General features: G+C 71.1%; 54 protein-coding genes and 1 riboswitch (2 of these 55 cut by a window edge). Of the genes, 29 read left to right on the top strand and 25 right to left on the bottom strand.

Going from position 1 to position 55,432, the window contains the following annotated elements:
- On the top strand, positions 1-964 hold the 3' portion of the coding sequence (gene cyc1 / locus OHU34_RS14540; RefSeq protein WP_142266111.1) for an epi-isozizaene synthase. It extends 89 nt beyond the left edge of the window; only the last 964 of its 1,053 coding nucleotides appear in the window; the start codon falls outside the window, past its left edge; the stop codon is at positions 962-964.
- Positions 961-2,331 carry a cytochrome P450 gene (locus OHU34_RS14535; RefSeq protein WP_142266112.1) on the top strand — a complete coding sequence of 457 codons (1,371 nt, stop codon included), beginning with the start codon at positions 961-963 and terminating at the stop codon, positions 2,329-2,331. Before cyc1 ends, OHU34_RS14535 begins: the two co-directional genes overlap by 4 nt.
- Before the next feature lie 10 nt (positions 2,332-2,341).
- Here OHU34_RS14535 and OHU34_RS14530 read toward each other — a convergent pair whose 3' ends face one another.
- The gene (locus OHU34_RS14530) at positions 2,342-3,310 is read right to left on the bottom strand and encodes a helix-turn-helix domain-containing protein (RefSeq protein ID WP_028806997.1); all 969 of its coding nucleotides are present in this window, start codon (positions 3,308-3,310) and stop codon (positions 2,342-2,344) included.
- 93 nt (positions 3,311-3,403) lie between these two features.
- Between OHU34_RS14530 and OHU34_RS14525 the strand changes: the two genes are divergently transcribed.
- Positions 3,404-3,646, top strand: a complete 243-nt coding sequence (locus OHU34_RS14525; protein ID WP_082412921.1) for a hypothetical protein — start codon at positions 3,404-3,406, stop codon at positions 3,644-3,646.
- Here the strand turns inward: OHU34_RS14525 and OHU34_RS14520 are convergent.
- Positions 3,559-4,584 (bottom strand): ribonucleotide-diphosphate reductase subunit beta, encoded by a 1,026-nt coding sequence (locus OHU34_RS14520; RefSeq protein WP_142266113.1) that lies wholly within the window; start codon positions 4,582-4,584, stop codon positions 3,559-3,561. The genes OHU34_RS14525 and OHU34_RS14520 overlap by 88 nt on opposite strands.
- Positions 4,584-6,968: a ribonucleoside-diphosphate reductase subunit alpha gene (locus OHU34_RS14515; protein ID WP_142266114.1), complete on the bottom strand. Its 2,385-nt coding sequence runs from the start codon at positions 6,966-6,968 to the stop codon at positions 4,584-4,586. The genes OHU34_RS14520 and OHU34_RS14515 overlap by 1 nt, the downstream gene beginning before the upstream one ends.
- Before the next feature lie 144 nt (positions 6,969-7,112).
- Positions 7,113-7,202, bottom strand: a riboswitch (cobalamin riboswitch).
- 199 nt (positions 7,203-7,401) lie between these two features.
- Here OHU34_RS14515 and OHU34_RS14510 point away from each other — a divergent pair.
- Positions 7,402-7,650 (top strand): hypothetical protein, encoded by a 249-nt coding sequence (locus tag OHU34_RS14510; protein WP_235034557.1) that lies wholly within the window; start codon positions 7,402-7,404, stop codon positions 7,648-7,650.
- Positions 7,651-7,687: 37 nt separating this feature from the next.
- Here OHU34_RS14510 and mctP read toward each other — a convergent pair whose 3' ends face one another.
- The 3 genes from mctP to OHU34_RS14495 form a co-directional block, all read right to left on the bottom strand.
- Positions 7,688-9,313 (bottom strand): monocarboxylate uptake permease MctP, encoded by a 1,626-nt coding sequence (gene mctP / locus OHU34_RS14505; RefSeq protein WP_142266115.1) that lies wholly within the window; start codon positions 9,311-9,313, stop codon positions 7,688-7,690.
- Entirely contained in the window at positions 9,310-9,579 is a 270-nt protein-coding gene (locus tag OHU34_RS14500) for a DUF3311 domain-containing protein (protein WP_142266116.1), read from the bottom strand. The genes mctP and OHU34_RS14500 overlap by 4 nt, the downstream gene beginning before the upstream one ends.
- Positions 9,580-9,723: 144 nt before the next feature.
- Positions 9,724-10,488: a GntR family transcriptional regulator gene (locus OHU34_RS14495; RefSeq protein ID WP_020130765.1), complete on the bottom strand. Its 765-nt coding sequence runs from the start codon at positions 10,486-10,488 to the stop codon at positions 9,724-9,726.
- Between the two features lie 372 nt (positions 10,489-10,860).
- Between OHU34_RS14495 and OHU34_RS14490 the strand changes: the two genes are divergently transcribed.
- The 4 genes from OHU34_RS14490 to OHU34_RS14475 all read left to right on the top strand — a co-directional run bounded on the left by OHU34_RS14490 (position 10,861) and on the right by OHU34_RS14475 (position 15,657).
- Positions 10,861-12,141 carry an extracellular solute-binding protein gene (locus OHU34_RS14490; RefSeq protein ID WP_142266117.1) on the top strand — a complete coding sequence of 427 codons (1,281 nt, stop codon included), beginning with the start codon at positions 10,861-10,863 and terminating at the stop codon, positions 12,139-12,141.
- Positions 12,142-12,260: 119 nt separating this feature from the next.
- The gene (locus OHU34_RS14485) at positions 12,261-13,259 is read left to right on the top strand and encodes a carbohydrate ABC transporter permease (protein ID WP_142266118.1); all 999 of its coding nucleotides are present in this window, start codon (positions 12,261-12,263) and stop codon (positions 13,257-13,259) included.
- Positions 13,256-14,122, top strand: coding sequence for a carbohydrate ABC transporter permease (locus OHU34_RS14480; protein WP_142266119.1), 867 nt, complete (start codon positions 13,256-13,258; stop codon positions 14,120-14,122). The genes OHU34_RS14485 and OHU34_RS14480 overlap by 4 nt, the downstream gene beginning before the upstream one ends.
- 8 nt (positions 14,123-14,130) lie before the next feature.
- Entirely contained in the window at positions 14,131-15,657 is a 1,527-nt protein-coding gene (locus tag OHU34_RS14475) for a glycoside hydrolase family 3 protein (protein WP_142266120.1), read from the top strand.
- A gap of 76 nt (positions 15,658-15,733) precedes the next feature.
- Here OHU34_RS14475 and nagB read toward each other — a convergent pair whose 3' ends face one another.
- A complete protein-coding gene (nagB, locus tag OHU34_RS14470) occupies positions 15,734-16,519 on the bottom strand; it encodes a glucosamine-6-phosphate deaminase (RefSeq protein ID WP_142266121.1) in 786 nt (261 codons plus the stop codon).
- A 570-nt stretch (positions 16,520-17,089) separates the two neighbouring features.
- Here nagB and OHU34_RS14465 point away from each other — a divergent pair.
- On the top strand, positions 17,090-18,556 hold the full coding sequence (locus tag OHU34_RS14465) for a sensor histidine kinase (RefSeq protein ID WP_200839949.1): 1,467 nt from the start codon (positions 17,090-17,092) through the stop codon (positions 18,554-18,556).
- Between the two features lie 225 nt (positions 18,557-18,781).
- Here OHU34_RS14465 and OHU34_RS14460 read toward each other — a convergent pair whose 3' ends face one another.
- Together OHU34_RS14460 and OHU34_RS14455 are read right to left on the bottom strand one after the other, a co-directional pair.
- On the bottom strand, positions 18,782-19,039 hold the full coding sequence (locus OHU34_RS14460) for a WhiB family transcriptional regulator (protein WP_016639615.1): 258 nt from the start codon (positions 19,037-19,039) through the stop codon (positions 18,782-18,784).
- A gap of 319 nt (positions 19,040-19,358) precedes the next feature.
- Complete coding sequence (locus tag OHU34_RS14455) at positions 19,359-20,327, bottom strand: diacylglycerol kinase family protein (protein WP_028806993.1); 969 nt, start codon at positions 20,325-20,327, stop codon at positions 19,359-19,361.
- A gap of 148 nt (positions 20,328-20,475) precedes the next feature.
- On the opposite strand from OHU34_RS14455, the gene OHU34_RS14450 reads away from it, so the two are divergent.
- The gene (locus tag OHU34_RS14450) at positions 20,476-20,916 is read left to right on the top strand and encodes a hypothetical protein (protein ID WP_142266123.1); all 441 of its coding nucleotides are present in this window, start codon (positions 20,476-20,478) and stop codon (positions 20,914-20,916) included.
- A gap of 38 nt (positions 20,917-20,954) precedes the next feature.
- On the opposite strand, the gene OHU34_RS14445 is transcribed toward OHU34_RS14450, so the two are convergent.
- The 3 genes from OHU34_RS14445 to OHU34_RS14435 form a co-directional block, all read right to left on the bottom strand.
- Positions 20,955-22,079: an RNA polymerase sigma factor SigF gene (locus OHU34_RS14445; protein ID WP_372481703.1), complete on the bottom strand. Its 1,125-nt coding sequence runs from the start codon at positions 22,077-22,079 to the stop codon at positions 20,955-20,957.
- Positions 22,080-22,096: 17 nt separating this feature from the next.
- Entirely contained in the window at positions 22,097-22,510 is a 414-nt protein-coding gene (locus tag OHU34_RS14440; protein ID WP_020130755.1) for an anti-sigma regulatory factor, read from the bottom strand.
- A 281-nt stretch (positions 22,511-22,791) separates the two neighbouring features.
- Positions 22,792-23,052: a UBP-type zinc finger domain-containing protein gene (locus OHU34_RS14435; protein ID WP_020130754.1), complete on the bottom strand. Its 261-nt coding sequence runs from the start codon at positions 23,050-23,052 to the stop codon at positions 22,792-22,794.
- Between the two features lie 60 nt (positions 23,053-23,112).
- On the opposite strand from OHU34_RS14435, the gene OHU34_RS14430 reads away from it, so the two are divergent.
- Positions 23,113-24,711 (top strand): Na+/H+ antiporter, encoded by a 1,599-nt coding sequence (locus OHU34_RS14430; RefSeq protein WP_142266125.1) that lies wholly within the window; start codon positions 23,113-23,115, stop codon positions 24,709-24,711.
- A gap of 18 nt (positions 24,712-24,729) precedes the next feature.
- Here the strand turns inward: OHU34_RS14430 and OHU34_RS14425 are convergent, their stop codons facing one another.
- Positions 24,730-25,614, bottom strand: coding sequence for a 1-aminocyclopropane-1-carboxylate deaminase/D-cysteine desulfhydrase (locus tag OHU34_RS14425; RefSeq protein WP_142266126.1), 885 nt, complete (start codon positions 25,612-25,614; stop codon positions 24,730-24,732).
- Positions 25,615-25,787: 173 nt separating this feature from the next.
- Here OHU34_RS14425 and OHU34_RS14420 point away from each other — a divergent pair, with 173 nt between their 5' ends.
- Together OHU34_RS14420 and OHU34_RS14415 are read left to right on the top strand one after the other, a co-directional pair.
- Positions 25,788-27,194 carry a family 2B encapsulin nanocompartment shell protein gene (locus OHU34_RS14420; RefSeq protein WP_054242779.1) on the top strand — a complete coding sequence of 469 codons (1,407 nt, stop codon included), beginning with the start codon at positions 25,788-25,790 and terminating at the stop codon, positions 27,192-27,194.
- Positions 27,191-28,303 carry a family 2 encapsulin nanocompartment cargo protein polyprenyl transferase gene (locus OHU34_RS14415; RefSeq protein ID WP_405766675.1) on the top strand — a complete coding sequence of 371 codons (1,113 nt, stop codon included), beginning with the start codon at positions 27,191-27,193 and terminating at the stop codon, positions 28,301-28,303. The genes OHU34_RS14420 and OHU34_RS14415 overlap by 4 nt, the downstream gene beginning before the upstream one ends.
- 173 nt (positions 28,304-28,476) lie before the next feature.
- On the opposite strand, the gene OHU34_RS14410 is transcribed toward OHU34_RS14415, so the two are convergent.
- Entirely contained in the window at positions 28,477-29,082 is a 606-nt protein-coding gene (locus tag OHU34_RS14410; RefSeq protein WP_142266127.1) for a TetR/AcrR family transcriptional regulator, read from the bottom strand.
- Positions 29,083-29,204: 122 nt separating this feature from the next.
- Here OHU34_RS14410 and OHU34_RS14405 point away from each other — a divergent pair, with 122 nt between their 5' ends.
- Together OHU34_RS14405 and OHU34_RS14400 are read left to right on the top strand one after the other, a co-directional pair.
- A complete protein-coding gene (locus OHU34_RS14405; RefSeq protein ID WP_142266128.1) occupies positions 29,205-29,789 on the top strand; it encodes a dihydrofolate reductase family protein in 585 nt (194 codons plus the stop codon).
- A 337-nt stretch (positions 29,790-30,126) separates the two neighbouring features.
- Entirely contained in the window at positions 30,127-30,705 is a 579-nt protein-coding gene (locus OHU34_RS14400; protein WP_405766673.1) for a histidine phosphatase family protein, read from the top strand.
- 11 nt (positions 30,706-30,716) lie between these two features.
- On the opposite strand, the gene OHU34_RS14395 is transcribed toward OHU34_RS14400, so the two are convergent.
- The 4 genes from OHU34_RS14395 to sodN form a co-directional block, all read right to left on the bottom strand.
- On the bottom strand, positions 30,717-31,502 hold the full coding sequence (locus tag OHU34_RS14395) for a VOC family protein (protein ID WP_405766671.1): 786 nt from the start codon (positions 31,500-31,502) through the stop codon (positions 30,717-30,719).
- The gene (locus tag OHU34_RS14390; protein WP_405766669.1) at positions 31,499-31,912 is read right to left on the bottom strand and encodes a VOC family protein; all 414 of its coding nucleotides are present in this window, start codon (positions 31,910-31,912) and stop codon (positions 31,499-31,501) included. The genes OHU34_RS14395 and OHU34_RS14390 overlap by 4 nt, the downstream gene beginning before the upstream one ends.
- Positions 31,913-31,922: 10 nt before the next feature.
- Positions 31,923-32,324, bottom strand: coding sequence for a helix-turn-helix transcriptional regulator (locus OHU34_RS14385; protein WP_142266132.1), 402 nt, complete (start codon positions 32,322-32,324; stop codon positions 31,923-31,925).
- Positions 32,325-32,493: 169 nt separating this feature from the next.
- Complete coding sequence (gene sodN, locus OHU34_RS14380) at positions 32,494-32,889, bottom strand: superoxide dismutase, Ni (protein ID WP_020130742.1); 396 nt, start codon at positions 32,887-32,889, stop codon at positions 32,494-32,496.
- Between the two features lie 145 nt (positions 32,890-33,034).
- On the opposite strand from sodN, the gene sodX reads away from it, so the two are divergent.
- Complete coding sequence (gene sodX / locus OHU34_RS14375) at positions 33,035-33,469, top strand: nickel-type superoxide dismutase maturation protease (protein ID WP_142268055.1); 435 nt, start codon at positions 33,035-33,037, stop codon at positions 33,467-33,469.
- Here sodX and OHU34_RS14370 read toward each other — a convergent pair.
- Positions 33,373-34,002 carry an ABATE domain-containing protein gene (locus OHU34_RS14370; RefSeq protein ID WP_054242787.1) on the bottom strand — a complete coding sequence of 210 codons (630 nt, stop codon included), beginning with the start codon at positions 34,000-34,002 and terminating at the stop codon, positions 33,373-33,375. The two genes, sodX and OHU34_RS14370, sit on opposite strands and share 97 nt — an antisense overlap.
- Before the next feature lie 101 nt (positions 34,003-34,103).
- Between OHU34_RS14370 and OHU34_RS14365 the strand changes: the two genes are divergently transcribed.
- On the top strand, positions 34,104-34,910 hold the full coding sequence (locus tag OHU34_RS14365; protein WP_142266133.1) for a trans-aconitate 2-methyltransferase: 807 nt from the start codon (positions 34,104-34,106) through the stop codon (positions 34,908-34,910).
- 107 nt (positions 34,911-35,017) lie between these two features.
- On the opposite strand, the gene OHU34_RS14360 is transcribed toward OHU34_RS14365, so the two are convergent.
- Genes OHU34_RS14360 through OHU34_RS14350 form a run of 3 tightly spaced genes read right to left on the bottom strand, consistent with a single transcriptional unit; the run spans position 35,018 to position 37,755 of the window.
- Entirely contained in the window at positions 35,018-35,770 is a 753-nt protein-coding gene (locus OHU34_RS14360) for an amino acid ABC transporter ATP-binding protein (protein WP_142268056.1), read from the bottom strand.
- Positions 35,771-35,820: 50 nt separating this feature from the next.
- On the bottom strand, positions 35,821-36,759 hold the full coding sequence (locus OHU34_RS14355; protein ID WP_142266134.1) for an amino acid ABC transporter permease: 939 nt from the start codon (positions 36,757-36,759) through the stop codon (positions 35,821-35,823).
- A 33-nt stretch (positions 36,760-36,792) separates the two neighbouring features.
- Positions 36,793-37,755, bottom strand: coding sequence for an ABC transporter substrate-binding protein (locus tag OHU34_RS14350; RefSeq protein WP_142266135.1), 963 nt, complete (start codon positions 37,753-37,755; stop codon positions 36,793-36,795).
- Positions 37,756-38,366: 611 nt separating this feature from the next.
- Between OHU34_RS14350 and OHU34_RS14345 the strand changes: the two genes are divergently transcribed.
- The 4 genes from OHU34_RS14345 to OHU34_RS14330 all read left to right on the top strand — a co-directional run bounded on the left by OHU34_RS14345 (position 38,367) and on the right by OHU34_RS14330 (position 41,764).
- Positions 38,367-39,596: an NADP-dependent malic enzyme gene (locus OHU34_RS14345; protein WP_142266136.1), complete on the top strand. Its 1,230-nt coding sequence runs from the start codon at positions 38,367-38,369 to the stop codon at positions 39,594-39,596.
- Between the two features lie 286 nt (positions 39,597-39,882).
- The gene (locus OHU34_RS14340; RefSeq protein ID WP_230194703.1) at positions 39,883-40,848 is read left to right on the top strand and encodes a zinc-binding dehydrogenase; all 966 of its coding nucleotides are present in this window, start codon (positions 39,883-39,885) and stop codon (positions 40,846-40,848) included.
- A gap of 107 nt (positions 40,849-40,955) precedes the next feature.
- Entirely contained in the window at positions 40,956-41,165 is a 210-nt protein-coding gene (locus OHU34_RS14335) for a helix-turn-helix domain-containing protein (protein WP_016437953.1), read from the top strand.
- Positions 41,165-41,764 carry a Clp protease N-terminal domain-containing protein gene (locus OHU34_RS14330; RefSeq protein WP_405766665.1) on the top strand — a complete coding sequence of 200 codons (600 nt, stop codon included), beginning with the start codon at positions 41,165-41,167 and terminating at the stop codon, positions 41,762-41,764. Before OHU34_RS14335 ends, OHU34_RS14330 begins: the two co-directional genes overlap by 1 nt.
- A 134-nt stretch (positions 41,765-41,898) precedes the next feature.
- On the opposite strand, the gene OHU34_RS14325 is transcribed toward OHU34_RS14330, so the two are convergent.
- The 3 genes from OHU34_RS14325 to OHU34_RS14315 all read right to left on the bottom strand — a co-directional run bounded on the left by OHU34_RS14325 (position 41,899) and on the right by OHU34_RS14315 (position 44,484).
- Positions 41,899-42,999 (bottom strand): helix-turn-helix transcriptional regulator, encoded by a 1,101-nt coding sequence (locus OHU34_RS14325; protein WP_405766663.1) that lies wholly within the window; start codon positions 42,997-42,999, stop codon positions 41,899-41,901.
- A 1-nt stretch (position 43,000) separates the two neighbouring features.
- Positions 43,001-44,125, bottom strand: a complete 1,125-nt coding sequence (locus OHU34_RS14320; RefSeq protein WP_405766661.1) for a DUF4097 family beta strand repeat-containing protein — start codon at positions 44,123-44,125, stop codon at positions 43,001-43,003.
- A gap of 179 nt (positions 44,126-44,304) precedes the next feature.
- Positions 44,305-44,484, bottom strand: coding sequence for a DUF6104 family protein (locus tag OHU34_RS14315; protein ID WP_003992906.1), 180 nt, complete (start codon positions 44,482-44,484; stop codon positions 44,305-44,307).
- 233 nt (positions 44,485-44,717) lie between these two features.
- On the opposite strand from OHU34_RS14315, the gene OHU34_RS14310 reads away from it, so the two are divergent.
- The 8 genes from OHU34_RS14310 to fxsT all read left to right on the top strand — a co-directional run.
- Positions 44,718-45,224 carry a CU044_2847 family protein gene (locus OHU34_RS14310; protein ID WP_142266141.1) on the top strand — a complete coding sequence of 169 codons (507 nt, stop codon included), beginning with the start codon at positions 44,718-44,720 and terminating at the stop codon, positions 45,222-45,224.
- Positions 45,221-47,485 carry a trypsin-like peptidase domain-containing protein gene (locus OHU34_RS14305; protein ID WP_230194699.1) on the top strand — a complete coding sequence of 755 codons (2,265 nt, stop codon included), beginning with the start codon at positions 45,221-45,223 and terminating at the stop codon, positions 47,483-47,485. Before OHU34_RS14310 ends, OHU34_RS14305 begins: the two co-directional genes overlap by 4 nt.
- Positions 47,486-47,594: 109 nt before the next feature.
- Positions 47,595-48,617: a MoxR family ATPase gene (locus OHU34_RS14300; protein WP_020130728.1), complete on the top strand. Its 1,023-nt coding sequence runs from the start codon at positions 47,595-47,597 to the stop codon at positions 48,615-48,617.
- 7 nt (positions 48,618-48,624) lie between these two features.
- A complete protein-coding gene (locus OHU34_RS14295) occupies positions 48,625-52,113 on the top strand; it encodes an SAV_2336 N-terminal domain-related protein (protein WP_405766658.1) in 3,489 nt (1,162 codons plus the stop codon).
- Positions 52,114-52,154: 41 nt separating this feature from the next.
- Entirely contained in the window at positions 52,155-52,364 is a 210-nt protein-coding gene (fxsA, locus tag OHU34_RS14290; RefSeq protein WP_230194697.1) for an FxSxx-COOH cyclophane-containing RiPP peptide, read from the top strand.
- A gap of 172 nt (positions 52,365-52,536) precedes the next feature.
- Complete coding sequence (locus OHU34_RS14285; RefSeq protein ID WP_230194696.1) at positions 52,537-53,739, top strand: FxsB family cyclophane-forming radical SAM/SPASM peptide maturase; 1,203 nt, start codon at positions 52,537-52,539, stop codon at positions 53,737-53,739.
- Positions 53,739-55,199, top strand: coding sequence for an aKG-HExxH-type peptide beta-hydroxylase (locus tag OHU34_RS14280; RefSeq protein ID WP_405772254.1), 1,461 nt, complete (start codon positions 53,739-53,741; stop codon positions 55,197-55,199). Before OHU34_RS14285 ends, OHU34_RS14280 begins: the two co-directional genes overlap by 1 nt.
- Before the next feature lie 130 nt (positions 55,200-55,329).
- On the top strand, positions 55,330-55,432 hold the start of the coding sequence (gene fxsT / locus OHU34_RS14275; RefSeq protein ID WP_142266144.1) for an FxSxx-COOH system tetratricopeptide repeat protein. It continues 2,909 nt past the right edge of the window; only the first 103 of its 3,012 coding nucleotides appear in the window; its start codon is at positions 55,330-55,332; the stop codon falls past the right edge of the window.

The following is a 55,432-nucleotide window of genomic DNA, read 5'->3' as shown; positions in this document are numbered from 1 at the left end:
GCAGGAGAAGACACGCTCCTGGCTGCTGGAAATGCGGTTGATGCCGGCGGACAAGGTCGCAGAATATGCCGACGGACTTTGCTACACCGACCTGATGGCGGGCTTCTACCTCGGCGCACCCGACGAGGTCATGCAAGCCATCGCCGACTACAGCGCGTGGTTCTTCGTCTGGGACGATCGGCACGACCGTGACGTCGTACACGGCCGCACGTCCTCCTGGTGGCGGCTCAGGTTCCGCTTGCACGCGGCCCTGGACGCCCCGGCGGAGCATCTGTGCCACCCGGATCCGCTGGTCGCCGGGCTCGCGGACAGTGTGGGCCGGCTGCACTCCTTCCTTCCCGCTACCTGGAACGCCCGGTTCACCCGGCACTTCCACGCCGTGATCGACGCGTACGACCGGGAATTCCACAACCGAATCGAAGGGCGCATTCCAGGAGTCGAGGAATACCTGGCGCTGCGTCGGCTCACCTTCGCGCACTGGATCTGGACCGACCTGCTGGAGCCGAGTGCGGGACATGAACTACCGGACCCGGTGCGGAAACACCCCGCATTTCAGCGCGCGGCGCTGCTGAGTCAGGAATTCGCCGCATGGTACAACGACCTCTGCTCGCTTCCCAAGGAAATAGCGGGCGATGAGGTGCACAATCTCGGAATCAGTCTCATCACCCATGAGGGGCTGACCCTGGAAGAGGCGGTGGAGGAAGTAAGGCGACGCGTCGAGGAATGCATTTCCGAGTTCCTCGTCGTCGAGAAGGACGTCTTACGGCTCGCCGACCGGCTGGCCGACGGGACGGTCCGCGGAAATCAACTCGGCGCCGCCGTACGGTCCTGCCTCGGCAATATGCGGAACTGGTTCAGTTCCGTCTACTGGTTCCACCACGAGTCCGGCCGATACATGGTCGACAGCTGGGACGACCGGTCCACGCCCCCGTACGTCAACAACGAAGCGGCAGGTGAGAAATGACCGTCGAGTCGGTGAAACCCACGACCCCCGCGGCGCCCGAACTGCGTGAGCCACCGTTGGCCGGTGGCAGGGTTCCGCTCCTCGGACACGGCTGGAAGCTGGCCCGCGACCCGCTGGCCTTCCTGGCCCAGCTCCGCGACCACGGCGACATCGTCCGCCTCAGGCTCGGCCCCAAGACGGTGTACGCCGTCACCGCGCCGGAGCTCACCGGCGCCCTGGCGCTCAGCCCGGACTACATCATCTCGGGGCCCCTGTGGGAGTCCCTGGAGAGCCTGCTCGGCAAGGAGGGCGTGGCCACGGCCAACGGCCCGCTGCACCGCCGCCAGCGGCGCACGATCCAGCCCGCCTTCCGGCTCGACGCCATCCCCGGCTACGGGCCGATCATGGAGGAGGAGGCGTACGCGCTCGTCGAGCGCTGGCGGAACGGCGAAGTCCTCGACGTCACCGCGGAGTCCTTCCGGGTGTCCGTGCGCATCTCCGCCCGCTGTCTGATGCGCGGCAGTTATATGGACGCCCGGTCCGAGCGCATCACGTCCGCGCTCGCCACACTGTTCGCCGGTATGTACCAGCGCATGGTGGTGCCCCTCGGGCCGCTTTATCGGGTACCGATTTCGGCCAACCGCGAATTCAACCGGGCGCTGGCCGATCTGCATCGGCTGGTGGACGAGATCATTGCCGACCGCCGTGCATCCGGTCAAAAACCGGACGATTTGCTGACGGCTTTGCTGGAGGCGAAGGACGAGAATGGTGAGCCGATCGGGGAACAGGAGATCCACGACCAGGTCATCGCGATACTCACCCCGGGCAGCGAAACAGCCGGCTCTGTGGTCATGTCACTGCTCCACGTCCTCACCGAGCACCCCGACCAGGTGGACAAGATCCGCGAAGAGGTGAAAAGGGTCGTCGGGGACCGGCCGGTCGCATTCGGCGACGTCCGAAAGCTCCAGCACACCGCCAATGTCGTCGTCGAGACCATGCGGCTGTATCCCGCCGTATGGATATTGACCCGGCGCGCGGTGACCGAGACCGAGCTCGGCGGCTACCGCATTCCCGCGGGCGCCGACATCGTTTACAGCCCGTACGCCGTACAGCGCGATCCGCGGTCGTACGAGCGGCACACGGAGTTCGATCCCGACCGCTGGCTGCCCGGCGGCTCGCCGGAGGTGCCGAAGTACGCCATGACGCCGTTCGGCGTAGGCAACCGGAAGTGCCCGAGCGACCACTTCTCGATGGCCGAGCTGACGCTGATCGCCGCGGTGGTGGCGTCCGCGTTCCGCTTCGAGCCGGTGCCGGGTTCCGACAACCGGACGCACATCGGCATCACGCTCCGGCCGCGCCGGCTGCTGCTGCGGGCGGTGTCCGGGTGAGAACCGCGGCTCAGGCGACGGCCTGCGGGCCCCGGAACGTGCGCCGATAGGCGTTGGGGGACGTCCCCAGCGCCTGCACGAACTGGTGGCGCAGGGCGCCGGCCGTACCGAAGCCGGCGCGCCAGGCGATCGCGTCCACCGTCTCGTCCGTCGCCTCCAGCAGGTGCTGGGCCAGCAGCACCCGCTGACGCAGCAGCCAGCGGTAGGGGGTGGTGCCCGTCTCCTGCTGGAACCGGCGGGCGAAGGTGCGCGGTGACATGTGCGCGCGTTCCGCGAGCTGCTCCACCGTGACCTCCTCGTCGAGGTGCTGCTCCATCCACGCGAGCACCTCGCCGACGGTGTCGCACCGCGACCGGGGCAGCGGCCGCTCGATGTACTGGGCCTGGCCGCCGTCCCGGTGCGGCGGCACCACCATCCGCCGGGCGATCCGGTTGGCGACCTCGGGCCCCTGCTCCTTGCGGACCAGGTGCAGACAGGCGTCGATACCGGCGGCCGTGCCGGCCGAGGTGATCACCGGGTCCTCGTCGACGTACAGCACGTCCGGCTCGACGGACGTCCGGGGGTAGCGGCGGGCCAGCACGTCCGCGTGCCGCCAGTGCGCGGCGCAGCGCCGGCCGTCGAGCAGTCCCGCGGCGCCCAGCACGAACACCCCGGAGCAGACGCTGAGCACCCGGGCACCCCGGTCCACGGCCCGGCGCAGCGCGTCGAGCAGCTCGGGCGGATACGCGCGGTCGATGTTCGCGTCGGCGGCCGGTACGGCGATCAGGTCGGCTTCGTCCAGCCGGTCGAGGCCGTACGGCGTGGACACGGTCAGCCCGCCGACGTGGGTGCCCAGGACCGGGCCCTCCGCCGACACCACGGCGAAGTCGTACACCGGCAGCCCTTCGTCGCTCCGGTCGAGGCCGAACACCTCGCAGACGACGCCGAGTTCAAAGGGATGCACACCGTCGACCAGGACGGCGGCCACGTTTTTCAGCATGCTGCCAGTGTGCACCCGAAGTGGCAGGAATTTGAAGGTGTGCGGCAGTCCTGCCACTCACGGTCAGGAGTGTCCGGCAGCAGACTGATGTCCATGAACACGAACCAGATCGAAGGCCTCATCGGAATGCTCATGGTCCTCGGGATCCTCGTCCTCCTGGTCCTCCCGTCCGTGCTCGGCATCGTGCGCGACCGGCGCGCCGACCGGCAGATCAGGGAGGCCCAGGAGGCCCGAGGGGAGAGGGAGGGTCAGAAGTCCTCGTCCAGGTCGACGGTGCCCTCCACCGCGACCTGGTACGCCGACGGACGGCGCTCGAAGAAGTTGGTCAGCTCCTGAACGCCCTGGAGCTCCATGAAGGAGAAGGGGTTCTCCGAGCCGTACACCGGGGCGAACCCGAGCCGCGACAGACGCTGGTCGGCGACGCACTCGAGGTACTGCCGCATCGAGTCGGTGTTCATGCCCGGCAGCCCCTCGCCGCACAGGTCGCGCCCGAACTGGAGCTCGGCCTCGACGGCCTCCCGCAGCATGGCGGTGACCTCCTCCTGGAGCCGGTCGTCGAAGAGGTCCGGCTCCTCCTTGCGGACGGTGTCGACCACCTCGAAGGCGAAGCTCATGTGCATCGTCTCGTCACGGAACACCCAGTTGGTGCCCGTGGCGAGGCCGTGCAGCAGACCACGGCTGCGGAACCAGTAGACGTACGCGAAGGCGCCGTAGAAGAACAGGCCCTCGATGCACGCGGCGAAGCAGATCAGGTTGAGCAGGAAGCGGCGGCGGTCGGCCTTGGTCTCCAGCCGGTCCAGCTTCTCGACCTCGTTGATCCACTTGAAGCAGAACTCGGCCTTCTCGCGGATGGACGGGATGTTCTCGACCGCGTCGAAGGCCGCCGTCCTGTCCTCCGGGTCGGGGAGGTAGGTGTCCAGAAGCGTCAGATAGAACTGGACGTGAACGGCCTCCTCGAAGAGCTGCCTCGACAGATAGAGGCGCGCCTCGGGCGAGTTGATGTGCTTGTACAGCGTGAGCACGAGGTTGTTCGCCACGATCGAGTCGCCCGTCGCGAAGAACGCGACCAGCCGGCCGATCATGTGCTGCTCGCCCTCGGACAGCTTCGCCAGGTCGGCGACGTCCGAGTGGAGGTCGACCTCCTCGACGGTCCAGGTGTTCTTGATGGCGTCCCGGTAGCGCTCGTAGAAGTCCGGGTAGCGCATCGGGCGAAGGGTCAGCTCGAAGCCCGGGTCGAGCAGGTTCTTCTCGGTCTTCTCGGGTGCGGTGGTCATTACTGGCAGGCCTCGCAGGACTCGGGGTTCTCAAGGGAGCAGGCGACGGCGTCGGGCTCGGTCGCCTGCTGCACGGGGACGGTCTTCTCGGGCTGAGCCTGCGCCTGGGCCGCGCGGGCGATGCGGGTCGCCGGGCGGGAGCGCAGGTAGTACGTCGTCTTCAGGCCCGACTTCCAGGCGTACGCGTACATCGAGGAGAGCTTGCCGATGGTCGGCGTCTCCAGGAACAGGTTCAGGGACTGGGCCTGGTCCAGGTACGGGGTGCGGGCGGCGGCCATGTCGATCAGGCCGCGCTGCGGGATCTCCCACGCCGTGCGGTACAGGGCGCGCACCTCCGCCGGGATCCAGGCGAACTCCTGCACCGAGCCGCTGGAGTCGCGCAGCGCCTCACGGGTGCGGGCGTCCCAGACGCCGAGGTCCTTGAGGTCCTGCACCAGGTAGGAGTTGACCTGGAGGAACTCGCCGGACAGCGTCTCGCGCTTGAACAGGTTGGACACCTGCGGCTCGATGCACTCGTACACGCCCGCGATGGACGCGATGGTGGCGGTGGGGGCGATGGCGAGGAGCAGGGAGTTGCGCATGCCGGTCTGGGCGATCCGCTCGCGCAGGGCCGCCCAGCGCTCGGGCCAGCTGAACTCGACGCCGTAGTGGTCCGGGTGCAGCACGCCCCTGGCCGTACGGGTCTTCTCCCAGGCCGGCAGCGGGCCGTTGCGCTCGGCCAGCTCGGCGGAGGCCTCGTAGGCGGCGAGCATGATGCGCTCGGCGATCCGGGTGGACAGCGCCTTGGCCTCGGGCGAGTCGAAGGGCAGCCGCAGCTTGAAGAAGACGTCCTGGAGGCCCATCGCACCCAGGCCGACCGGGCGCCAGCGGGCGTTGGAGCGGCCCGCCTGCTCGGTCGGGTAGAAGTTGATGTCGACGACCCGGTCGAGGAAGGTGACGGCCGTGCGGACGGTCTCGTCCAGCCGCTCCCAGTCGATCGTGCCGGCCGCCGTGTCGACGAACGCGCCGAGGTTCACCGAACCCAGGTTGCAGACCGCCGTCTCGCCGTCGTCCGTGACCTCCAGGATCTCCGTGCAGAGGTTGGAGGAGTGCACGACGTGGCCCGGCTCGGCCGTCTGGTTGGCGGTGCGGTTGGCCGCGTCCTTGAAGGTCATCCAGCCGTTGCCGGTCTGCGCGAGGGTGCGCATCATGCGGCCGTAGAGATCACGGGCCGGGATGGTCTTCTTCGCGAGGCCCGCCTCCTCGGCCTTGCGGTAGGCCGCGTCGAACTCCTCGCCCCACAGGTCGACGAGTTCGGGCACGTCGGCGGGGGAGAACAGCGACCAGGGGGCGTCGGCGTTGACCCGGCGCATGAACTCGTCCGGGATCCAGTGCGCGAGGTTCAGGTTGTGCGTCCGGCGGGCGTCCTCACCGGTGTTGTCCCGCAGCTCCAGGAACTCCTCGATGTCGGAGTGCCAGGTCTCCAGGTAGACCGCCGCCGCGCCCTTGCGCCGGCCGCCCTGGTTCACCGCGGCGACGGAGGCGTCGAGCGTCTTCAGGAACGGCACGATGCCGTTGGAGTGCCCGTTGGTGCCACGGATCAGCGAACCGCGGCTGCGGATGCGGGAGTACGAAAGGCCGATGCCGCCCGCGTGCTTCGACAGCCGGGCCACCTGGTGGTAGCGGTCGTAGATGGAGTCCAGCTCGTCCAGCGGCGAGTCGAGGAGGTAGCAGGACGACATCTGGGGGTGCCGGGTACCGGAGTTGAAGAGCGTGGGGGAGGACGGCAGGTAGTCCAGACGGCTCATCAGCCGGTAGAGCGCGGCGACCTCGTCCAGGGAACGGGGCGTGTCGTCCTCGGCGAGGCCGCAGGCGACGCGCAGCAGGAAGTGCTGCGGCGTCTCGACGACCTTGCGGGTGATCGGGTGCCGCAGGAGGTAGCGGGAGTGCAGGGTACGGAGCCCGAAGTAGCCGAAGCGGTCGTCGGCCTGCTCGTCGATCAGGGCGTCGAGGCGAACCGCGTGGACGCGCACGAACTCGGCGGTGCGGTCGGCGATCAGGCCCTCGCGGTGGCCGACGGCGACCGATCCGGTGAACGAGGTGACGCCCTGGGAGGCGGCCTCCGCGGCGATGCTGATCGTCAGCAGCCGGGCGGCCAGCCTCGAGTAGGCGGGGTCCTCGGAGATCAGGCCCGCGGCCCCCTCCGTGGCCAGCTCGCGCAGCTCCGCGGTGATCTCGGAGGCAGCCCGCGCAGACCGGCCGCGCAGGGCGGCGGCGGCGACCCGGCCGGGGTCGGCGTCGGGCAGGTCGGCGGTCAGCTCGGTCAGGGTCCGCAGCAACGCGGTACCGGGACCGTCGGTCTCCAGCTCGGTGACGGGAACCGGGCCGGCTGGCGCGATGGTCACGTGGGGCTCTCCCTCGCTCGGCGATGGGCCTTGCGGAGGGCAGGGGGCAGCACACGAGCGCGCGGGGCGTCGCGTCCACCGGCCCACTCCACGAGACCCGGACGTCAGGGCACCCGGACCGGACGGCCGGGCACGCTGTCGGCAGGACCTCGGACTGAACGGGCGTGCGCATACGGGTATGCATGCACGCAAGTACACCGTTGCGGGACAGTTCCGGATTCGCACCGGATTCCCCTGCGGCGACAGCGAGCATGAGCATACATCTTGTGCTTACCTGTCACGCCACCCCCAGATGTTGTGTCGGGGCGGTTTCAGAGCGTCAGCTGACAGGCGATCAGGGTGAGATCGTTCCGGTGTGGCACGGGATGCCGGTCCCGCTCGGGTGTACGGACGAAAACCGGAGGTTCGCAGACGTGGTCCCGGGTTGCGGAGCGTGCCCGCACCGGGCTCGGCCTGTCTGCCCGGCTGCGGGTTCCAGCTCTGTCCGTACCCGCCCCGGGGCGGTGTGCCCCGGGGAGAGATCCGCGAGCCGTTCTGCCGCCGGCAACAGGCCCTGCTGCCCGGCAGCGTCCGGCGCCGGCTGCCCCGGGGGCTGCGCAGGAAGACCCCGCTCCGGGTCGGCATGCGGGTCCGTGAACTGGACCGCTTCTGGGACGCGATGGCCAGACGGACGCGGGACTAGGACCCGTCCGGCCGGCCATCGCCTGCCCCTGGGCCACTCAGTGGCCGGCGCCCGCCGTCGCCGAGGGCAGCTCCACCGCCACGCCCGGGTCGCCCGCGTCCGCCGTGTAGTCCTCCGGCTTCGTCTCGTCGATGCCGTCGGGAGCCTTGGCGGCCCTCAGGACGAAGGTCAGCACCACCGTGACGACGACGTTGATCACGAACGCCGTGAGACCGATGTAGCCGATCTCGCCGATGCCCGGGATCTCCTTCGACGAGCCGCCGAAGTGCTTCTGGGTCGGGGACGCCACACCGTACGCGGCGAAGGTGCCGTAGACCATGCCGACCGCCCAGCCGGCGAGCAGGGCCCAGCGGTGGAACCAGCGGGTGAAGAGGCCGCCGACCAGGGCCGGGAACGTCTGGAGGATCCAGATGCCGCCCAGCAGCTGGAAGTTGATGGCGACCGTCTTGTCCATGGTGAGGACGAAGACCAGGGCACCCACCTTCACCAGGAGCGAGACCAGCTTGGAGACCTTCGTCTCCTGCTCGGGCGTCGCGTCCGGCTTGATGAAGTCCTTGTAGATGTTGCGGGTGAAGAGGTTCGCGGCCGCGATCGACATGATGGCCGCGGGCACGAGCGCGCCGATGCCGATCGCCGCGAACGCCACCCCCGCGAACCAGGACGGGAACATGTCCTCGAACAGCTGCGGGATCGCCAGCTGCCCGTTGGTGACCTTGACCCCGGCCGCGATCGCCATGAAGCCGAGCAGCGCCAGCAGACCCAGCATCAGGGAGTACAGCGGCAGGATCGTGGTGTTGCGGCGGATCACCTCACGGCTGCGCGACGACAGCGTCGCCGTGATCGAGTGCGGGTACATGAACAGCGCCAGCGCCGAGCCCAACGCCAGCGTGGCGTACGTCCACTGGCCGGGCTCCGCCGGTGCCAGCGCGCCCCGCGGCTTGCCCGTCGCCGGGTTGGTCTGGCTGAACGCCTCGCCGGCCTTGGCGAAGATGTCGTCGAACCCGCCCAGCTTGATCGGGATGTAGATGATCGCCACCGCGATGACGATGTAGATCAGCGTGTCCTTCACGAACGCGATCAGGGCGGGGGCCCGCAGACCCGAGGAGTAGGTGTAGGCCGCCAGTACGCCGAACGCGATCAGCAGCGGCAGGTCCTTCACGAACCAGTTGGTGTCCTCGCCGCCGCCGACGCCCATCACGTCGAGCACGGCCTGGATGCCGACCAGCTGAAGCGCGATGTACGGCATCGTCGCCAGGATGCCGGTGACGGCGACCGCCAGCGACAGGCCCTTCGAGCCGAACCGGCCCCGCACGAAGTCCGAGGTCGTCACATAGCCGTGCTTGTGGGACACCGACCACAGGCGGGGCAGGAAGGTGAAGATCAGCGGGTAGACGAGGATCGTGTACGGCACCGCGAAGAAGCCGGCCGCACCCGCCGCGTAGATCGCCGCGGGTACGGCGACGAAGGTGTACGCGGTGTACAGGTCGCCGCCGAGCAGGAACCAGGTGACCCAGGTACCGAACGACCGGCCGCCGAGGCCCCATTCGTCGAGGCTGTCGTTCTCGGCCTTGCGCCAGCGCGCGGCCAGGAAGCCCATGACCGTGACGGCCAGGAAGAAGAAGATGAAGACGGCGAGAGCGACGCCGTTCACGCCGTCCTTCACTCCGACGCACCACCCTTCGCGGAAGAAGAGGCGGCGCGGCCGCGCTGGTCACGCTGCCACAGCTTGTACGCGGTCACGGTGAGCGCGGCGGACAGGGGCACCCAGAGCATCTGGTACCAGTAGAAGAAGGGGATCCCGATGAACGCCGGATCCACCTTCGCGTACGACCCCACCCACAGCATGGCCACGAAGGGCGCGATCAGACAGAGGGCGATGGCGACGCGCGCAGGCGTCACCACCGGTTCCCTCGTTTCCTCGTCGGACATCGGCGGCCGTCCCCTCACTCTGATCGCCTTGATCACAGATGTAATGCGCAGGCAATGTAAGTGACGGATAAGCCCAGCGGAAGACCCTCCACAGACCCTCTACTCGGTGGGCTGCTCGCCGGGCTGCTCGACGGCTCTCGACGACTACTCGGTGGGCCGCTTCAGTCGGGCCACGAACTTGTACCGGTCGCCCCGGTACACCGACCGCACCCACTCCACCGGCCGGCCCTCCTGGTCCAGTGAGTGGCGGGAGAGCATCAGCATCGGCAGGCCCACGTCGGTGCCCAGCAGGCCCGCCTCGCGCGGGGTGGCCAGCGAGGTCTCGATGGTCTCCTCGGCCTCGGCGAGCCGGACGTCGTAGACCTCGGCGAGGGCGGTGTACAGCGAGGTGTACTTGACCAGCGACCTGCGCAGGGCCGGGAAGCGCTTCGCCGACAGATGGGTCGTCTCGATGGCCATCGGTTCGCCGTTGGCCATGCGCAGGCGTTCGATGCGCAGCACCCGGACGCCGGCCGTTATGTCGAGCAGGTCGGCGAGGCGGTCGTCGGCGGTGATGTAGCCGATGTCCAGGAGCTGCGAGGTCGGCTCCAGGCCCTGGGCGCGCATGTCCTCGGTGTACGAGGTGAGTTGGAGTGCCTGGGACACCTTCGGCTTGGCGACGAAGGTGCCCTTGCCCTGGATGCGCTCGAGACGGCCCTCGACGACGAGTTCCTGCAGGGCCTGGCGGACGGTCGTGCGCGAGGTGTCGAACTCGGCCGCCAGGGTGCGCTCCGGCGGGACCGGGGTGCCCGGAGACTGTGTCTCCGTGATGTCGAGCAGATGTTTCTTCAGGCGGTAGTACTTGGGCACACGCGCGGTACGGACGGTCGCCCCACCCTCGTTCTCCGCACTGCTGACGTCGGTGCTCATGGCCTGCCTTCCCGGCTGCGGGTGCCGAAATGGCCGACACGCCGTCGGCCGCGGCTCACATCGTGGCACGGACGCGGGGATGCTGCCCCACCGTTCCGTGATCCCTCTGTATACCGGCGCAACCTTTGCTGGTCTAGTCCACCAGGGCAAATGGTCTACCGGAGCGGCACCCTCCGGGGCCCGGGTTTTCGAGGGCTTCTTACTTAAAGGTTCCTGCATATGTAGGTCCCATAACGGCTGTTCGGAGGGGGTTCGGCCACCCTTGACAGGCTTATTGGTCTGAGCCAAGCTCTGCGCACTGGTCTACACCATTGGTCCAGATCGAGTTCCCGGCCCGTGGGCGGGGGGTGTGGCATCCCTGAGGAGGATGGCGTGAAGCGCAAGCTGATAGCCGCGATCGGTATCGCGGGCATGATGGTCTCCATCGCGGCGTGCGGGGACGACAGTGGCAGCGGGGACTCGAAGGGCGCCGACGCCAAGGAGCTGACGGTCTGGCTCACCGTCGACGCGCAGAACAACTGGCCCGATCTCGTGAAGGCCGCCGACGCGGCGGTGACGAAGGCGCACCCCGGCGTCAAGATCAACCACGAGTACTACGGCTGGCCGGACAAGAACGCCAAGCTGGACGCGGTTCTCGCCACCGACAAGGCCCCCGACGTCGTCGAGATGGGCAACACCGAGATGCTCGGCTACATGGTCAAGGGTGCCTTCGCTCCCCTCGACACCGCCGAGTTCGACAACTCCTCCGCCTGGCTCGACGGCCTCAAGGCCTCGGTGACCTACGACGGCAAGACCTACGGCGTCCCGTACTACGCGGGCGGCCGGGTCGCCAACTGGCGCAAGGACCTCTTCGCCTCGGCGGGCGTCAAGACCACGCCGAAGACGTACACCGAGCTGACCGCCGCCCTGGACAAGGTCCAGAAGAAGGAGGGCGACAAGTTCTCCGCCTGGTACCAGCCCACCCGTGACTGGTACGCGGCCATGTCCTTCGTCTACGACGCCGGCGGCTCGATCGCCAAGGAGGACGGCGGCCAGTGGAAGGCCAACCTGTCCTCGCCCGAGTCGATCAAGGGCCTCACCGAGTTCAAGAACGTCCTCGACAAGTACATGCACGGCGACAAGACCAAGGACGAGTCCGACCGTTACATCGTCTACGGCCAGGGCAAGTCCGGCATGATCTTCGCCCCCGCCTGGGAGGGCGCGACCGCCGCGGCGAAGGAGAACGACAAGACCGGCAAGCTCGCGAACAACGTCGAGAACTTCGTGATGCCCGGCCCGTCCGGCAAGAACCTCCCCGTCTTCCTGGGCGGCTCCGACCTCGCCGTCCCGGTGAAGTCGGACGCGCAGGCCCTCGCCGCCGAGTGGATCAACGCCTTCACCGGCCCGTCCGGCCAGAAGGGCCTGATCGCCAAGGGCAACCTGCCCAACAACAAGACCGACCTCGCGACCCTCAAGAGCGACCCGGCCACCGCGGTCCCGGCCACCGCCGCCGAGTCCAACTGGTTCGTCCCGATGGCTCCCGGCTGGGGCCAGGTCGAGAAGGCCCAGGTGCTGCAGACCATGCTGCAGAGCATCGGCACCGGCAAGAAGACGGTCGAGGCCGCCGCGAAGGACGCGGACGCCGCGATCGACAAGGTCATCAACACCAAGTGACCTGAGGGCAGGGCCCCGTCGACCCCGGAGGGCTTCATCGGGGCGGGGCCCTGCCTCCCGTACGACCCGTACGGGGCTTCGCCTTCGTACGACCCGAGGGACCGCTGAGGAGCGCGCGGATGAGTGCCGCAGACACGACCACTGCCAAAGTGCCGCCGACGCGGCAGTCGCCACCACCACCGCCCGCGGGCGGACCCGGCGCGAAGAGACCACGCGGCGGCCGCGGTTCCCGCGGGGCCACGACCCCCTGGCTGCTCCTCGCCCCCTGCCTGCTGGTCCTCGCCCTGGTGATGGGCTATCCGCTGGTCCGGCTGGTCACCCTCTCCTTCCAGAAGTTCGGGCAGTCCCAGCTGTGGGGCTTCCAGCCGGCCGAGTCGGTCGGGTTCGACAACTTCTCCGGAGTCCTGGGCGACGGCGAGTTCTGGCAGGTCGTCATCCGCACGATCGTCTTCGCGGCCGGCTGCGTGATCTTCACGATGGTCATCGGCATGCTGATCGCGCTGCTCCTCCAGCGGGTCTCCGGCTGGGTGAAGACCCTCGTGAACATCGCGCTCGTGGCGAGCTGGGGCATGCCGGTCATCGTCGCCACCACCGTCTTCAAGTGGCTGTTCGACGCCGACTACGGCATCCTCAACGCGGTCCTGAGCAGGCTGCCGGGCGTCGAGCTGATCGGCCACAACTGGTTCGCCAGCGGACCGCAGGGGCTGGCGGTCATCATGCTCCTCGTCGTCTGGGGCGCCGTGCCCTTCGTGGTCATCACCCTCAGCGCCGGCCTCACCCAGGTCCCGGCCGAACTGGAGGAGGCCGCCCGCCTCGACGGCGCGGGCGCCTGGGGCGTCTTCCGGTACGTCACCCTGCCCATCCTCAAGCCGATCATCGTGATGCTCACGACCCTGTCGGTCATCTGGGACATGGGCGTGTTCCCCCAGGTCTTCGTCATGCGCAACGGACACCCGGAAGCCGAGTTCCAGATCCTGACGACGTACTCCTACGACCGCGCCTTCGTCGTCAACGACTACGGACAGGGTTCGGCGATCGCCCTGATCACCGTGCTGCTGCTGCTCGGTGTGGTCGCCGTCTACATGCGCCAGATGCTGAAGATCGGAGAGGTCGAATGAGTGCCGTTGCCTCCGGGGCGAGCCGGGCGGGAAGCCGGTCCGGGCGCCGCAGGTCGAAGTCCGGCTGGAACCTCCTCGGCGTGCTCGTCTTCGTCGTCGCGGGCTTCCCCGTCTACTGGATGCTCAACACCGCGTTCAAGCCGGCGAAGGACGCGATCGACCCGGACCCGAGCCTGTTGCCGACGGGACTCACCCTCGACAACTTCAGCCGCGCGCTGCACATCGCCGACTTCTGGGGCCCGGTGGGCCGCAGCCTGCTCGTCTCCCTGGCGGTCGTGGCGATCGGCGTCGTCGTCGGCATGCTGGCCGCCCTGGCCATCTCCCGGTTCGCCTTCCGCGGCCGCAAGATCGTGATCGTGGGCATCCTGGCCGTCCAGATGGTCCCGCTCGTCGCCATGATCATCCCGGTCTTCCTGCTCCTGAACGACCTGGGTCAGTACGACAAGCTGACCGGCCTGATCCTCACGTACCTGACCTTCATCCTTCCCTTCACGGTGTGGACGCTGCGCGGCTTCATCGTCAACATCCCGAAGGAGCTGGAGGAGGCCGCGATGGTCGACGGCTGCTCCCGCACCGGGGCCTTCGTCCGGGTGGTCTTCCCCCTGCTGGCGCCGGGCATGGTCGCCACCTCGGTCTACGGCTTCATCCAGGCCTGGAACGAGTACCTCTACGCCCTGATGCTGCTCAGCCAGAAGAACCAGACGGCCACCGTGTGGCTCAGCAACTTCTCCACCAAGCACGGCACCGAGTACGCCCCGATGATGGCCGGCGCCACCATGATGGCGCTACCGATCGTCGCCCTGTTCCTCCTCGTCCAGCGCAAGATGGCCGCGGGGCTGACCGCGGGCGCCGTGAAGGGATAACGCCCCCGATGACGACAATCGCCAGCGGCACGGACACTCTCACCCGTGACGCCCTGACGGTCCTCCAACCCGGCTTCCCCGGCACCACCGCCCCCGACTGGCTGCTGCGCCGCCTGGGCGAGGGGCTGGCGTCGGTGGGTCTGTTCGGCCGGAACATCGCCTCGCCGCAGCAACTCGCCTCGTTGACCGCGCAGTTGCGCGCGGAGCGGGACGACGTCCTGGTCGCGATCGACGAGGAGGGCGGAGACGTCACGCGCCTGGAGGTGCGCACCGGCTCCAGCTTCCCCGGCAACCACGCGCTGGGCGCGGTGGACGACGTCTCGCTCACGCTGGAGGTCGCCGCGGAGCTGGGCCGCCGCCTCGCGGAGTGCGGCGTCAACCTCAACTGGGCGCCCTCCGCCGACGTGAACTCCAACCCCGCGAACCCGGTCATCGGGGTCCGTTCGTTCGGCGCCGACCCCGGCCTGGTCGCCCGGCACACCGCCGCCTACGTCACCGGCCTCCAGTCGGCGGGCGTGGCGGCCTGCACCAAGCACTTCCCCGGGCACGGCGACACGGCCGTCGACTCCCACCACGCGCTCCCGCGCATCGACGCCGATCCCGCGGTCTTGACGGAACGCGAACTGACCCCGTTCCGCGCCGCCATCGCCGCCGGCACCCGCGCCGTGATGAGCGCGCACATCCTGGTCCCCGCCCTGGACCCGGCCCGGCCGGCGACCCTGTCCCCGCGCATCCTCACCACCCTGCTCCGCGAGGAACTCGGCTACGACGGCCTGATCGTCACCGACGGCATGGAGATGCAGGCCGTCGCCGCGACCTACGGCATCGAGCGCGGCAGCGTCCTCGCCGTCGCGGCCGGCGCCGACGCCATCTGCGTGGGCGGCGGCCTGGCGGACGACGAGACGGTACGCCGCCTGCGTGACGCCCTGGTCACGGCCGTCCGCACGGGCGAGCTCCCCGAGCAACGCCTCGCGGACGCGGCGCAGCGGGTGCGGGCACTGGCCCGCTGGACGGCTTCGCGGAGCACGGCCGCGGCCGGCCCCGACGAGGCAACGGCGCGCGCGGGCCGCAGTGCCGGACGGGCCGATGTCGGGCTGATCGCCGCCCGCCGGGCACTGCGCCTCACCGGCGACGACGTCTTCACCCCGCTCACCGACCCGCCGTACGTCGCCGCGCTCACCCCGGTCGCGAACATCGCCGTCGGCGACGAGACCCCCTGGGGCGTGGCCGCGGAGCTGGGCCGGCTGCTGCCGGGGACGGAGACCGGCAGCTTCGCGGGCGCGGACGCGGGACACGCGGCGCTGACAGCGGCGGGCGAGCGGCGGATCGTGGCGGTGGTCCGCGACGAGCACCGGCACCCCTGGATGACGGCGGCCCTCGACACCCTCCTCACGGCGCGCCCGGACACGGTCGTCGTCGAGATGGGCGTCCCCCAGGCCCCGCCCCGCGGCGCCCTGCACATCGCCACCCACGGCGCGGCCCGGGTGTGCGGCCGCGCGGCGGCGGAGGTCATCGCGGCCGGCACGCACGCCTGAGCGCCACCAAGACGAAGGCGCCGGACTCCTGAAGAGGAGTCCGGCGCCTTCGTCGTCGGCGGTGGTGACGGTGCCCTCAGATGCCCTGCCACGCCGGCTTGGCGGCGTACGTGTGCCGGAAGTACTCCGCGAGCTTCAGCTTGGACGCGGCGGCCTCGTCGACGACGACCGTGGCGTGCGGGTGCAGCTGGAGCGCGGAGGCCGGGCACACCGCGGCGACCGGCCCCTCGACGGTGGCCGCGACGGCGTCCGCCTTGCCCTCCCCGGTGGCGAGCAGCACCAGGTGCCGGGCCTCCAGGATCGTGCCGATGCCCTGCGTGATCACGTGGTGCGGGACCTGCTCGATGTCGCCGTCGAAGAAGCGCGCGTTGTCGACGCGGGTCTGCTCGGTCAGCGTCTTGATCCGGGTGCGCGAGGCCAGCGAGGAGCACGGCTCGTTGAAGCCGATGTGCCCGTCGGTGCCGATCCCGAGCAGCTGGAGGTCCACTCCGCCGGCCGCGGCCAGCGCGCGGTCGTACGCCTCGCACGCGGCCTGTACGTCCGTGGCGGTGCCGTCCGGCCCGAGGAAGGCCTCCATGCCGATGCCCAGTGGTTCCAGCACCTCGCGTCGCAGCACCGAACGGTAGGACTCGGGGTGCTCGGCGGGCAGGCCCACGTACTCGTCGAGCTGGGCGATCCGCGCCCGCGCGGTGTCCACCGATCCGGAGCGCGCCTTGGCCGCCAGTGCCTGGTAGACGGGCAGCGGGGTGGAGCCGGTGGCCACACCGAGCAGGGCGTCCGGCTTGCGCCGCAGGAGCTGCGCCATGGCCTCGGCGATGAGCTCGCCGCCCGAGCGGGCGTCCGCAACGATGACAACTTCCACGCTGGCCTGCCGTTCTGAGAGGGGCACGGGGGGCCCGGAAGGGCTATGTGGTTTAGACCAATCTATGGGGTCAATCTAACAGAGTCGACGGTGTCCGTCTCGGGGCGCGGGAGGGGGAGGAGGGCCGCTCCGGGAGCGGATCGCGGAAAATGCCGCGCATAACTGGCCCCGCGCGGGAACCCGCACAGGCTAGGCTGCGTTGTGGATGTCAGAGCGTCCGCATACCCACGACAACGAACGACCTTCCACGCATGGACACCCCTAGTGGTCTAGTCCACAATGGAGGGGAGTGCGACACAGAACCTCCGTCTTCCCCGCACAGGAGGGCGGACCGAGGACCCGGAGCTCTCTGCCCTGACTGCCCCGGTTCCTCACCCTTCGGTCGACGGGACCGCACACCCCGCGGCCGATATTGCTCCGGGCTGCGGTGCCGGGAGGGCTGAGGGTCCCTCTCAGGCGCCGCGGCCCGCGGGTGTTTCCGGGCCCGGGTGCCCCGCACGGCCGACCGAGCGCCGCCGACAGGTTTAGGCCCCGCACAGACCCACGGGTACGCTCGCACACGTGCCCTCCATGAACGAACTCGTACGCCAGCACACCGCACTCGACGACTCCGACCTCGAGTGGCTCCACCTGCTGGTCTCGGAGTGGCAGCTGCTCTCCGACCTCTCCTTCGCCGACCTGGTCCTGTGGGTCCCCACCCGGGACGGCACCCGCTATGTCTCGGTCGCCCAGATGCGGCCCAACACCGGCCCGACCTCCTACCAGGACGACATGGTCGGCCACCTCGTCCCGCGCGGCCGCCGTCCGCTGCTCGACGCCGCCCTGGACGAGGGCCGGATCGTGCGTGAGGGCGACCCGGAGTGGCGCGAGGAGGTCCCCGTACGGGTCGAGTCGATCCCCGTACGGCGTGAGGGCCGCGTCCTGGGGGTCATCGCCCGCAACACCAATCTGCTCACCGTGCGCACCCCCAGCCGCCTGGAGCTCACCTACCTCCAGAGCGCCTCCGACCTGGCACAGATGATCGCGGCCGGCTCCTTCCCGTTCCCCAACCAGCAGATGGACATGGACGCCGCCCCGCGAGTCGGCGACGGCCTGATCCGTGTCGACGGCGACGGAATCGTCCAGTACGCCTCCCCGAACGCGCTGTCGGCCTACCACCGCATGGGCCTCGCCTCCGACCTGGTCGGCCAGCACCTCGGCCTGACCACCGCCGAACTCGCCCCGACCCGGGGTCCGGTGGACGAGGCGCTCGCCAAGGTCGCCAGCGGCTGGGCGCCCCGCGAGTTCGAGATCGAGGCCAAGGACGGGGTCATCCAGTTCCGGGCGATCCCGCTCAAGCCCAAGGGCACCCGCATCGGCGCGCTCGTGCTGCTCCGTGACGTCACCGAACTACGCCGTCGCGAGCGTGAGTTGATCACCAAGGACGCGACCATCCGGGAGATCCACCACCGGGTGAAGAACAACCTCCAGACGGTGGCGGCCCTGCTGCGCCTCCAGGCCCGGCGTATCGAGTCCGAGCGCGGCCGGGAGGCATTGGAGGAGGCGGTCCGCCGGGTCGGTTCGATCGCCATCGTGCATGAGACGCTGTCTCAGAATCTGGATGAACGGGTGGAGTTCGACGAGATCGCCGACCGGGTGCTGGCGATGGTCGCCGAGATCTCGCCGGGCAAGGTCGCCGGCCGGCGCAGCGGACGCTTCGGCATCCTGGACGCCGAGGTCGCCACCCCGCTGTCCATGGTCCTCACCGAGATCCTGCAGAACGCCCTGGAGCACGGCTTCGTCGAGGGCGACACCGGCACGGTCGAGGTGTCCGCGGTCCGCGGCGGCACCACCAAGGAGACGCGTCTCCTGGTCACCGTCCAGGACGACGGCGTCGGACTGCCCGAGGGCTTCGACCCGCACACCTCCGGCAACCTCGGCCTCCAGATCGTACGGACGCTGGTGGAAGGCGAGTTGGGCGGAACCTTCGACATGGTTCCGGGCCCCGAGCGCGGAACCCAGGTGATCCTGGACATCCCGGTGCGCGCACAGAAGTAACAGAAGTGGCGGGCACGCGACAGCGGGGGCAGACGGCGTGGGCGGACGGCGTGGGCAGACCGCGGGCGCACAGCAAGAAGCCCCGGACCGTTCAGGGGTCCGGGGCTCGAATGCTCGTTGCCAGCTTGTGCTGCGCATCGGGGGTACTGCGCGCTGCGGCTCGGGGGCGGGAGATGCGTACTCGCTGTACGCGCCGCCAAGCTCAGGCTTGCGGGGCGGGTGTTGTCAGGCGGAAGCCTGACGGGCCCGGTTGCGGGCGGCGCGGCGCTTCATCGCACGACGCTCGTCCTCGCTGAGGCCACCCCAGACGCCGGAGTCCTGGCCGGACTCGAGCGCCCACTGCAGACACTGCTCCATAACCGGGCAGCGACGGCAGACGGCCTTGGCTTCCTCGATCTGCAGCAGCGCAGGACCGGTGTTGCCGATGGGGAAGAAGAGCTCGGGGTCTTCCTCGCGGCAAACGGCGTTGTGACGCCAGTCCATGGCTGCTACCTCTCCTTGGTATTACGTGCAAGTTGCTTGTGAATGTGAACGCTTTCACGAATCCCTCAACAAGTGAAGGGCCACCAGCCAGGTTCCCTGGCGCGGTCCTGTTGTTTGAAGAGGGGTTCCGGTGATCAGTGGATGCCGGTGTTGCGGGCTGTCCCGATCGCCACGTAGAGACTCGCAAACCTCAGCGGCGGATACAACCCCTTCCGGAAAGTTTTTTTTGATTCCTCGGTGTCGACTAGGTCACAGCCGTACTTCCATGGGGTGGACCCTGGCCTAAACGTTCGAGTGAAAGGACTTCAGCCCTTTCTGCTCACACAATCACACGCAGTGCACGGCGTACGCCTGTGAACGTCACGCTTGTTCGTAGCCCCAGGTGGTCACCGTCCATCTGAAGGGGCAAAGGGACCTTCGAATGCAAGGTGAACTGGTCCAGATCGTGCAGGGAGACGGCATGCTTGCCGTGCGGTCCCCGTTCGGGGGACGAAGTGAGCAACTGGGTGCCATATCGGGCAACCGAGGCCGTGGACAGACGGCTGAGACCCAGTACGTCGAGCCCTGTATCGAACGAGGCCTTAGGCGACGCGTACACCGGGCGATTGCCCAGATAGGTCCACGGAGCCGTGTTGCAGACTATGGACAGCACCAAATCGGTCACCGGTTCGGCACCCGGACGCTCCAGGGTGATCGACCCGTGCCGGCGTTGTGACTCACCCAACAACTGGCGCATGGCCTGACGGATGTAAAGAGCGTGGGTGGATCTCCTGCCGCGCTCGCGCTGCTGCTCCACCCGCCCCACCACTCCGGCGTCGAAGCCCAGCCCGGCGTTGAACGTGAACCAGCGCGAGGGCACCGCCTCGTCCTCCGTGCCCGGCGTACCCGCCGCGAGGCCGAGTCCGACCGTACGCTCACTGCCCTCACGCAGGGCGTCCAGCAGCGCGCCGGTGGCTTCCACCGGATCGTTGGGCAGCCCCAGGGCGCGGGCGAAGACGTTGGTGGAACCGCCCGGGACCACCGCTATACCGGGCAGGTTCTCCGGATCGGGGCCGGCGTGCAGGAGGCCGTTGACCACCTCGTTGACCGTGCCGTCGCCGCCGAGGGCCACCACCAGGTCGACGTTTCCGCTGTCCGCTGCCTGCCGGCCCAGGTCACGCGCGTGTCCGCGGTACTCGGTGGTGACCGCTTCGAGCTTCATCTCGCTCGCGAGCGCGTGGATGAGGACGTCACGCGTCCGTGCACTCGTAGTGGTTGCCGCCGGATTGACCACGAGAAGTGCACGCATGAGTTGCAGCGTACCTACTGGGTGGTACCGGGCACAGGCCGAGGTGGGGATCGGGTAAGAGATCGCGGAGTGAGCCTCGACACGAGCGCCGCGCCTTCGCGCGCGGGTGGCCAGGGGCCCGCTCAGAGGTGCGGGCTACCCTTCTGGGGTGAGCAGTGACGAGACTTCCGCCGCCCCGGAAACCGCCGGACCCCGCCCGCGTCGGCTGACGTACGCCGCCGCGCTCGTCGCCCTGGAGGGGCTGGCGCTGGTCGTCGGCGGGGTGTGCATGCTCGCCCTGGGGATCGGCGGCGACCCGGGCGACCGTCAGCAGGCCGTCACCGGCGGAGTCACGCTGATCGTGCTCGCGCTGCTGCCGCTGCTCGCCGCCCGCGGGCTGCTGGGTCTGCGCAGCTGGAGCCGGGGACCCGCCGTCATCACCCAGATCATGGCGCTTCCGGTGGCCTACAACCTCCTGCAGGCCGACAGCCTGGCCATCCCGGCGGGCATCGCGCTCGCGGCCACCGCCGTCGCCTCGCTCGTCCTGATCGTCAACGGCGAGACGACCCGGGCCCTCGGGATCCGGGGGCCGGGCCGCGCATCGGAGTAGGCCGGTTTCGCCGCCGCTCCTCCGTACCGCTGGTACCGCTATTCCTCGACGAGCAGTTTCTCCCGCAGCTGGGCCAGCGTGCGGGCCAGCAGGCGCGAGACGTGCATCTGCGAGATGCCGACCTCCTGCGCGATCTGCGACTGGGTCATGTTGCCGAAGAAGCGCAGCAGCAGGATCCGCTTCTCGCGCGGCGGGAGGTCCTCCAGGAGCGGCTTGAGGGACTCCCGGTACTCGACGCCCTCCAGCGCCTCGTCCTCCGCGCCGAGGGTGTCCGCGACCGCCGGCGACTCGTCGTCGGTGTCGGGCACGTCCAGGGAGAGGGTGGAGTACGCGTTGGCGGACTCCAGGCCCTCCAGGACCTCCTCCTCCGAGATCGCCAGCTTCTCGGCGAGCTCGTGGACCGTGGGGGAGCGGCCGTGCTGCTGCGACAGCTCGGCCGTCGCCGTGGTCAGCGCCAGGCGCAGCTCCTGGAGCCGGCGCGGCACCCGCACCGCCCAGCCCTTGTCACGGAAGTGGCGCTTGATCTCGCCGACGACCGTCGGGGTCGCGTACGTGGAGAACTCCACGCCGCGCTCCGGGTCGAAGCGGTCGACCGACTTGATCAGGCCGATGGTCGCGACCTGGGTGAGGTCGTCCAGCGGCTCGCCACGGTTGCGGAAGCGCCGCGCGAGGTGCTCGACGAGCGGCAGATGCATGCGGACCAGCTGGTTGCGCATCTCCGCGTACTCGGCACTGGTGTTCTCGAGCTTGCGCAGCTCGATGAACATCGCCCGTGCGCCGCTGCGGTCCCCCGGCGCGGGGGGTACCGGCACGGGGGTGGCCGGCACAGGGGCGGCCACCGGTGGTTCGTGCTGCGTGCCCGGCACGCTCTGTTCGCCGTCTCGCTGGTGCTCGCTCATTGTCCCGCCCGTCGCCCTCTGTCGAGCCCTCGCCTCTGCTCGGCCCGGGGGCGAGCCCCCGATCCGCCTCTCCCGAGGCGAGCCCTGCACGGCACCTTCCGGCAGGCCCGCCTGCGCGGAGACCGAGTCGTCCTCCGGATGCGGCCGGGCCTGCTCGGGAATGCCGTCGATGCCGTCCGCCATGCGGCGGGAACCGTCCGGAGAGACTGGAATCTCGGCGTTCTCGGCCGGCAGCTCCCGTGTGCCGCGCTCTTCGTCCCGCACCGGCCCGTCCCCGTTCCTCACGCCGGCCCGGGTCCCGCGCCGCGTTGTTTGTAGAGACTGATCGTCACGGTCTTGTCCTCGTCGACGGCGGAGGACACCTTGCCCGCGAGGGCGGACAGGACGGTCCAGGCGAAGGTGTCCCGTGAGGGGGCGTGCCCGTCCGTGGTCGGCGCGGAGACGGTGACCTCCAGCGAGTCGTCGACGAGTCGGAACACGCAACTGAGTACCGAGCCGGGCACGGCCTGCTGGAGCAGGATCGCGCAAGCCTCGTCCACCGCGATGCGCAGGTCCTCGATCTCGTCCAGGGTGAAGTCCAAACGGGCCGCGAGGCCGGCCGTGGCCGTCCGCAGCACCGACAGGTAGGCACCCGCAGCCGGCAGCCGGACTTCCACGAAGTCCTGGGTCGCGGGCTCGCCTGCGATCTGGGACACCCTCACCTCCAAGGTGGTACAAGCTTTTCGGGGCCGAGGGTCGCCCCCCGGGGTAACGCGTGTGTGGTGCAGCGGTGACGCTATCGCGCTCTCAAGTTTCTGTCCCCGGGACCCCAACCCCTTGGCGTCACTCACAGTAAAGCTGTGAACACGCTCCGTGTCTATAGGTCGGTCGGCCCAAATGGGAACAGGGCGCGCCGGGTTGACGTACCCAGGCGTCAGATGGTCGAACCGTACCCGCCGGACGGCCGGGGCGTCATGGTCTCCTCATACGGGGCTCCTCAAACGAGGACATGGTCGACGAAGCACCAGCGCCAGTTCTCGCCGGGTTCGAAGGTCCGCATCACCGGGTGACCCGACTCCTTGTGGTGCGCCGTGGCGTGCCGGCTCGGCGAGGAGTCGCAGCAGCCGACGTGGCCGCAGCTCAGGCACAGCCGAAGTTGCACCGGGTGGGTGCCGTCCCGCAGGCACTCCGGACACGTCTCGCCGAGCGGGACGGGTTCCGGGTGGGGCAGCGCGTCGGCGTGCGTGCACTGTTTCATGATTGCCAGATTACGACGGGCGTGCGGACGACCGCGCGGAAAAACGAGGGCGGGCTGGACATGGACGTGATGCCACTGCTGTTGCTGGTGGCCGGCAGTGCGGCTTTCGCGGCGGCGGCCCGGCGCACCCCGGTGCCCGCGCCGCTGCTGCTGGTGGCCGTCGGCCTGCTGGTGTCCTATGTCCCGGGGGTGCCCGACTACACCCTGGACCCGGACGTCGTGCTGCCGCTCCTGCTGCCGCCGCTGCTGTACACGTCGGCCACCGACAGCTCCTATCTCGACCTGCGCGCCCAGCTGCGGCCGGTGGCCCTGCTGTCGGTCGGGTACGTGCTCTTCGCGACCTTCGTCGTCGGCTGGGCGGCCTATCTGATCGTCCCCGGGCTGCCGCTGACGGCAGCGCTGGTGCTGGGCGCCGTGGTGGCGCCGCCGGACGCGGTCGCGGCCACGGCGGTGGCCCGCCGGGTCGGCCTGCCGTCACGGATCACCACGATCCTCCAGGGCGAGTCGCTGCTGAACGACGCCACCGCGATCACCGCCTACAAGGTGGCCCTCGCGGTCGTGGTCGGCGAAGGCGCGTCCTGGGCCGGCGGTATCGAGGAGTTCCTGGTGGCGGCGGTCGGCGGGACCGCCGTCGGCCTGATCCTGATGGCCCCGCTGCACTGGCTTCGCACCCACCTCAAGGAACCCCTGCTCCAGAACACGCTCTCCCTGCTGATCCCCTTCGTCGCCTACGCGGCGGCCGAGCAGTTCCACGCCTCCGGCGTCATCGCGGTGGTCGTCGTCGCGCTCTACCTGGGTCACCGCGCGTGGGAGGTCGACTTCGCGACCCGCCTCCAGGAGGAGGCCGTGTGGAAGATGGTCGCCTTCGTCCTGGAGTCGGCGGTCTTCGCACTGATCGGCCTCCAGCTCCCGGTCGTCCTCAAGGGCCTCGGCGCCTACGAGGGTGTGGACGCCGCCTGGTACGCCGTCGCGCTGTTCCTCGTGGTCGTGGCGACGCGCTTCCTGTGGGTGTACCCGGCGACCTTCCTGCCCCGGCTGCTGTCGGCGCGTATCCGCGCGCGGGAGGAGAATCCGACCTGGCGGGGGCCGATCGTCATCGCCTGGGCCGGCATGCGAGGCGTGGTCTCGCTCGCCATCGCCTTCTCCATCCCGCTCACCGTGGACCACGGCGACGCGCCCTTCCCGTACCGCAATCTGATCCTCTTCCTCACCTTCACGACGGTCATCGGCACCCTGGTGGTGCAGGGGCTGAGCCTGCCGCCGCTGATCCGCCTGCTGAAGTTCCCCGAGCCCGACCCGCAGGCCGCGACGCTCGCCGAGGCCAATGCCCAGGCGCAGGCCTCCCGCGTCGCCGAGGAGCGCCTGGACGCGCTGCTGTCCGACGAGCGCAACGCGCTGCCGCCGCCGCTCGCCGACCGTCTGCGCAGCGTCCTGGAGCGGCGCCGCAACGCCGTCTGGGAGCGCCTCGGCCAGGTCAACCCGGTCACCGGCGAGACCGTCGACGACACCTACCGGCGTCTGTCGCGCGAGATGATCAGCGCCGAGCGCGAGATGTTCGTCCGGCTACGGGACGGCCGCTACATCGACGACGAGATGCTGCGCACGCTGCTGCGCCGGCTGGACCTGGAGGAGGCGGCGGCGTTCCGGGAGACGGCGTAGGCGCGGCCGTCCGCCGCCTCACGGGAACGGGCGTCCGGTGATCACGGCCGTCACGGTCGTCCCGCGCGCGAAGGCGCCCTCCTCGGCCAGGGCGACAAGGCCGTAGAGCGACTTGGCGACATAGAGACGTTCCACCGGCACTCCGTGGCGTCGCTCGAAGTCCGCCGCGAAGGTGTCGAGCTCGGGGGTGACCCGGGCGTAGCCGCCGAAGTGGAAGCGTTCGTCGAGCCGCCACTCGCCCCGTCGGCCGCCGAACGCCTCTTCCTGCAGCGCCTGTATCCCGTCACCCAGGAAGCCACCTCTGAGGACCGGTATGCCCAGGGCCCGCTGGCCGGGGGCGAGGCCGGCCGCCAGGCCGGCGAGGGTCCCGCCGGTGCCACATGCGAGGGCGACGACGTCGGTGCGGTCCCGCAGCTCCTCGCCGAGCGCGCGGCAGCCGCGGACCGCCGCCGCGTTGCTGCCGCCCTCGGGCACGACGTACGCGTCCCGTGCGCCGACTGTGTCCAGCAGCTTCCCGAGCACGTCCGGCTCGGTCTTGCGGCGGTAGGCCGAGCGGTCCAGGAAGTGCAGACGCATGCCGTCGGCCGCGCACCGGGCCAGGGACGGGTTCAGCGGCCGGCCGGCCAGTTCGTCGCCGCGCACCACGCCCACCGCGGGCTGCCCCAGCAGACGGCCGGCTGCGGCCGTGGCCCGCAGGTGGTTGGAGTAGGCGCCCCCGAAGGTGAGGAGCGTGCGTCCCGCCGCCTCTTCCAGGTTGGGCGCGAGCTTGCGCCACTTGTTGCCGATCAGCTCGGGGTGGATCAGGTCGTCCCGCTTCAGCAGCAGCCGGACGCCGTACCGCCCGAACCGGTCGTCGGACACTTCCTGGAGGGGAGAGGGCAGGCGGGGGCGGAGGTCGGTCACCCGCTCATTGTCGAACACCGTTCGGTGAAACGTACTTCTTCCCTGCCCACGTAGATCCATTCCCGCTCGTTCGGGTAATAGCACGAGCACACACCGTGATGGAAGGCTTGCCGCGTGAACGAAGTGCATCGGCGCAGTTCGGCGTCCGTGCATGAATCGGGAGGGCATTTCTCATGTCGGTAGGCGAAGAGGTCCGCGCGGATTCGGGCAAGCCGCAGCAGAGTCTCGGCACCGCGGCCGCGCGGAACCTGGCCACCACGACCAAGTCCGCACCGCAGATGCAGGAGATCAGTTCCCGCTGGCTGCTGCGGAATCTGCCCTGGGTGGATGTGCAGGGCGGTACGTATCGGGTCAACAGGCGTCTGACGTACGCGGTGGGCGACGGACGCGTCACGTTCGTGAAGACCGGCGACCGTGTCGAGGTCATCCCGGCCGAGCTGGGCGAACTGCCCGCGCTCCGCTCCTACGAGGACGAGGAGGTGCTCGGGGAACTCGCCCAGCGCTGCCGGCAGCGGGAGTTCGGCCCGGGCGAGGTCATCGCCTCCTTCGGCAGCCAGAGCGAAGAGGTCTACCTGCTGGCGCACGGCCGCGTCGAGAAGGTCGGCACCGGCCCCTACGGCGACGACCAGGTGCTCGGCGTCCTGGCGGACGGCGCGTACTTCGGTGACCAGGCGCTGCTCGACGCGGACGCCATCTGGGAGTACACGGCCCGCGCGGACACGGCCTGCACGGTGCTGATCCTGGCCCGGCAGGACGTCGAGCAGGTCGCGGAGCGTGCCGAATCCCTGCGCGAGCACCTCCAGCAGCTGCGCGCGATCCCCGAGCAGCGCACCAACAAGTACGGCGAGAAGGAGGTCGACCTCGCCGCCGGTCACGCCGGCGAGCCGGACATCCCGCACACGTTCGTGGACTACGACGCCCGGCCGCGCGAGTACGAACTGAGCATCGCCCAGACCGTCCTGCGCATCCACTCGCGCGTGGCCGATCTGTACAACCAGCCGATGAACCAGACCGAGCAGCAGTTGCGGCTGACGGTCGAGGCGCTCAAGGAGCGCCAGGAGCACGAGCTCGTCAACAACCGCGAGTTCGGGCTGCTGCACAACTGCGAGTACGACCAGCGGCTCCAGCCGCACGACGGCGTGCCCAGCCCCGACGACCTCGACGAACTGCTCAGCAGGCGGCGCGGCACCAAGATGCTGCTCGCCCATCCGCGCGCGATCTCCGCGATCGGCCGTGAGCTCAACAAGCGCGGGCTCGTCCCCGAGACGATCGACGTCGGCGGCAACCGGATCCCGACCTGGCGCGGGGTGCCGATCTACCCGTGCAACAAGATCCCGGTCACCGAGGCCCGCACCAGCTCCATCATCGCGCTGCGCCTGGGCCAGGAGGACCAGGGCGTCATCGGCCTGCGCCAGTCCGGCATCCCGGACGAGATCGAGCCGAGCCTGTCCGTGCGGTTCATGGGCATCAACGAACAGGCCATCATCAAGTACCTGGTCACGGCCTACTACTCGGCCGCGGTCCTGGTGCCGGACGCGCTGGGCGTCCTGGAGAACGTCGAGATCGGCCGCTGGCGGTGACTTCCGCCATCAGGCGGTACCGGGGTGAGACGCGCGAAAGGCGGAGGCCCATCGGCAGCCAGGGCGACAGCGGTCCGGGGCCCGCCGACGGGCACGACGCGGCGGTGATCCTGGAGCGCTCCCGGGCGTCGGTCGACCCCGAACTGCGCCAGGCCATCGACACGTTGCCCGGCTCCATGCGCCGGGTCGCGCTCTACCACTTCGGCTGGGAGCACGCGGACGGCACCCCGGCGGCGGCCAACGCGGGCAAGGCGATCCGCCCGGCCCTCGTGCTCGCCGCGGCCACCGCGCTCGGTGGCCCGGCGGCCCGCGCGGCGGCCCTGCGGGCGGCCGCGGCGGTCGAACTGGTCCACAACTTCACGCTGCTGCACGACGACGTGATGGACCGGGACACCACCCGCCGGCACCGCCCCACCGCCTGGACCGTGTTCGGCGACGCCGACGCGATCCTCGCCGGGGACGCCCTGCAGGCCCTCGCCCTCGGACTGCTGGCCGCGGATCCGCATCCCGCGTCCTCGGCCGCCGCCCGCCGGGTCGCGGCCTGTGTGGTCGAACTCTGCGCCGGACAGCAGGCGGACACGGCCATGGAGAAGCGCGGCCCCGCCGAGATCACCCTCGACGAGGTGCTCGTCATGGCCGAGGCCAAGACGGGAGCGCTGCTCGGCTGCGCCTGCGCCGTGGGCGCGCTGTACGCGGGGGCGGCCGAGGAGGACGTGGACGCGCTGGACGCGTTCGGCCGCGAGGCCGGGCTCGCCTTCCAGCTCATCGACGACGTCATCGGCCTGTGGGGAGACCCGCGGCACACCGGTAAGCCGGCCGGCGCGGATCTCGCCGCCCGCAAGAAGTCCCTGCCGGTGGTCGCCGCGCTGACCTCCGGCACTCCGGCGGCCGGCGAACTGGCCGAGCTGTACGCGGCGCCCTACGACTCGGCCGACCTGGACCGCACGACGCTGGCCGTCGAACGGGCCGGCGGCCGTGAGTGGGCGCAGGAGCAGGCGGCCGACCGTATGGCCCGCGCGATGCACGAACTGGCCCGGGCGATCCCGGACCCGGAGTCGGCGGGCGGCCTGCTGTCCCTGGCGGAGTTCGTGACCCGGCGCAGCAGCTAGGACCTGACCGGTCCGCGGGCGAGGGCAAGGAGGGGCAAGGAAGGCGAGGGCAAGGAGGCGAGGACGAGGAGGCGAGGAGGGACGACGGACGAAGCCGGACTGTCTCTCCGGCGGGTTCCGGTCCGGCGGGTCCCGCACATCCCCACGGTGTGCGGGACCCGCCGCCGTGCGCCCTACGCGGGTTCCTCGGCGCCGTCCGGGACCACCGTCGCCACGATCCGCTCGACCAGCCCCTCCGGCACCCCCACCCCCGGCAGGACGCCCTCCAGGACGCCCGGCAGGGTCAGGTGCTCCAGGATCAGCCCGAGCATCGCGAGGTACAGGACGACGACGGTCTCATCGCCGCCTGGCAGGCCGGCCTCGCGGTGGAAGAACATGCCGTGGTCGAGGTCGCCGCGCACCGAGGTGGTGAAGGAGGCGCGGAGCTCGGGGCGCCGGGTGGCCTCGAGGCGCATCTCCAGCAGGGCGAGATAGCCGCTCCGGTCACGGGTCGCGCGGGCCATCAGGTCGTGCATGAACGCCGTGACCAGACGGCGGTCGCGCGGCCGCGCCAGCAGCGCGCCCAGCACCTCGGGGTCGGGCGCCAGCCGGACGTGCAACCGGGCATCGATCTGCCGCAGCAGGTCGTCGCGCCCGGTGAAGTAGTTGGAGGCGGTGCCCACCGGCACCGCGGCCGCCGAGTCCACCGCACGGAACGTGAGCCCTCGCGCGCCCTCACGCGCGAGCACTTCCACCCCGGCGTCCACCAGGGCCGCCCGGCGCTCCGGATTTCCGGCCATGCGGAACCTTCTCTCTCACTTGGCTCCGTTTCCCGAAACACCGGGAAACCCGCTTGCAACCACTACATCTGAAGTACTACAACTGGAGTGGTTCGGAAGCCAGCCTACGGAAAGAGCCCCACTTGCGAAAGCTCACCTACTTCATCGCCTGCTCCGTCGACGGCTTCATCGGAGACGTGAACGGCGACGGCTCGGCGATGGTCGCCTACGTCGACGAGGAGTTCCTCGACTTCCTCAAGTCGGACTACCCGGAGACCGTGCCGACGCACGGCCGTCGCGCGCTCGGCTTCGACGACCTGGAGAACAGGAGGTTCGACACGATCATCCAGGGCCGGGCCAGCTACGACGTGGGTCTGAAGGAGGGCATCCCCAGCCCGTACGCACACCTGCGCCAGTACGTCGCCTCCCGCACCCTCGGCCAGTCGCCGTCCCCGGACGTCGAGATCATCGCGGACGGTCTGCTCGACAAGGTCCGCGAACTGAAGGCGGAGGACGGCGGCCTCGACATCTACCTATGCGGCGGCTCCCGTCTCGCGGGCGAGCTGATCGACGAGATCGACGAGCTCGTGATCAAGACCTATCCGATGGTCTACGGCACCGGCATGCCGATGTTCGGCGGCGGCTTCGACATCGCCCGCTTCACCTTCGGCGGGGTGCGCTCCTTCGGCAACGGCGCGGTCGTACGGACGTACGACAGGGAACGCTGACCAACACCGACGTACAGCGGGGGGCGCTCGGGTCCGTGCCGCCCTACTCTGGAGGCATGGACCGGGAACAACGCGTCTGTCCCAGCTGTGGGCAGCCAGTGCAGTCCGTCGTCCGGCGACACAAGACGCTGGGCACGTGGGTCCCGCGCTGGGTACCGGGACCGTGTCGCAACCCGCGCTGCGAGGCGTACGTGGAACCGGGCACCCGGCACAAGGCAGCCGACCACAAGGCAGCCGAGCACGAAGCCGCCGAGACCGAAGAGGAACCGGAGCCCGAAGCCCCCACCGCCCCGACCTCCTGACCTCCCGACCTCCTGACCTCACCGAGCGGAGACCGATGACCAGCCGCGTGACCCTGGTCTCACCGGCGATCACTTCGGCCCTGCGCGAGGCGCGGTTCGACGACGGCAGCTGCGAGGTGGACGCCGCCGAGGTGCGCCGGGCCCGGTCGGTCGCGGCCCTGCTGCCGGGCACGGACCGCGCGGCGGCCTCGCCCTCCACCCGGTGCCGGCAGACCGCCGAGGCGCTGGGCCTGCCCGCGCCCCAGGTACCCGCGCTCGCCGCGCTCGACGTGGGCCGCTGGCGCGGACGGACCCTCACCGAGGTGACGGCCGCCGAGCCGGACGCGGTCGCGTCCTGGCTGGCGGATCCGGCCCATGCCCCGCACGGCGGGGAGACGGTGCGGGAGCTGTGCGACCGGGCCGGGGCCTGGCTGGAGGACACCGCCCGCACTCCGGGGCGGGTGACCGCCGTGGTGGAACCCGACGTCGTGCGAGCCCTGCTCGTGCGTGCGCTGGGCCTGCCGGAACCGGCCTTCTGGCGCCTCGACGTGCGTCCGCTGACCGCCGTGGACCTGAGCGGCCGGGCGGGACGGTGGAACCTGCGGGTGGGCGCGCCGCTGGGAGAGGGGCCGTAAGCGCTCGGCGCTCAGTGGTCGGACGTCGGTCCGGTGGCCCGGGAAGCCGCTCGTGACAGCCCGCCCGTCTCCGCGTCGCGCCCCGTCAGGCAGTACAGGCCGCCGGTCGGGTCACGCATCACCGTCCAGTGCGGTCGGCGGGCGACGAGGACCGCTCCGAGCTCCTCGTGCCGGGCGCGTACGGCGTCGATGTCCGGGCCGCAGGCCAGGTCGGGATGGGCGCGGACAGCGCTCTCCGTGTCGAGCCGCTGGAGCAGGATACGGATCGGCAGCCCCGGCGGCGGCTCGACCACGTGGAACTCGGGCCGGGAGCCCGGCCGGGCCGACCAGTCGGACAACAGGCCGCTCCAGAAGGCCACTTCGGCCTCGTACGCCGACGGCGGGGTGTCCATGCACACCTGGTCCAGGCGGCTGCCGGCCAGCACGGGCGGCCGCACGGACTCCCCGTGCCACGGCACCGCGCAGAACAACTGTCCGGCGGGGGAGCGCAGTACGGCCCAGCCGTCGTGCGCGGCGGCCGTCTCCGCGCCCAGTTCCCGCGCCGACGCGACGAAACCGGGCACATCCCGCACGGAGAGGTCGAGATGAGCTCCGCCCTCGCCGTCCGTGACCGCCTGCGCCTTCACGCAGGCGTCGGCGGCGGTGCCCTTCGGCAGCAGGGTGACGAACTCCCCGTCCTCGCCCCTGGGGGCGGAGAGGGACGTGTCCGTGACGGCGGTCCAGAAGTCGCACGCCCGCGCGAAGCTCGGGGTGGGCCGGTCGACGAAGACGTGGGCCCAGCGGACCGGTCCGCTCATCCGGTCCGCTCCATGAACCGCAACATGTTCCCCGCCGGGTCACGGAACGCGCAGTCGCGCACCCCGTAGGGCTGGTCCGTCGGCTCCTGGAGCACCTCGACGCCGGCCTCCCGCACCCGCGCGTGCAGCGCGTCGCAGTCGGCGGTGGTGAAGATGACCCCGCGCAGCACGCCCTTGGCGAGCAGCCGGGCCATCGCCTCCCGGTCGGCCCAGGAGAAGTCCGGGTTCGCCCCCGGCGGCTCCAGTACGAGGTTCACGTCCGGCTGGAGCGGCGACCCGACGGTCACCCAGCGCATCCCCTCGAAGGAGACGTCGTTGCGGACTTCGAGACCGAGCACCTCGACGTAGAAGTGCAGGGCCTTGTCGTGGTCGTCGACGGCGACGAAACACTGGTGGAGTTTGAGGTCCATGGCGTCCAGCCTAGGTGTGCCTGCCGCGCAGCGGGCGGGTGTACGTCCGGGCCACACAGGACGGGATCACCTCGCCGGCCTCGTGCGACCGCGCCCGGTACGCGCTCGGGGTCTCGCCGACCAGTTCGGTGAAGCGGGAGCTGAACGAGCCGAGCGAGGTGCAGCCGACCGCCATGCAGACCTCCGTCACGGTCAGGTCGCCGCGGCGCAGGAGGGTCTTGGCGCGCTCGATCCGCCGGGTCATGAGGTAGCCGTAGGGCGTCTCGCCGTAGGCCTCGCGGAAGCTGCGCTGGAAGTGGCCCGGGGACATCAGCGCGGTACTCGCTAGCGCCGCGACGTCGAGTGGCTCCGCGTACTCACGGTCCATCCGGTCGCGTGCCTGCCGCAGCCGTTTCAGGTCCTCGAGGGTCACGGGGTCAGCATCGCACGGAGGGCGGCATCCGGGCGGGGGAGAAAAGGAGACCGCACCCGGGCCGTCGGGGTCGCCGTGTTCGGCGGCCCGCGGACCGGGTGCGGACAGGTGGGCGTTGCGACCTGCGCCGGCGCAGGTCGGGCGGCCCGGGACGAAGTTCAGGCCTTGGTCAGGCCTTCTTGGTCTCCCAGAAGATCTTGTCGATCTCGGCGATGAGCTCCAGGGCCTTCTCGCCGGTCTTCGGGTCCGTCGAGGCCTTGGCGGCCGACAGGGCCTTCAGGGTGTCGTTGACCAGCTGGTGCAGCTGGGGGTACTTCTCGAAGTGCGGCGGCTTGAAGTAGTCGCTCCACAGCACGGAGACGTGGTGCTTCGCGAGCTCGGCACGCTGCTCCTTGATGACGGTGGCGCGCGCCTGGAAGTGCGGGTCGTCGTTGGCGGCCATCTTTTCCTGGACGGCCTTCACCGACTCCGCCTCGATGCGGGCCTGGGCCGGGTCGTACACACCGCAGGGCAGGTCGCAGTGTGCGCTGACCTTGACCTTGGGGGCAAACAGGCGGGAAAGCATGGAGCGTTCCTTCCTCGTGATCGTCTTCTCAGGTGGGACATTACTCCCTGGGAGACGGCTTTTCGCGAGTGCCCCCATGGGCTTAGGACAAAAGTCCGGGGTCAGACTGAGACTGGTGGAGGAACAGACCGGGGAGGTGCCGGCGATGCCGGAGCTGTCGCAGGAGACCGAGCGCGCGCGGGCGGCCGCGCTCTTCGGACTGGCCGAGGTGACCGGCCCGTCCATGGTGCCCACGCTGTACCAGGGGGACCGGCTGGTGGTGCAGTACGGCGCCCGGGTCCGGGTCGGTGACGTGATCGTGCTGCGGCATCCGTTCCAGCAGGACCTGCTCGTCGTCAAACGGGCCGTGGAGCGTCGTGAGGGCGGGTGGTGGGTCCGCGGGGACAACACCTACGCCGGCGGCGACAGCACCGACTACGGGACCGTGCCCGACGAGCTGATCCTGGGCAAGGTGCGGCTGCGCTACCGCCCGCTGAAGCCCGGTCAGCGTTCGCCGCTGGCGGTGGTGCGCTGGGCGCTGTCGGCGGCCAGGCCGGTGCTGGCCGTCCGGTCCGCCTCCAGGCGCTTGCGGGCGCGGTAGGCGGCCACGTTGGCGCGGGTGGCGCAGCGGTCGGAGCAGTAGCGCCGGGAGCGGTTGGTCGAGGTGTCGAGGTAGGCGTTGCGGCAGGGGCCGGCCTCGCACAGGCCCAGGCGGTCGACGCCGTACTCGGTGAGATGGAACGCCAGGCCCATGGCCGCGATGGCCGCGTAGCCCGCCGTCGCGTTCGACGGATGGTCGGCCAGGTGCATGTGCCACAGCGGGCGGCCGTCGTCGTCGCGGAAGTCGTGGCCGGAGATCTGCGGGCTCACCGGGAACTCCAGCAGGAGCGAGTTCAGCAGGTCCACCGCGAGGGTCTCGTCGCCGCCGTCGGCCGCCTCGAAGACCGCGCGCAGGCGGGCCCGGACCGAGCGGAACCGGGTGACGTCCGCGTCGGTCGCCCGGCGGCCCGCCGACTGGTTGCCGCCGAAGAGGGCGCGGACTGCCTCGACCGAGGTCAGCGCGTCCTTGCCCCGGGCCGGTTCCTCGCTGTTGACGAGGCGCACGGCGTAGTCCGAGTAATAGGCCAGTTCCACTTGTAGTCCTTACGGTGGCGCTCTATGGTCGGGGTGCGGGCGGAGGTAACAGCCGTTCGTGCTTCCAGGGTATTACGTGACGAACGCGGCGGAGGGTTGCGATGACGGACGCGCAGACGACCACGACCGGTGCCACGAACGGTGTCACGACGGGTGCCACGACCGGCGCCGACTGGGCTGCCTGGCAGCGGAGCTGGGACCGCCAGCAGGAGTGGTACATGCCCGACCGCGAGGAACGCTTCCGGATCATGCTCGACATGGTCGAGGGGCTCGTCGGGCCCGCCCCGCGCGTCCTCGACCTCGCCTGCGGCACCGGCACCATCACCGCCCGGCTGCTCGCCCGCCTCCCCGGCGCGACCTGCACCGGCGTCGACCTCGACCCGGCGCTCCTCGCCATCGCCGAGGGCACCTTCCACGGCGACGACCGCGTCACCCTCGTGACGGCGGACCTCAAGGACCCGGACTGGCCGGCCCGGCTGCCGTACGACACGTACGACGCCGTCCTGACCGCCACGGCCCTGCACTGGCTGCACAGCGAACCCCTCGCTGCCCTCTACGGTCAGGTCGCGGAACTCGTCCGCGACGGCGGTGTCTTCATGAACGCGGACCACATGATCGACGACACGACGCCCCGGATCAACGCGGCGGAGCGCGCGCAGCGCCACACCCGCATGGATCAGGCCAGGGCCGACGGGGTGCTCGACTGGGCCGAGTGGTGGCAGCTCGCCGCCAAGGACCCCGTCCTCGCCGGGCCGACCGCCCGCCGCTTCGAGATCTACGGCGAGCACGCCGACGGCGACATGCCCTCCGCCTCCCGGCACGCTCGCGTGCTGCTCCAACAGGGCTTCAGCGAGGCTCGGCCCGTGTGGGCGTCCCCCTGCGACACTCTGTTGCTGGCCTTGAAGTGACCGCACCCCCGTACTGACGGGATCCGGCCATTCGGCGCTGATGGCTCCCGAACGACGGAGTGGGGCGGTACGGGATTCCCGTACCGCCCCACTCGTCCGTCGTGCCGCTACAGCACCTTGGACAGGAACGCCTGCGTCCGCTCGTGCTGCGGGTTGGTCAGGACGTCCCGCGGGTTGCCGGACTCGACCACCACACCGCCGTCCATGAAGACCAGGCTGTCGCCCACCTCGCGGGCGAAGCCCATCTCGTGGGTGACGACGACCATCGTCATGCCGGACTCGGCCAGGTCGCGCATGACGTCGAGGACGTCACCGACCAGCTCCGGGTCGAGCGCCGAGGTCGGCTCGTCGAACAGCATCAGCTTCGGGTCCATCGCCAGGGCGCGCGCGATGGCGACGCGCTGCTGCTGGCCGCCGGAGAGCTGCGAGGGGTAGCCGCTCGCCTTGTCCGCCAGGCCCACCCGCTCCAGGAGCTGCATCGCGCGCTCCTTGGCCTGGGCCCGGCTCGCGCCCTTGACCTGGACCGGGGCTTCGACGACGTTCTCCAGCGCCGTCATGTGCGGGAACAGGTTGAACCGCTGGAACACCATGCCGATGTCCCGGCGCTTCAGCGCGACCTCGCTGTCCTTGAGCTCGTACAGCTTGTCGCCCTTCTGGCGGTAGCCGACCAGCTCGCCGTCGACGTACAGCCGCCCGGCGTTGATCTTCTCCAGGTGGTTGATGCACCTGAGGAAGGTCGACTTGCCGGAGCCGGAGGGGCCGATGAGGCAGAACACCTCGCCGTTCTTGACCTCCAGATCGATGCCCTTGAGGACCTCGACCAGGCCGAACGACTTGTGGACGCCCTCGGCCTTGACCATCGGGACCGTGGAGTCCTTGACGGACGTGGTCGTCTTCGCGATCTTCTCGGTCATGCCAGGCCTCCCTTGCTGCGGCCGAGTGACAGCACGTTGGCCCTGATCTTCTGGAGGGGCGTCGGCGGCAGCTGACGCAGGGCACCGCGGGCGTAGTACCTCTCGAGGTAGTACTGGCCGACGCTGAAGATCGAGGTCAGCACCAGGTACCAGGCCGCGGCGAGGAACAGCATCTCGGCCGGGGCGCCGGAGGTCTGGCCGATGTCCTGGGCGACCCGGAGCAGCTCCGAGTACTGGACGACCGACACCAGCGAGGTCGTCTTCAGCATGTTGATGACCTCGTTGCCCGTGGGCGGCACGATGACGCGCATCGCCTGCGGGACGACGATCCGGCGGAGCGTCTTCGCGTGGCTCATGCCCAGGGCGTGCGACGCCTCGGTCTGGCCCTCGTCCACCGACAGCAGACCGGCACGGCAGATCTCCGCCATGTAGGCGGCCTCGTTGAGGCCGAGGCCCAGCAGAGCGGTCAGGAACGGGGTCATGAAGTCCGACCACTCGTTCTTGTAGATCGGCCCGAGGTTGATGTACTCGAAGACCAGGCCCAGGTTGAACCAGACGATGAGCTGGACCAGGACCGGGGTGCCGCGGAAGAACCAGATGTAGAACCACGCGATGGACGACGTGACCGGGTTCTTCGAGAGGCGCATCACCGCCAGCAGGATTCCGCCGACGATGCCGATCAGCATGCACAGCACCGTGAGCAGAAGCGTCTTGCCGACGCCGCTGAGGATGCGGTCGTTGAAGAAGTAGTCCGGGATCGCGCCCCAGTTGATCCTGCCCTGGGCGAACGCGTAGACGATGCCGGCCAGCACGGCGAGGGCGACCACGGCGGACACGTACCGCCCGTAGTGCCGGACCGGGATGGCCTTGATGGCCTGCGGGCCGGCCGGCGGAGTGTCCGCCGGGCCGTCCGCCTTGTCGATGTCAACAGTCACGGGTGTTGCCTTTCAGTGCCGCAGACCGCGCGGTCACTTGCCGCCGTTGATGGTGGCTTCCTTGACGGCGCCGTCGGCGACGCCCCACTTCGTGATGATCTTCTCGTACTCGCCGTTCGCGATGATCGCGTCCAGCGCCGCCTTCAGGGCGTCCCGCAGCTGGGTCTGGTCCTTGGCGACGGCGATGCCGTACGGGGCGGCCTCGACCTGCTCGCCGACCAGCTGGAAGTCCTTGCCGCCACCAGAGGTCTTCACGGCGTAGGCGGCGACGGGGAAGTCGGAGGAGCCGGCGTCGGCACCGCCCCCACGCAGGCGGGTCTGGGCCTGCTGGTCGTTGTCGAAGGACTCGATGGCGATGGTCTTGCCGCCGGTGCACTTCTTGGCCTCGGACTTGGCGAGGTCCTCGGAGACCGTGCCGCGCTGCACCACGATCTTCTTGCCGCACAGGTCGGACCAGGTCTTGATGCCCTGGTCGTCGCCCTTCTTGGTGTAGATCGAGACACCGGCGGTGAAGTAGTCCAGGAAGTCGACGCCCTCACCGACCTTCTTGCCGGTGTCGGAGTCGACACCCTCCTGGCGGTCCTTGGTGTCGGTCATCGCGGACATGGCGATGTTGTAGCGGTTCGAGCGCAGACCCGTGATGAGGGTGTCGAAGGTGCCGTTCTCGAACTCGAACGTCACACCGAGCTGCTTGCCCATCGCGGCCGCGAGATCCGGGTCGATGCCCACGGTCTTGCCGGCGGAGTCCTTGAACTCGACCGGCGCGTACGCGATGTCGGAGCCGACCTTGATGACGCCCGCGTCCCGGATCGCCTTCGGCAGCTTGTCGGCCAGCGGGGCCGAGCTCGTCGAGGCCGAGCCGCTGCTCTCCGAGTCGCTGTCCTTGGTCTGGTCGCCGCAGGCGCTGAGCAGCAAGGCGCCGGCGACCGCGAGGGATCCGACCGCTGCCAGGCGGGTGCGCGCGGCGGTCGTGCGTCGGGTGGAGCTTGCGGTCATGGTGGATTCCTCCGGCGGATGGATGGAGATGCCGATGGCTCGACAAAAGCCGATGGGTCGACGAGAACACACACCTTCGGGTGTCGCGACCTCGTGTGATGACGGCATCTTGCCATTCGGACTACGCCATTCAGGGGGCCAGCCATGTCAAAATCGGATAACGGGCGACCCCCGAACCGCATCACTCCGGTACATCACGACCGGACGGAGCCGGACCATCTGCGGGAATGCCCCGTTCCGGCCGAAAGATCTTCGGTTCATCTCATGGTGTGGTCGCTCGGCGAGCGCGCTGTTCGTCGACTTGAGTCCATGTCAAGGGTTCTCTGTCAGCTTGGCGAGACATCGCGCATGAGCCATGTCACTCAAGGTGAGCTCTGTTCAAGGTCCACAGCGTGAGCCATGTGACCTTGCACGGAATGGACTCGTCGGCTGTGGTCTCCGTCCGGTAAGAAGGATTTTTACACCCCTCATCCGGGGCTCAGGGCGCGTGTGCGGCGCGCCCGACGCGCAGGCGCCCGTACGCATCACCTCTGGGGCCCGCGCGATGCCCGCCCACTTCTCAATCAGGAGTGGCCACCCTCAAACCATGCAGACCTAAGGGGTAAGACACAGTGGCAGCGGAGATCGTCAATCCTCGCAGCGAGAGCGCCGACCGAACGGGCCAGGAGGGCGGTGCGGAGCCCCTCGACTCGTTCGATCCGGTGTTCGCGCTGCACCGCGGCGGAAAGATGGCCGTGCAGGCCACCGTCCCGGTTCGCGACAAGGACGACCTGTCCCTCGCCTACACGCCCGGCGTCGCTCGCGTGTGCACCGCGATCGCGGAGCGGCCGGAGCTGGTGAACGACTACACGTGGAAGTCGTCCGTCGTCGCCGTCGTCACCGACGGCACGGCCGTGCTCGGGCTCGGCGACATCGGCCCGGAGGCCTCCCTCCCGGTCATGGAAGGCAAGGCGATTCTGTTCAAGCAGTTCGGCGGTGTGGACGCGGTTCCGATCGCGCTCGCCTGCACGGACGTGGACGAGATCATCGAGACCGTGGTGCGCCTCGCGCCCTCGTTCGGCGGTGTGAACCTGGAGGACATCTCGGCGCCGCGCTGCTTCGAGATCGAGCGCAGGCTCCAGGACGCCCTCGACATCCCGGTCTTCCACGACGACCAGCACGGCACGGCGATCGTGACGCTGGCGGCGCTGCGCAACGCCGCGCGGCTGAGCGGCCGGGGCATCGGCGAGCTGCGCGCGGTCATCTCGGGCGCCGGCGCGGCCGGTGTCGCCATCGCCAGGATGCTGGTGGAGGCCGGCATCGGGGACGTCGCGGTCACCGACCGCAAGGGCATCGTCTCGGCGGACCGCGAGGACCTCACCGACGTCAAGCGCGAGGTGGCCGGGTTCACCAACAAGGCCGGGCTGAGCGGGTCGCTGGAGGTCGCGCTGGCCGGCGCCGACGTCTTCATCGGCGTCTCCGGCGGGACGGTCCCGGAGGAGGCGGTGGCCTCGATGGCGAAGGGCGCGTTCGTCTTCGCGATGGCCAACCCGACGCCCGAGGTGCATCCGGACGTCGCCCACAAGTACGCGGCCGTCGTCGCGACCGGGCGGTCGGACTTCCCGAACCAGATCAACAACGTGCTGGCGTTCCCGGGGATCTTCGCGGGCGCGCTTCAGGTGCGGGCGTCGCGGATCACCGAGGGTATGAAGATCGCGGCGGCCGAGGCGCTGGCGGGGGTCGTCGGTGACGATCTCGCCGCCGACTACGTGATTCCCTCGCCGTTCGACGAGAGGGTCGCTCCTGCGGTGACCGCGGCGGTTGCCGCGGCTGCTCGGGCCGAAGGGGTTGCGCGGCGCTGACGTGTGTCGTGGGTGGCCCCGCCGGTTTCGGCGGGGCCACTCTTTTTTACCCGCGCACCCGCCCGATCGGGTGATGACGAGGGCGCCGGCGCCGGGGCAGCCGCCCCCGCGCCCCGCTTCGGCCCTGAACGGGCCTCGTCCTCGAACGCCGGACGGGCCGGAAATCCCGACCGAACTCGCTCGGCGCCGTGGGGTCGGGCCCCGGGGCGGGGCGGATGCGCAAGAGGGTATGTCTCACAGTGGCGTCCGGTTTCGCTTGTCGGCGTCGGACCCTATCGTCGGCTGCATGTTCGCCGTCTACGCCGCCCGAATCGACCGCGACCAGCCGCTTTCCGGCCTGGAGTCGGGGGAGCGCCCGGCCCCCGAGGCCCGGCCGGGCTGGAGCACCGTCCATGTCAGGGCCGCCTCCCTCAACCATCACGATCTCTGGTCGCTCCGGGGTGTCGGACTCCCCGAGGGCCGGCTGCCGATGATCCTCGGCTGCGACGCCGCCGGGGTCGACGAGGACGGCAACGAGGTCGTCCTGCACTCCGTCATCGGCCAGACCGGGCACGGTGTCGGGCCCGACGAGCCTCGTTCCATCCTCACCGAGAGGTACCAGGGCACCTTCGCCGAGCAGGTCGCCGTGCCGACCTGGAACATCCTGCCCAAGCCCAAGGAGCTCTCCTTCGAGGAGGCCGCCTGTCTGCCCACGGCCTGGCTGACGGCGTACCGCATGCTCTTCACCAACGCGGGCGTACGACCCGGTGACTCCGTCCTCGTCCAGGGCGCCGGCGGCGGTGTCGCCACGGCGGCCATCGTGCTGGGCCGGGCGGCCGGACTGCGGGTCTTCGCCACCAGCAGGGACGAGGCCAGGCGGAAGCGGGCCCTGGAGCTCGGTGCCGTCGAGGCGGTGGAGCCCGGCGCGCGGCTGCCGCAGCGGGTGGACGCCGTCATCGAGACCGTCGGCGCGGCCACCTGGTCGCACTCGGTGAAGTCCCTGCGGCCCGGCGGCACGCTCGTCATCTCCGGTGCCACCAGCGGGGACCGGCCCTCGCACGCCGAGCTGACCCGGATCTTCTTCCTGGAGCTGAAGGTCGTCGGCTCCACCATGGGCACCAAGGACGAACTGGAGGACCTGCTCTCCTTCTGTGCCGCCACCGGTGTGCGCCCCGTCATCGACGAGGTGCTGCCGCTCGACCGGGCCCGCGAGGGCTTCGAACGGCTCGCGTCCGGCGACCAGTTCGGCAAGATCGTGCTCACCAACGGCTGATCTGCTGTCAGGCGGGTCCGGGGTTCCGGGCCCGCCTTTTGCGTGCCGTTCGCCGTTCATTGTCAACTGTGGTTGACATGGCTCTCGTGTCAACGTACGTTGACATCATGACCGAAGCAACGGATCTCGCCGAGCGCGCGGGAGACCGCGATCCACGGGTCGGACTGCGCGCCGTCGCCGCACTGCGCAGGCTGCTGGAGCAGCTGGAGGCGGTGCAGGTGCGCAGTGCGCGCAATCAGGGCTGGTCGTGGCAGGAGATCGCCGCTGAGCTCGGAGTCAGCAGGCAGGCCGTGCACAAGAAGTACGGGAGGCATTGATGTTCGAGCGGTTCACGAAGGACGCCCGTGCAGTGGTCGAGGGAGCGGTGGGGCACGCCGAGCGGGAGGGGGCGGCGCGGGTCGAGGAGACGCATGTGCTGCTGTCCCTGCTCGACCGCGAGGGCGGCCGCGGTTCCTTCGCGCTGGCCGCGCTCGGCCTGCCGCCCGGTGGGCGGGCGGGGCTGGTTCGGGCCCTGGACGAGACGCGCCGCCGCGGCGGACTCTCCCGGGCCGACGCGGACGCCCTGTCCGGGCTGGGCATCGACCTGTCCGAGATCGTGTCCCGGGTCGAGGAGACACACGGCGAAGGAGCACTGGCCGCCACCGGCCGGGGCGGCCTGTTCGGCGGGTGGTCCGGCCGGCGGTCGTTCAGCCGCGGTGCCAAGGACCTGCTCACCGGCACCCTGCGCGTCGCCGTGGCCCAGGGTGAGCGGCACATCGGCGACGAGCATCTGCTGCTGGCCCTCACCACGCGCCGGGGCGTCCCCGCGGAGATCCTCGCCGACCACGGCGTCACCCATGCGTCCCTCACCCGGGTGCTGTACGGCGCCGGCCGAGGAGGCGAGCCCGGGACCGCGACCGAGGCCAAGGCCGGCTGAGCGGGCCGCCTGTCAGTCTGTCTGGCTTCCCGTCTGTCTGGCTCCCCGTCTGTCTGGTTCCCTGGCTCCCTGTCGGCCTGCACGTCTGCCTGCCTGCCCGGCGGTCGCCGGTCTGCGGTGGGTCGGCCGGGGCGTCAGGGTTTCGGCGCTCGCAGGATCACCCCGATGTGTGCCGCCGCCGTGGACAGGTGGCGGCGCGCTTCGCGGAGCTGCTCTCCGGTGACGCCGTGGTCGCGGGCCGCGTCACGGATGTCGTCCCGGAAGCGGTCGAGCAGGCGGTCCAGATCGCGGGCCGGTTCGCCGCCGGTGTCCTCGTGGGCCCAGGCCGGTTCGTACTCGGCGGGGAAGTCCTCCGGGGCGCGGGAGTATTCGGCGGCGCGGGAGTCGTCCGCGGTGGGGGACTTCTCCGTGGTGCGGGAGTCCTCCGGATGTGTGGTCGCCGTCGAGCCCGTCGTGCCCGTGCGGCCGAAGCCGAAGTCCCTGCCGTACTCCCTGCCGAAGTCCCCGAACTCCTTGGCGAGTTCCGTCAGGCCCTCGCGGACGCCGGTCGGCCAGTCGCCCCGGGTGAAGTGGTCCTGGACCTGCTCCTGGACCCGGCGGGCGATGCGCTGCACCTCTTCCTGGGCCTGGGTGCGGGCCCGTTCCTGTGCCTCCTTGGCCTGGCGGCGGGCCCGCTGGGCCTCCTCGCGGGCGCGCCGGCTCTCGTCCTTGGCCCGGCGCGCCTGCTCCTTCCACTCCTGCTTGACGCGGCGCATCTCCTCCTTGGCGGCGCGCCACGACTCCTTGTCGCCGTACTCCCCGTACTCACCCTGTTCGCCGGGCTCCGCGGCGCCCGCCCCGGTCCCCTGGCGCGCCTCGGTGGCCGCCGCCCGCATCTCGCGCCGCAGATCGCCCGCCGCGCCGCGTACGTCGGCCCGGATCTCGGCGGCCAGCTCGGCGACCGACTCGCGGATCTCCAGTTCCAGGTCGGCCAGTTCGCCGCTGCGGTCCGCCAGTTCGGCCCGGCCGGCGTCGGTGATGGAGTAGACCTTGCGGCCGCCCTCGGTGGTGTGGGTGACCAGGCCCTCGGTCTCCAGCTTGGCCAGTCGGGGGTAGACCGTGCCCGCCGACGGCGCGTAGAGCCCCTGGAAGCGTTCTTCGAGGAGGCGGATCACCTCGTAGCCGTGCCGCGGCGCTTCGTCCAGCAGCTTCAGCAGGTAGAGGCGGAGACGGCCGTGGGCGAAGACGGGAGGCATGTCAGAGCACCTTCTTGTCGGTCGTGCTGTCGGCCGGGTCGCCGGAGGGGCTCTCGCCACCCGGGCCGGAAACGGCATTGTCCCCCGAGTCGATGGGCCGGTTCGAGCGTGCTTCACCCTGCGGACCGGCCGCCGGAACCGAGGTCGGAACCGAGGTCGGAACCGAGGTCGGTTCCGCTGCCGCCGTTGGTGCCGGTGCCTGCTTCGGTTTGCCGGTCGCCGTCGCCGTCTTCGTCTCTTGCTCCTCCCGCTCCTCCCGCTCCTCCCGCTCCTCCCGCTCGTCGGGCCGGGCGTCGTCCGCCGCGTAGTCCGCCGCGTCTTCCGTCGGCGGCCTGCGCAGCAGGGCGATCGAGCCGGAGATCGTCGTCGCCTTCAGGCTGCCGTTGCCCGCGCCCAGGCGGCCGGTGATGCGCTTGGCGCCCCACTGGCCGCTGACCCGGAGGTCCTCGAAGGCGTTGGAGACCGAGCCGCTCGCGGTGTTCGCCTCCACCCGCGCGTCCGCCGGATGGGGCAGCCGGATGGCGATCTCGCCCGAGACGCTGGTCAGGTCGATGGTCGTGGGGCGGCTCGTCGGATCGAGGTCGACGATCATCGACCCGCTCACGGAGTCGGCCTTCACGGAGGAGCCCGCCTCCACCACCGTCAGATCGCCGGACACGGAGTTGAAGTGCAGGTCGCCGGTGAGGGCCTGGGCCTCGACGCTTCCGGAGACGGTGTCCGTGCGCACCGGGCCCGCGAGCCCCACCAGGGTCGTGTCGCCGTTGACCCCCTTCACCTCGGCCCGGCCCTCGATGCCGGAGACCACCGCGCCGGCGCTGACCACGCCCACCTCCACGCGGGTGCCGGCCGGTACGGCCAGCGAGACCACGGCGCTGCGCCGCCAGCCCTTGCGGTCGAGCCACTTGAGGAAGCCCTTCCAGGGGAGGTCCTCGTACGCCACCGTCAGGTTCCCGTCGCGATGGCTCACCACCAGGGGCGGTCCCTCGATCCGCGAGATCTCCAGGCGGGCGGGGCCCTCGTCGGTGCCCACGATGTTCACGGTGCCGTCGACGATGCGCACGCGCAGTTCGCTCACGGGCTCGTCGAAAGAGAGCTTCCCAGGCTCGGCGACGGACCACTCGGACATGGTGCGGACCTCCTCCACGACAGCGACACGACACGCCATATCGCGTCTCCCGTCAAACACGATATATCGCGGTGGGGGAAAGTCAAGACACCCGTTCCGGTGATCACTTCCGCACACGCAAAAGGGGCGCCCCAGGGCGCCCCTCCACGCGAACCGCCGCCGACCGGCCGCCGAACGGACTACTCGTCGTCCTCGTCGTCCAGCCGTGCCAGCCAGGTCGCCAGCCGCTCCACCGGCACCTCGAAGTCCGGATTCAGGTCGACGAACGTCCGCAGCTGCTCGGCGAGCCACTCGAAGGTGACTTCCTCCTCGCCGCGCCGCTTCTCGAGTTCCTCGATTCCGCGATCGGTGAAGTACATGGATCGTGCTCCGTGGGTCGGTCGCAGGGATAGGGATCCCCCCTCGGGGGAAGGACCCTTGTTCCTGCGAGGGGAGGAAGAGATCCGCTCTCCGATGGGGAGGGGACAGGAAAAGGATAGGCGCAGGGGGACGGCGTCCCGCGGGCCGCCGGGGCCCTCGCGCGGTCGGAACCCCGTGGCGGGCCCGCACCGACGGGCGGGGCCGGGGGGACTGGGGACAGCGGGGGAGTTTCATGAGTGGTGAGGACGTGACGCGGGTGGCGCGCATCGCGCTGCCGGACGGGACGCCCGTCTGGGCCCGGATCTCGGGGGCGGGGGAGCTGTCGGCGCCGTCCGGGCGGCTGTCGTACAGCGACACCGGCTTCGCCGAGCGGGTGGAGGCGAGCGTGGAGAGCCTGCACGCGCTCGTCACCGGGGTCGCGCGGTCGCTGGCGGAACCGCTGCGCGCGGTGCGGCCGGACGAGGTCAGCGTCGAGTTCGGCATCGAGCTGACCGCCAAGGCCGGGAAGGTCGTGGGTCTGCTCGCCGACGGGGAGGCCAAGGCCGGCATCACGGTCACCCTCACGTGGAACAGCGGGCCACCGGACCTCGACGCACCACCTCCCGAACCCTCCGGCGCGCGCGCCCGCGCGCGGGACGGCTCGGCGTCCGACGAGGGCGGGGTCCGGCACGCGGGCGCGTCTCCCGGCGCGCCGATGCACGGGGGCGCCGACGGCAGTGCGGGCGGGGGCGCGGAATGACGGGCGGGCACGCCCCGGGCGCATCGAACGCGTTCGATGCGGCCCGTCGTGCACTGCGTGGACTCGTCGTGGCGGCGACCGTGCGCATTCATCGCCCGGTCGTCGGGTATGCCCTGGAGGAGCCCGGCACGTTCCTCGGGAGCGGCTTCTTCGTCGCCCCGAACTGGGTTCTGACCTGCGCACATGTGGCTTGCGGCGGGGAGGGGGGCGAGGTCGCGGTGGTGTACGAGACGGCGCCGGGGCGGGGTACCTCCGCCGCTCCCGGCCGGGTGGTGGCGACCCTTCCCGACCGGGCCGACGGTGCCGGGCGGCTCCTGCCCGCGGGCAACTGGCCCGCCCCGGACCTCGCCCTGGTCCAGCTGACCGAGCCCGTCGACGACCACGAATGCGTGTACGTCTCCGAGCGTCCGGCGGCCTATTACGGCGAGGGCCGGGTGCTGTACGCCGGCTGGACCGAGAACGAGGGCCGCCTACAGGTCCTGGACGGCACGCTCACCGTGCAGGGCACCATCGGTGGCTGGTCCTCGGACGTGCAGATGCGGCTGGGCGACAACGACCTGCCGTACGGCGTCTCGGGCGGCCCGGTGATCGACCCCGAGCGCGGCGAGGTGATCGGCGTGCTGAAAGCGCGCTCGGACCACCGGCCCGGCGGTACGTCCACGGGGATCGAGCAGTTGCGCACCCTGCGGGTCCCCGCGGAGGCGGTGGCCGAGCACAGCGACCTCTACCAGGCGGTCTTCCACGCCCACGACCGCTACCACCGCGACCGCCAGCGCCACCCGGCCTCCCGGCGGCAGACCTGGACCGACGTCCAGGGCAGGCTCGGCGCGCGGCCGGGCCGCACCCTCAGCCCGGACGAGCGGATCCAGCTGCTGGGCCGGCTGGCCGAACTCCCGCCGCCCGAGAGCACCCGCGGCCTGCTGGACATCCTGGACTCCCTCCCCGACTTCCAGGCCCTCACCCCGCTGCCCGCGCCGCGCGGCTGGCGCGACGGCCTCGGAGCGCTGTACGAGAGCGCGAGCGACGACGGGGCACTGGAACTCGTCCTCGACTACGCGATGCGCGCGATGTCCGCTCCGCGCCCGTTCGTCGTGCCCAGCACCCCGGACGCCGAGAAGGCCCTGTGGGTCTGGGTGTGGCAGGCCGCGCAGCGGCTCGGCGCCCGCTACCGGTCCGGTCTCGCCGAGCAGCGCATCGAGCGGCTGCGCCGACGGGACGAGGCGGAGCGCGACGACCCCGACACGTTCTCCGGCGGCATCCGCCCGACGGACGGGCCCGGCGGGCGCAGGGGGCACCGGCGTGGTGGGCCCGACGCACGCGCGCGTGCCCGTTTCGTCGGCAGCGTGGCCCGGCCCTCCGCCCTGCTCGAACTGGTGCGACGGGGCTGGGAGCCGGACCGCTGCGACTGGTCGGTCTCCGTGGCCGCGTCCGGCGGTGAGGTGGTCCGGCTGCACGAGGCCGAGCGCACTTTGCTGGCCGACCTGCCCACGCACCTCTCCGGCCCGCTGGGGGAGGCCTTCCGGCACTGCGACGAGCCCGGCAGGCCCGCGCTCCTTCAGGTGGCGCTGCCGCACGCGCTGCTCGGCCTGGAGGTCGACAACTGGCAACTCACGCCCGGGGAGGAGCCGTTGGGGGCGCTGCGGCCGGTCGTCGTGCGCTGCTCCGACCGCGACCGGCTGCCCGACGAGGCATTCGGCGCGTACGGCGGCGGAGAACCGGACGACAGGGGCCAAGCCGATGGTGCCCGCGGTGGCGGCGGTGGCGCCGACGACCTGGATTACCCGGACGACCCGGACGACCTGGACGCGGAGCGCCGGGCCCGCTGGCGCTGGCTGCACGCGCATCGCGCCAGGGCCGAAGTCCTGGACTGCGACGAGGGGTTGCGTAAACCCGTACCGACGGTGGAGCAGTTGCGCGCCCTGGCGCACGGCACCGTCCCGGTGCTCTGCCGCTACGGCGACCTTCGTTACGAGGACGACGCGGAGGCGCTCGCCCGGATCGTGCTCGGCGGATACGGCGTGGCCGTGTGGCGCCGGCGGCGCGGCCGGGCCGACGCCGTCTGCGGGGAGTTCCACCGCGGCACGATCGACGGCATCGCCGAACCGCCCACCGCGCAGCACCTGCCCGAGGTCGTGCACGAGCTCCGGATGCGGCTGCGCGCGGGCCGCACGGAGTCGTTCTGGGCCGACGGCGTCGCCCTGCTGTACGACGATCCCCACCAGCCGCTGCCCGGCACCGGAGACCTGCTGGAGGCCCCTTGAACCCACCCGCCCGCGGGGCCGGCCGGCCCCTTACCAGGCACCTCCAGGATGGATAACGTGATGCACGTTCGGACGGCCGCGGCGGTGGACGAGTGACGAGGACCGGATCATGACCGAATCCAGTGAGTGGCTCATCTACCGAGGCGCCGGCGAACCGCACGACGGCATCGAGCGGCTGCCCGACCCGCCTCCCTGGCGGGACTTCACCAGCCGGGACGCGGCCGGCTCCGGCGACGGGTCGCAGGACCGCAGGCTCGGCGCCCACCGGCACCTGGCGGAACTGCACCGGCCGGGCGCCGAGGAGCTGGAGATGATCAACGCGGCGCTCTATCTGCGCCGCCCCCTGCTCGTCACGGGCAGCCCCGGCGCGGGCAAGAGCACGCTCGCCCACTCGGTGGCGTACGAACTCGGCCTCGGCAACGTGCTGCGCTGGTCGATCGTCAGCCGTTCCGCGCTCCAGGACGGGCTGTACCACTACGACGCGATCGCCCGACTCCAGGACGTGCAGATCGCCGCGCAGGGCGGGTTCGGGTCGGCGGCGGGCTCGCCGGGCGCGGTCGAGGGCATCGGCAGCTACATCCGGCTGGGACCGCTCGGCACCGCGCTGCTGCCCTCCGACACCCCGCGCGTGCTGCTCATCGACGAGCTGGACAAGAGCGACATCGACCTGCCGAACGATCTGCTGAACGTGCTGGAGGAGGGCGAGTTCGCCATTCCCGAGCTGGAGCGCATCGCCGACCGGCTGCCGGACGGCGAGGCGGAGGTGCTGACCGCCGACGGGGTGAAGGTCCGGGTGCGGGACGGCCGCGTACGCTGCCGCGCCTTCCCGTTCGTCGTGCTCACCAGCAACGGGGAGCGCGACTTCCCGGCCCCGCTGATGCGCCGGTGCATCCACCTGGAGTTGGGGCGCCCCGACCACAACCGGCTCGCCACCTTCGTCCGCGCGCATCTCGGCGACGAGGCGGCGCGCGCGGGGGACGACCTGATCACGCGGTTCCTGGAACGGTCGCGCAGTGAACTCCTCGCGGCGGACCAGTTGCTGAACGCGATCTACCTCACCGACGCGGCCGCGCCGCCCAGTCGGGACCGTCTGGCCGACCTGCTCATCCAGCGACTCGACCGCCCGAGGTGAGGGCCTGATGCCCGACGCAGCGGCCCGCCACGGCCCCGTCCCGCCCGACGGCCGCCGTCCCGGCCCCCCGGGTGCCGTCCCGGCCGGAGGCGGCACCGTCGAGCCCGGCGGTGCCTCGCCTCCCGTGGCGCGCGGCGGTGATCCGCTCGCCGAACTCGTCGCGCGGTTGCGTGACGTCGGACTCGACCCCGATGTGCCGCAGCTGTGCGACGCGCTCTGGCTGGCGCGCTGGACCCGGCCGGTCGAGGCCGCCGACCAGGAGGACCCGCCCGCCGGGACCGGTGCCCGGCCCACGCCCCGGCCCGACGGCGGACGTGGCCCGGACGGGGACGGACGGCCGCGCGGGGACCGCCCCGCACGGCCGGAGCCGTCGCCGCAGGACGTGGGGGCCGACGGGCGGGTGAGCCTGTACCCGGTCCCGAAGGACGGGGCGGAGCGGACCCGTGGCGCGGGACGGGCCGCCGCGCTGCCGGTGGGTGTGCCCGCTGCCCCCGTACTGCCCGCCCCACTCGAACTCCAGCGCGCATTACGGCGGTTGCAGCGCTACCGCAGCCCCGCGCCGCCGCTGCGCATGCGGCTCGACGAGACGGCGACGGCGGAGCGCAGCGCGCAGGCGGGCGGCCTGATCCTGCCCGTGTACCGGGCCGTCACCCGGGGCGACGCCCGGCTCCAACTGGTCCTGGACGCCTCCTCCTCGATGCGCGTGTGGGACAGGCTGTTCATCGAACTCCAGCAGGTTTTCGGCCAGTTGGGCGCCTTCTCCGACATCCAGGTCAGTCATCTGCACCAGGGGCCGGACGGTGAGCCGGCCGTCAGCCGCAGCCCCGACGCCTACGCGGCGCCGCTGCACTCCGCGGACCGGCTCAGCGATCCCACCGGCCGCCGGATCGTCCTGCTGGTCAGTGACTGCGCGGGTCCGCTGTGGCACAGCGGCCACGCGCACCGGCTGCTGCACCACCTCTCCCGGCAGGGCCCGGTCGCCGTGCTCCAACCGCTGCCGCAGCGCCTGTGGAACCGCACCCGACTGCCGGTGCTGTTCTGCGAGTTGAGCCGCGGCGAGACGCTGGGCGGAGCGGCCGCACTGCGCGTGAGGACCCCCGCGGGGATCCCGGCGGAGGCGCGCCGTGGAGCACTGCCGGTGCCGGTGCTGCCGCCCGAGCCGGTGGCCCTGGGCGCCTGGGCCAGGCTGCTGTCCGGGGCCGGCGCCGGGCCCGTCCCGGGGGCCGTGGGCTGGGTGCGCGCGGACCAGCCGGCCGCCCCGGCGGCCCGTGCCGACCGCCGACGCACACCCTTCGAACGGGTCAGCAGGTTCAGCTCCAGCGCCTCCCCGGCCGCCGGCCGGCTCGCCGTGTACCTGGCCGCCGCACCCTTGTGCCTGCCCGTGATGCAGCTCGTCCAGCGCACGATGCTGCCCGACTCCGGGCCGGCCGAACTCGCCGAGGTGCTGGTCGGCGGCCTGATCACGCGCGCGTCGGAGGAGTACGCCGACGGCGGTGCCCAGTGGTACCGCATCGAGCCCGACGTACGTGATGCTCTGCTGTCCCGGCTGGGCCGCGACGAGGCCATGCTGGTGCTCAAACACTGCTCGGAGTACATCGAGCAGCGCTTCGGCAAGGGCGGCCCCAACTTCCCGGCCCTCGCCCTGGCCCAGCTCGGCGACGGCGGCGCCGGCCGCCCGTACACACCCACCACCCAGCGCACGGACGACGGCGACAACGGTGACAACGGTGACCGCCGGGACAACACCGACCACACCGACCACGCCGACCACGGGGACAACGGCGGCAACGGCGAGGAGGCCTCCGTGCCCCAGCCCTTCGCGGAGGTCGCCGCCCGCGTGCTGCGGCGGTTCATGCCGCTGCCCGAGCAGTTCGAGAGCCCCGGAAGCCGGACCGGACCGGGCCAGCCCGTGGAACGGCCGACGCACCAGGCGGTCCGCAGGGCCCGAGCGCTGATCGAGCGCTTCGACAGCGAGGGCATGATCCAGGACGTCATCGACGCGGTGCAGCTGCTGCGCGGCGCCACCGAACGCGAGCGGACGGGCGCGGACCCCGAACTGTGGGCCGAGTACGCGCACTGCACCCTGCGGCTGTGGGAGGTGCAGGGCGGCGACGACCTTCTCCAGGAGGCCGAGGCGGCCGCGGAACGGGCGACCGCACACCCGCGCCGGCTGCACGAACGGGCCGTGCTGGCCCGGGTGCTGTACGCGGCCGCGACCGACCGCAGGCGGCGCGGCGACCGCACCGGCGCCCTGGACCTGCTGCGCCGCGCCGACCGCGAGTACGCCGTCGCCTGCGCCGCACCCGGGCTCGACGAGAACCAGGCGCTGAAACTCACCCTGGAACGGGTGCGCGCCCTGGAGGCACAGTGGCGGCTCGGCGGGGACAGCGCGCTGCTCCAGGGCGCCGTCGGCATGCTGGAGGCCTTCGCCGACGTCTGGCCCGACCGGCGCCTGCGCCCGCCCGAACTTCCCCTGGAGCACGGCAGGATCCTGCTGCGTCTGTCCGGCGCCACCGCCGATCCCGTCCAGGCGCGCCTCTACGCCGAACAGGGCGCTCAGTCGCTGCGCAACGCCCTGGACACCGGCACGGAGCCGTACACCGCCGAGTCGGCACGCGCGCGTGTGCGCATCCTGCTCGACCTGATCGACGCGCTGCTCCAGGCGGGCGGCCCGCTGGACGACGCCCAGGCCCGGGTCGACGAGGCCCTCGCCTTGGTGCGCGAACAGGGTCGGCGCGCATCCTTGCTGGCGCGGGCCGGCCGGATCGCCGTGGCCCGCTACGCCGAGTCGGGCGAACCGGCGGAGCTGGAGGTGGCAGCGGACCATTTCGCGCAGGCCGCCCAGCGGATGTCCCGCGACGCGCCCGCGCACGCCGACGTCCTAGCGGAGTGGGGCGAGGCGCTGCTGCGGCTGGCCGGACTCCAGTCCGGCGTACGGGCGCAGGACGTGCTGTCCCGGGCGATCCGCGTGCTGCGGGACTGCCGGATGGAGACCCCGGCGGGCAGCCGCCAGGTCGCCCACCGGCTGCTGCTGCTCGGCCGCGCGCTGATGCTGCGCTACCGGGCCCGCGGGGACCGGGTCGACCTGCGCGAGGCAGAACACCTTTTCGGCCTCGCGGCGGCGGAGGCGGGCGATCCGCTGCTGGCCGCCCGCTGCCGACTGGACCTCGGCCAGGTCCAGTTCGAGGCCTACCGCAGCCTGCGCCGCCCGGCCCGGCTCGACCTCGCGGTCGACGCCTTCCGCGACGCGGCGGAGGCGGCCCGGGAGGCGGAGGGGGTGGCCGAAACCGGTCGGCGGCGCCATGAAGCCGTCGAGTTGTGCGCGCAGGCGCATCACTGGCGGGGTATGTCCTATGAGGCGGCCGCCCGGCCGCGTGCCGCCCGCGAGGCCTACCGACTGGCCCGCGCGGAGTGGTCGAGACTGCCGGACGACTACCTGGGCACGGGCGAGCCGACGGCGGAGCAGACGGCGCGGCGGCTGGCCGAACTGGGCTGAACGCGGCGGTACGGGTCACGTCGGCACGAGAGGGGAACGAGATGGACAGCTCGGACCGCACGGACAGTACGGACGGCACGGACCGCGTGGAGCCCACGGGAGACCTGTCGGCGCTGCCGGACCTGACGGAGCTGAGTCTCGCCGAGCTGGCTACGGTCCAACACCCCCTGCTCCAAGAGGTGTTGGCGGATCTGCGCGAACGGGCCAGGCGGCCGAGCGAGATGCTCTGGGGATGGGCCAACTCCTTCTGAACGCCCGCCCGGCCCACCACGGGGTGCTTCCCGCGCGCCACACCGGTTTCGGTCGTGTCGTCCACCGAATCGGCCAGCGTCACCCGCTCCGCGTTTGGGCCGTCCCCCGGGACGGGAAGCGGTTCCCGTACGAGCGGTTTCGTGGCGCGGGCATACGACGGGGGGTGCTGATGTGGCGGAACAGCACGTGCCCTTCCGGCAGTTCATCGTCAAGGTCCATGGGCGCTGCAACCTCGCCTGCCGGTACTGCTACCTCTACGAGGGCCCCGACGACACCTGGCGCGGCCGCCCCGCCGCCGCGCCCCCGGAGGTCCTGGACCGCACCGCCTCCCGCATCGCCGAGCACGCGCGCACCCACGGCCTGACCGCCCTCTCGCTGATCCTGCACGGTGGCGAGCCGCTGCTGGCCGGAGCGGAGACGCTCGGCCGGTTCACCGCCCTGGTCCGCGACCGCGCCCCGGCCGGCTGCATGGTCCGCGCCGTCGTCCAGACCAATGCCACCCTGCTGACCGAACCGCGCCTGGCGACCCTGGCCCGGCACCGGATCGGGGTCGGCATCAGCCTCGACGGAGGCCTCCCCGCCCACAACGCACGGCGCGTCGACCACGCGGGGCGCCCCTCGTGGCCCGCCGCCGCACGCGGGGCGCGCCTCGTCGCCGAGCGCTTCCCTGAGTCGTACGCCGGAATCCTGGCGGTCGTCGACGTCACGCAGGACCCGGTGCAGACGTACGAGTCGCTGCTCGCCCTGCGCCCGCCGGCCCTGGACCTGCTTCTGCCGCACGGGAACTGGTCGGAGCCGCCGCCCCACTGGGACGGCACGGGAACGGTGTACGGCGGCTGGCTGTGCACGGTCTTCGACCGCTGGTGGAAGGCCGGGCGTCGGGAGACGCGGGTGCGGCTGTTCGAGGAGTGCATCGCGCTGCTGCTCGGCCTGCCGGCGATCACGGAGGCGCTGGGGCTGCAGCCCTTCGACGCCGTGGTGGTCGAGACGGACGGGTCGATCGAGCAGGTGGACTCCCTGAAGTCCGCCTACGAGGGCGCGGCCCGTACCGGGCTGGACGTCTTCCGGCACGGGTTCGACGAGGCCCTGCGGCATCCGGGGGTGCGCGCCCGGCAGGCGGGCGCGGCGGCCCTCGCCGAGCAGTGCCGCGCCTGCCCGCTGGTCTCGGTCTGCGGAGGCGGTCACCACGTCCACCGGTACCGGGCGGGGCACGGCTTCCGCAACCCCTCCGTGTACTGCGCCGACCTCCAGCGCTTCATCCGCCACGTGGCCACCCGGCTCGGCGCCGCGGCCTCCGCCACCACCGCCACCTCTGCCCTGGCCACCGCCGTCGCCGCCGTCGTCCCGAGCTCACCTGAAGGGGGCATCCCGTGATTCTCCCGGCGATCCCGGACCGGGCCCTCGACGAACTCGGCCGGTCCGAGGGCGGCCCCGAAACGCTCGCACTCCTGGCCCGAGACCAGGACGCCCGGCGGCTGCTTCTGCTGCGTGCCGTGCTCGACGCGGCTCAGGCGGCGGACCCGGCCGTCTGCTCCGCGGCGGAGAAGTCGCGGTTGCGGGACGACTGGACGCTGCTGGCCGAGGCGGACCGCGCCGTGCCCTCCGGTCTGCGAACTCCCGAGACCCCGGACCGCCCGGAACCCTCCTTCGCACGCTCCCGCCTGCTGTACCCGCTCACCGGACCGTGGGCCCTGAGCTGTCTGCGCGGCCTGGACCCGGTGGAGCGACCTCCCGCCCGGGAGAACGCGCGCGAACTCCGCCGCGCCCTGGCCCACTTCAGCGGCCTCGCCGCCGTGGCCGCCGCACGTGCCGGGATCCCCTTCACCGCCGGGCTGACTGCCCATGACGGGGTGCTCCACCTTCCCTCTCTCGGGACCCTGCGCACGGCGACAGCCGGTGACGTGCCGGTCCGGGCGACCTGCACCCAGGGCCGGGTGACGCTCCGTCAGCCCGATGCCGCTGACGTGATCGTGTTTCCGGAACGCGGGCTCGGCGCCTGGTCCGGGGCGCTCGCGTGGACACCGGCCCACGCGCTGCCCGGGCTCGTGCCCGAGGCCGATCCGCTGCCCCTGGACGACCTCGACCCGTACCGCACGGCACGGGGCGATCCCCGCCACCGCGCGCTGAGCGTGCCGACGACACTGGACGACCCGGAACGCAAACGGTGGCTGCAGGCCTGGTCGGGCACGGCCGCCGCGCTGCGCTCGGGCGGAGCGCACCGGGTGGCGGAGGCGCTCGCGCTGCTGCGGTGCCTGGTTCCCCTGGAGATGCCGCCGGACGCGGAGGGCGACGGAGACGGCGGCTGCAGCGCGACCCGGCGCGACGCGTTCGGCGCGCTGTTGTGCAGCACCCCGCCTTCGCCGGTGGCCTTCGCCGGGACTCTCGTCCACGAACTCCAACACGCGAAACTGGCGGCGCTGAGCGACCTGACGACACTTCATCAGGCAGGGCCGGACGCACGGTACTTCGCTCCATGGAGGCCCGATCCCCGCCCGTTCGACGGCCTGTTGCAGGGCGCCTACGCCCATCTGGGGCTCGCGGACTTCTTCCAGCGCCGTGCCCTCACCGCCGACCCCGCGCACCAGGAGTCGGCATGGGCCCAGCACGCCCGCTACCGGGCCCAGGTCGGTGCGGCCCTGCCCGCCCTCGTCGGGGCCCCGCACCTCACCGCCCGCGGGCGGCGGTTCGTCGACGCCATGGCCGCCGCCTACGAGGACATGGGCGCCCATCCCGCGCCCCGGGGCCACACGGCCCGGGCCCAGGCGTACCTGAAGGCCGCGCGCACGTTGTGGACACGACGTCAGACCCCGTCCGTGCCACGGCCGAATGGGTGAAGATACCGGCGCCGAGCCGTCCACTGCGGAAAGATCGTCGCGCCGAGGTGTCGTTCGCGGGCCCGCCGCACTTACCAGCGATGCGCCGAGGTTCTAGGATTTTCGTGGACTACGCGCTGGAGGCCGCTGCATGTCTGGAGCTCGTACGCCGGTCGGGACGACCGTGGGGGAGGCGGCGAATCAGACCGTCACCATCAGCTTCGCCGGGTTCAACCGGGCTTGGGCGGCCTGGA

It is taken from the genome of Streptomyces sp. NBC_00080 (assembly GCF_045041255.1).
GTDB classification, from domain to species: Bacteria; Actinomycetota; Actinomycetes; order Streptomycetales; family Streptomycetaceae; genus Streptomyces; species Streptomyces coriariae.
Note: the sequence above shows the minus strand (reverse complement) of the source record. Positions and strands in the feature narration are given on the sequence as shown.

Bases quoted from the DNA above. Each gene is read 5' to 3' on its own strand.
- OHU34_RS14535 (WP_142266112.1), top strand. From the start codon at position 961: ATGACCGTCGAGTCGGTGAAACCCACGACCCCCGCGGCGCCCGAACTG.
- OHU34_RS14530 (WP_028806997.1), bottom strand. From the start codon at position 3,310: ATGCTGAAAAACGTGGCCGCCGTCCTGGTCGACGGTGTGCATCCCTTT.
- OHU34_RS14525 (WP_082412921.1), top strand. From the start codon at position 3,404: ATGAACACGAACCAGATCGAAGGCCTCATCGGAATGCTCATGGTCCTC.
- OHU34_RS14520 (WP_142266113.1), bottom strand. From the start codon at position 4,584: ATGACCACCGCACCCGAGAAGACCGAGAAGAACCTGCTCGACCCGGGC.
- OHU34_RS14500 (WP_142266116.1), bottom strand. From the start codon at position 9,579: ATGTCCGACGAGGAAACGAGGGAACCGGTGGTGACGCCTGCGCGCGTC.
- OHU34_RS14495 (WP_020130765.1), bottom strand. From the start codon at position 10,488: ATGAGCACCGACGTCAGCAGTGCGGAGAACGAGGGTGGGGCGACCGTC.
- OHU34_RS14485 (WP_142266118.1), top strand. From the start codon at position 12,261: ATGAGTGCCGCAGACACGACCACTGCCAAAGTGCCGCCGACGCGGCAG.
- OHU34_RS14480 (WP_142266119.1), top strand. From the start codon at position 13,256: ATGAGTGCCGTTGCCTCCGGGGCGAGCCGGGCGGGAAGCCGGTCCGGG.
- OHU34_RS14475 (WP_142266120.1), top strand. From the start codon at position 14,131: ATGACGACAATCGCCAGCGGCACGGACACTCTCACCCGTGACGCCCTG.
- OHU34_RS14465 (WP_200839949.1), top strand. From the start codon at position 17,090: ATGAACGAACTCGTACGCCAGCACACCGCACTCGACGACTCCGACCTC.
- OHU34_RS14460 (WP_016639615.1), bottom strand. From the start codon at position 19,039: ATGGACTGGCGTCACAACGCCGTTTGCCGCGAGGAAGACCCCGAGCTC.
- OHU34_RS14455 (WP_028806993.1), bottom strand. From the start codon at position 20,327: ATGCGTGCACTTCTCGTGGTCAATCCGGCGGCAACCACTACGAGTGCA.
- OHU34_RS14435 (WP_020130754.1), bottom strand. From the start codon at position 23,052: ATGAAACAGTGCACGCACGCCGACGCGCTGCCCCACCCGGAACCCGTC.
- OHU34_RS14430 (WP_142266125.1), top strand. From the start codon at position 23,113: ATGGACGTGATGCCACTGCTGTTGCTGGTGGCCGGCAGTGCGGCTTTC.
- OHU34_RS14420 (WP_054242779.1), top strand. From the start codon at position 25,788: ATGTCGGTAGGCGAAGAGGTCCGCGCGGATTCGGGCAAGCCGCAGCAG.
- OHU34_RS14410 (WP_142266127.1), bottom strand. From the start codon at position 29,082: ATGGCCGGAAATCCGGAGCGCCGGGCGGCCCTGGTGGACGCCGGGGTG.
- OHU34_RS14400 (WP_405766673.1), top strand. From the start codon at position 30,127: ATGACCAGCCGCGTGACCCTGGTCTCACCGGCGATCACTTCGGCCCTG.
- OHU34_RS14395 (WP_405766671.1), bottom strand. From the start codon at position 31,502: ATGAGCGGACCGGTCCGCTGGGCCCACGTCTTCGTCGACCGGCCCACC.
- OHU34_RS14390 (WP_405766669.1), bottom strand. From the start codon at position 31,912: ATGGACCTCAAACTCCACCAGTGTTTCGTCGCCGTCGACGACCACGAC.
- sodN (WP_020130742.1), bottom strand. From the start codon at position 32,889: ATGCTTTCCCGCCTGTTTGCCCCCAAGGTCAAGGTCAGCGCACACTGC.
- sodX (WP_142268055.1), top strand. From the start codon at position 33,035: ATGCCGGAGCTGTCGCAGGAGACCGAGCGCGCGCGGGCGGCCGCGCTC.
- OHU34_RS14365 (WP_142266133.1), top strand. From the start codon at position 34,104: ATGACGGACGCGCAGACGACCACGACCGGTGCCACGAACGGTGTCACG.
- OHU34_RS14360 (WP_142268056.1), bottom strand. From the start codon at position 35,770: ATGGTCAAGGCCGAGGGCGTCCACAAGTCGTTCGGCCTGGTCGAGGTC.
- OHU34_RS14350 (WP_142266135.1), bottom strand. From the start codon at position 37,755: ATGACCGCAAGCTCCACCCGACGCACGACCGCCGCGCGCACCCGCCTG.
- OHU34_RS14340 (WP_230194703.1), top strand. From the start codon at position 39,883: ATGTTCGCCGTCTACGCCGCCCGAATCGACCGCGACCAGCCGCTTTCC.
- OHU34_RS14335 (WP_016437953.1), top strand. From the start codon at position 40,956: ATGACCGAAGCAACGGATCTCGCCGAGCGCGCGGGAGACCGCGATCCA.
- OHU34_RS14330 (WP_405766665.1), top strand. From the start codon at position 41,165: ATGTTCGAGCGGTTCACGAAGGACGCCCGTGCAGTGGTCGAGGGAGCG.
- OHU34_RS14325 (WP_405766663.1), bottom strand. From the start codon at position 42,999: ATGCCTCCCGTCTTCGCCCACGGCCGTCTCCGCCTCTACCTGCTGAAG.
- OHU34_RS14320 (WP_405766661.1), bottom strand. From the start codon at position 44,125: ATGTCCGAGTGGTCCGTCGCCGAGCCTGGGAAGCTCTCTTTCGACGAG.
- OHU34_RS14315 (WP_003992906.1), bottom strand. From the start codon at position 44,484: ATGTACTTCACCGATCGCGGAATCGAGGAACTCGAGAAGCGGCGCGGC.
- OHU34_RS14310 (WP_142266141.1), top strand. From the start codon at position 44,718: ATGAGTGGTGAGGACGTGACGCGGGTGGCGCGCATCGCGCTGCCGGAC.
- OHU34_RS14305 (WP_230194699.1), top strand. From the start codon at position 45,221: ATGACGGGCGGGCACGCCCCGGGCGCATCGAACGCGTTCGATGCGGCC.
- OHU34_RS14300 (WP_020130728.1), top strand. From the start codon at position 47,595: ATGACCGAATCCAGTGAGTGGCTCATCTACCGAGGCGCCGGCGAACCG.
- OHU34_RS14295 (WP_405766658.1), top strand. From the start codon at position 48,625: ATGCCCGACGCAGCGGCCCGCCACGGCCCCGTCCCGCCCGACGGCCGC.
- fxsA (WP_230194697.1), top strand. From the start codon at position 52,155: ATGGACAGCTCGGACCGCACGGACAGTACGGACGGCACGGACCGCGTG.